Annotated in this window: 30 protein-coding genes, 2 tRNA genes and 16 pseudogenes (2 of these 48 only partly in view); 38 read left to right on the top strand and 10 right to left on the bottom strand. The window is 38.7% G+C overall.

The window, feature by feature from the left end; all coding sequences use genetic code 11:
* The 12 genes and pseudogenes from NST05_RS03975 to NST05_RS04030 all read left to right on the top strand — a co-directional run.
* Positions 1-332, top strand: the final stretch of a protein-coding gene (locus tag NST05_RS03975) for a sensor histidine kinase (protein WP_014621792.1). 679 nt of this gene lie to the left of the window's left edge; only the last 332 of its 1,011 coding nucleotides appear in the window; its start codon lies off the left edge, out of view; the stop codon is at positions 330-332.
* Entirely contained in the window at positions 322-966 is a 645-nt protein-coding gene (locus NST05_RS03980) for a response regulator transcription factor (protein WP_002951384.1), read from the top strand. The genes NST05_RS03975 and NST05_RS03980 overlap by 11 nt, the downstream gene beginning before the upstream one ends.
* A gap of 282 nt (positions 967-1,248) precedes the next feature.
* Positions 1,249-1,320 (top strand) — tRNA-Gln (locus NST05_RS03985).
* Between the two features lie 29 nt (positions 1,321-1,349).
* Positions 1,350-1,421, top strand: a tRNA-Glu gene (locus NST05_RS03990).
* A 215-nt stretch (positions 1,422-1,636) separates the two neighbouring features.
* On the top strand, positions 1,637-2,155 hold the full coding sequence (gene rimM, locus NST05_RS03995) for a ribosome maturation factor RimM (protein WP_084828975.1): 519 nt from the start codon (positions 1,637-1,639) through the stop codon (positions 2,153-2,155).
* Complete coding sequence (gene trmD, locus NST05_RS04000) at positions 2,145-2,864, top strand: tRNA (guanosine(37)-N1)-methyltransferase TrmD (protein ID WP_011226285.1); 720 nt, start codon at positions 2,145-2,147, stop codon at positions 2,862-2,864. The genes rimM and trmD overlap by 11 nt, the downstream gene beginning before the upstream one ends.
* A 1-nt stretch (position 2,865) precedes the next feature.
* Positions 2,866-3,864, top strand: coding sequence for an NAD(P)/FAD-dependent oxidoreductase (locus tag NST05_RS04005; protein WP_084828974.1), 999 nt, complete (start codon positions 2,866-2,868; stop codon positions 3,862-3,864).
* A gap of 152 nt (positions 3,865-4,016) precedes the next feature.
* Positions 4,017-6,431 carry a DNA translocase FtsK gene (locus NST05_RS04010; RefSeq protein WP_084828973.1) on the top strand — a complete coding sequence of 805 codons (2,415 nt, stop codon included), beginning with the start codon at positions 4,017-4,019 and terminating at the stop codon, positions 6,429-6,431.
* A 270-nt stretch (positions 6,432-6,701) separates the two neighbouring features.
* A pseudogene (pulA, locus tag NST05_RS04015) lies at positions 6,702-8,956 on the top strand (type I pullulanase).
* A 74-nt stretch (positions 8,957-9,030) separates the two neighbouring features.
* A pseudogene (locus NST05_RS04020) lies at positions 9,031-9,291 on the top strand (1,4-alpha-glucan branching protein GlgB); the annotation flags it as partial.
* A gap of 42 nt (positions 9,292-9,333) precedes the next feature.
* Positions 9,334-10,441: pseudogene (locus NST05_RS04025) on the top strand (IS3 family transposase); the annotation flags it as partial.
* Positions 10,436-10,555, top strand: a pseudogene (locus tag NST05_RS04030) (1-phosphofructokinase); the annotation flags it as partial. The pseudogenes NST05_RS04025 and NST05_RS04030, both read left to right, overlap by 6 nt.
* Before the next feature lie 96 nt (positions 10,556-10,651).
* On the opposite strand, the gene NST05_RS04035 reads toward NST05_RS04030, so the two are convergent.
* Positions 10,652-11,506 (bottom strand): helix-turn-helix domain-containing protein, encoded by an 855-nt coding sequence (locus NST05_RS04035; protein ID WP_220018205.1) that lies wholly within the window; start codon positions 11,504-11,506, stop codon positions 10,652-10,654.
* A 339-nt stretch (positions 11,507-11,845) separates the two neighbouring features.
* Here NST05_RS04035 and NST05_RS04040 point away from each other — a divergent pair, with 339 nt between their 5' ends.
* Positions 11,846-12,943, top strand: coding sequence for a radical SAM protein (locus NST05_RS04040; RefSeq protein ID WP_340742902.1), 1,098 nt, complete (start codon positions 11,846-11,848; stop codon positions 12,941-12,943).
* Positions 12,944-13,305: 362 nt separating this feature from the next.
* On the opposite strand, the gene NST05_RS04045 is transcribed toward NST05_RS04040, so the two are convergent.
* Positions 13,306-14,310, bottom strand: coding sequence for an IS5-like element ISSth7 family transposase (locus tag NST05_RS04045; protein ID WP_011681261.1), 1,005 nt, complete (start codon positions 14,308-14,310; stop codon positions 13,306-13,308).
* Between the two features lie 80 nt (positions 14,311-14,390).
* Between NST05_RS04045 and NST05_RS04050 the strand changes: the two genes are divergently transcribed.
* The 4 genes and pseudogenes from NST05_RS04050 (at position 14,391) to NST05_RS04065 (ending at position 18,713) form a co-directional block, all read left to right on the top strand.
* Positions 14,391-15,938 carry an ATP-binding cassette domain-containing protein gene (locus NST05_RS04050; protein ID WP_084828972.1) on the top strand — a complete coding sequence of 516 codons (1,548 nt, stop codon included), beginning with the start codon at positions 14,391-14,393 and terminating at the stop codon, positions 15,936-15,938.
* Positions 15,939-16,162: 224 nt separating this feature from the next.
* Positions 16,163-16,501: pseudogene (locus tag NST05_RS04055) on the top strand (GNAT family N-acetyltransferase); the annotation flags it as partial.
* Between the two features lie 105 nt (positions 16,502-16,606).
* Entirely contained in the window at positions 16,607-18,136 is a 1,530-nt protein-coding gene (locus NST05_RS04060; protein WP_084828970.1) for a DUF1310 family protein, read from the top strand.
* Entirely contained in the window at positions 18,117-18,713 is a 597-nt protein-coding gene (locus NST05_RS04065; protein ID WP_084828969.1) for a hypothetical protein, read from the top strand. The genes NST05_RS04060 and NST05_RS04065 overlap by 20 nt, the downstream gene beginning before the upstream one ends.
* A gap of 62 nt (positions 18,714-18,775) precedes the next feature.
* Here NST05_RS04065 and gshAB read toward each other — a convergent pair whose 3' ends face one another.
* Positions 18,776-21,040 (bottom strand): bifunctional glutamate--cysteine ligase GshA/glutathione synthetase GshB, encoded by a 2,265-nt coding sequence (gene gshAB / locus NST05_RS04070; RefSeq protein WP_084828968.1) that lies wholly within the window; start codon positions 21,038-21,040, stop codon positions 18,776-18,778.
* Positions 21,041-21,730: 690 nt separating this feature from the next.
* On the opposite strand from gshAB, the pseudogene NST05_RS04075 reads away from it, so the two are divergent.
* Both NST05_RS04075 and NST05_RS04080 read left to right on the top strand, forming a co-directional pair.
* Positions 21,731-21,997 (top strand): annotated as a pseudogene (locus NST05_RS04075) (ABC transporter ATP-binding protein); the annotation flags it as partial.
* A pseudogene (locus NST05_RS04080) lies at positions 21,994-22,587 on the top strand (ABC transporter ATP-binding protein); the annotation flags it as partial. The pseudogenes NST05_RS04075 and NST05_RS04080, both read left to right, overlap by 4 nt.
* Before the next feature lie 54 nt (positions 22,588-22,641).
* On the opposite strand, the pseudogene NST05_RS04085 reads toward NST05_RS04080, so the two are convergent.
* A pseudogene (locus tag NST05_RS04085) lies at positions 22,642-22,893 on the bottom strand (ATP-binding cassette domain-containing protein); the annotation flags it as partial.
* Between the two features lie 228 nt (positions 22,894-23,121).
* On the opposite strand from NST05_RS04085, the pseudogene NST05_RS04090 reads away from it, so the two are divergent.
* Both NST05_RS04090 and NST05_RS04095 read left to right on the top strand, forming a co-directional pair.
* Positions 23,122-24,883 (top strand): annotated as a pseudogene (locus NST05_RS04090) (ZmpA/ZmpB/ZmpC family metallo-endopeptidase); the annotation flags it as partial.
* Positions 24,884-25,004: 121 nt separating this feature from the next.
* A pseudogene (locus tag NST05_RS04095) lies at positions 25,005-25,559 on the top strand (IS3 family transposase); the annotation flags it as partial.
* Between the two features lie 479 nt (positions 25,560-26,038).
* Here the strand turns inward: NST05_RS04095 and NST05_RS04100 are convergent.
* Positions 26,039-27,033: pseudogene (locus tag NST05_RS04100) on the bottom strand (LacI family DNA-binding transcriptional regulator).
* Positions 27,034-27,174: 141 nt separating this feature from the next.
* Between NST05_RS04100 and NST05_RS04105 the strand changes: the two are divergent.
* The 7 genes and pseudogenes from NST05_RS04105 to NST05_RS04135 all read left to right on the top strand — a co-directional run.
* A complete protein-coding gene (locus NST05_RS04105; RefSeq protein WP_084828964.1) occupies positions 27,175-28,341 on the top strand; it encodes a galactokinase in 1,167 nt (388 codons plus the stop codon).
* A gap of 19 nt (positions 28,342-28,360) precedes the next feature.
* Positions 28,361-29,842 carry a UDP-glucose--hexose-1-phosphate uridylyltransferase gene (gene galT / locus NST05_RS04110; protein ID WP_084828963.1) on the top strand — a complete coding sequence of 494 codons (1,482 nt, stop codon included), beginning with the start codon at positions 28,361-28,363 and terminating at the stop codon, positions 29,840-29,842.
* A gap of 30 nt (positions 29,843-29,872) precedes the next feature.
* Positions 29,873-30,874, top strand: a complete 1,002-nt coding sequence (gene galE / locus NST05_RS04115; RefSeq protein ID WP_084828962.1) for a UDP-glucose 4-epimerase GalE — start codon at positions 29,873-29,875, stop codon at positions 30,872-30,874.
* Positions 30,875-30,942: 68 nt separating this feature from the next.
* Complete coding sequence (locus NST05_RS04120; RefSeq protein ID WP_084828961.1) at positions 30,943-31,989, top strand: aldose epimerase family protein; 1,047 nt, start codon at positions 30,943-30,945, stop codon at positions 31,987-31,989.
* A gap of 105 nt (positions 31,990-32,094) precedes the next feature.
* Entirely contained in the window at positions 32,095-33,999 is a 1,905-nt protein-coding gene (locus tag NST05_RS04125) for a PTS sugar transporter subunit IIA (protein ID WP_340742903.1), read from the top strand.
* A gap of 3 nt (positions 34,000-34,002) precedes the next feature.
* A complete protein-coding gene (locus NST05_RS04130) occupies positions 34,003-37,083 on the top strand; it encodes a glycoside hydrolase family 2 TIM barrel-domain containing protein (RefSeq protein ID WP_084828959.1) in 3,081 nt (1,026 codons plus the stop codon).
* A 561-nt stretch (positions 37,084-37,644) separates the two neighbouring features.
* A pseudogene (locus tag NST05_RS04135) lies at positions 37,645-37,803 on the top strand (IS3 family transposase); the annotation flags it as partial.
* On the opposite strand, the gene NST05_RS04140 reads toward NST05_RS04135, so the two are convergent.
* Positions 37,800-38,947, bottom strand: a protein-coding gene (locus NST05_RS04140) for an IS3 family transposase (protein WP_095559415.1) whose coding sequence is annotated in 2 segments (ribosomal slippage) — positions 37,800-38,695 and positions 38,695-38,947 — 1,149 coding nt in all. Because the reading frame shifts where the segments join, the coding sequence is not laid out codon by codon here. The pseudogene NST05_RS04135 and the gene NST05_RS04140 overlap by 4 nt on opposite strands.
* A gap of 233 nt (positions 38,948-39,180) precedes the next feature.
* Here NST05_RS04140 and NST05_RS04145 point away from each other — a divergent pair.
* Positions 39,181-40,389 (top strand): metallophosphoesterase family protein, encoded by a 1,209-nt coding sequence (locus NST05_RS04145; protein WP_084828956.1) that lies wholly within the window; start codon positions 39,181-39,183, stop codon positions 40,387-40,389.
* A complete protein-coding gene (locus NST05_RS04150; RefSeq protein WP_084828955.1) occupies positions 40,386-43,565 on the top strand; it encodes an AAA family ATPase in 3,180 nt (1,059 codons plus the stop codon). Before NST05_RS04145 ends, NST05_RS04150 begins: the two co-directional genes overlap by 4 nt.
* 275 nt (positions 43,566-43,840) lie before the next feature.
* Here NST05_RS04150 and NST05_RS04155 read toward each other — a convergent pair whose 3' ends face one another.
* The gene (locus tag NST05_RS04155) at positions 43,841-44,323 is read right to left on the bottom strand and encodes a hypothetical protein (RefSeq protein WP_232693833.1); all 483 of its coding nucleotides are present in this window, start codon (positions 44,321-44,323) and stop codon (positions 43,841-43,843) included.
* A gap of 382 nt (positions 44,324-44,705) precedes the next feature.
* On the opposite strand from NST05_RS04155, the pseudogene NST05_RS04160 reads away from it, so the two are divergent.
* From NST05_RS04160 to NST05_RS04170, 3 genes and pseudogenes are all read left to right on the top strand, one after another.
* Positions 44,706-45,811 (top strand): annotated as a pseudogene (locus NST05_RS04160) (IS3 family transposase).
* A gap of 258 nt (positions 45,812-46,069) precedes the next feature.
* Positions 46,070-46,639, top strand: coding sequence for a hypothetical protein (locus NST05_RS04165; RefSeq protein ID WP_084828951.1), 570 nt, complete (start codon positions 46,070-46,072; stop codon positions 46,637-46,639).
* A gap of 291 nt (positions 46,640-46,930) precedes the next feature.
* A pseudogene (locus tag NST05_RS04170) lies at positions 46,931-48,180 on the top strand (ISL3 family transposase).
* Positions 48,181-48,271: 91 nt separating this feature from the next.
* On the opposite strand, the gene NST05_RS04175 reads toward NST05_RS04170, so the two are convergent.
* Positions 48,272-48,676 carry a type II toxin-antitoxin system death-on-curing family toxin gene (locus tag NST05_RS04175; protein ID WP_084828954.1) on the bottom strand — a complete coding sequence of 135 codons (405 nt, stop codon included), beginning with the start codon at positions 48,674-48,676 and terminating at the stop codon, positions 48,272-48,274.
* A complete protein-coding gene (locus NST05_RS04180; protein WP_084828953.1) occupies positions 48,673-48,894 on the bottom strand; it encodes an AbrB/MazE/SpoVT family DNA-binding domain-containing protein in 222 nt (73 codons plus the stop codon). Before NST05_RS04180 ends, NST05_RS04175 begins: the two co-directional genes overlap by 4 nt.
* 532 nt (positions 48,895-49,426) lie before the next feature.
* On the opposite strand from NST05_RS04180, the gene NST05_RS04185 reads away from it, so the two are divergent.
* Entirely contained in the window at positions 49,427-49,690 is a 264-nt protein-coding gene (locus tag NST05_RS04185) for a hypothetical protein (RefSeq protein WP_084828952.1), read from the top strand.
* A gap of 62 nt (positions 49,691-49,752) precedes the next feature.
* Positions 49,753-50,860, top strand: a pseudogene (locus tag NST05_RS04190) (IS3 family transposase).
* A 32-nt stretch (positions 50,861-50,892) separates the two neighbouring features.
* On the opposite strand, the pseudogene NST05_RS04195 reads toward NST05_RS04190, so the two are convergent.
* Positions 50,893-51,308, bottom strand: a pseudogene (locus tag NST05_RS04195) (transposase); the annotation flags it as partial.
* A 712-nt stretch (positions 51,309-52,020) separates the two neighbouring features.
* Here NST05_RS04195 and NST05_RS04200 point away from each other — a divergent pair.
* From NST05_RS04200 to NST05_RS04215, 3 genes are all read left to right on the top strand, one after another.
* The gene (locus NST05_RS04200; protein ID WP_084828950.1) at positions 52,021-54,114 is read left to right on the top strand and encodes a glycosyltransferase; all 2,094 of its coding nucleotides are present in this window, start codon (positions 52,021-52,023) and stop codon (positions 54,112-54,114) included.
* A 557-nt stretch (positions 54,115-54,671) separates the two neighbouring features.
* Positions 54,672-54,890 (top strand): hypothetical protein, encoded by a 219-nt coding sequence (locus NST05_RS04210; protein WP_084828949.1) that lies wholly within the window; start codon positions 54,672-54,674, stop codon positions 54,888-54,890.
* Between the two features lie 311 nt (positions 54,891-55,201).
* A protein-coding gene (locus NST05_RS04215) for a type I restriction-modification system subunit M (RefSeq protein ID WP_084828948.1) crosses the window boundary here: on the top strand, positions 55,202-57,671 show its 5' portion. It continues 95 nt past the right edge of the window; the window shows 2,470 of its 2,565 coding nt (coding positions 1-2,470); it begins with the start codon at positions 55,202-55,204; its stop codon lies beyond the right edge, outside the window.

Consider the following 57,671-nt stretch of genomic DNA (forward strand, 5'->3'; position numbering starts at 1 on the left):
AGGATATGGTTAAGAAAGTGCCTAAGCGTATTGAAGATAATCTCTTTAGGATTGCCCAAGAGTTTATCTCTAATACCCTTAAGCACGCCAAGGCCAGCCAAATAGAGGTCTACCTCTATCAAAATAGTCAGGAAATTCAGTTAAAAATGCTAGATAATGGTGTTGGTTTTGATTTGAATGCCTCGACTGACGAGATGAGATATGGACTAAAAAATATCCAAGAGCGTGTTGATGAAATGGCGGGAACTGTGCAGTTCCTATCAGCTAAAGGTAAAGGGACGTCTATTGATGTTCGTGTGCCAGTATTAAGAGGAGAAGACAATGTCGAATAAGATTAATGTAATTTTGGTAGATGACCATGAAATGGTTCGTTTAGGCCTTAAGAGTTTCTTGAATCTCCAAGGAGATGTAGAAGTGGTTGGAGAGGCAGAAAACGGCCGTGAGGGTGTCGATCTTGCCCTGGAGCTACGACCAGATGTCGTTGTTATGGACCTTGTTATGCCTGAGCTAGATGGCGTTCAGGCGACTTTGGAATTGCTCAAAGAATGGCCTGAAGCTAAGATTCTAGTTTTGACCAGCTATTTGGATAATGAAAAAATTTATCCAGTCATTGAAGCTGGCGCCAAAGGCTATATGCTTAAAACGAGCAGTGCAGCAGAGATTCTAAATAGTATCCGTAAGGTTTACCGTGGAGAGGAAGCTATCGAAACTGAGGTAGACAATAAGATTAAATACCACGATAGTCACCCGAACTTACATGATGACTTGACCGCGCGCGAACGTGATATCTTAGCCCTCCTAGCTAAAGGCTATGACAATCAAACCATTGCTAACGAACTTTTTATTTCTTTAAAAACCGTCAAGACTCATGTGTCTAATATCCTTGGGAAATTAAATGTTGATGACCGTACTCAGGCTGTAGTTTATGCCTTTAGACATCATCTGGTTTCACAGGATGATGAATAAATCTATTTTAGGAGTTGGAAAAGGTTAATTATGGCTGTGCAAATTATCTCTTATTTTACGAGTCAAAGTGTTTGACTTTATTTCTAGCAACATATATAATTAGTCTGTCCTAAAACTTTTTTTCATATGAGGTTTCTTCAACCTCGAATCATCATCTAAGGTCACTTATATGATAAAATCTCCTAACTCCTAGCAATCGGTTATGCCGATTGTTTTTTTGAAAAAAAGTTAAGAAAGGTATTGACAGCCTCCTGATTTTTCTGTAGAATAATAAGAGTCTTTTGGGGTATAGCCAAGCGGTAAGGCAAGGGACTTTGACTCCCTCATGCGTTGGTTCGAATCCAGCTACCCCAGTTCTATCTGAGGGTAGAGATACAGATTATGGTCCGTTGGTCAAGGGGTTAAGACACCGCCTTTTCACGGCGGTAACACGGGTTCGAATCCCGTACGGACTATAAGCTCCAGCTAGAGAAAGCTGGTTTTTTTGTGTGCTTTTTGATAAAATAGAGGGGTTGAATGGTCTAATCCAGACATTTTATATCGCTTTGAAATGAAGAATAATAAAAATCTAACCTGGTTTAAAATGTGCGTTTTGAGATAGCCGTCATGGGCTACTTGATAATTCGTTGACTCATGGTTTGATTTGAATAAGAAATAATAAGGAAGTTGAATGACATATTATAACGTTGGAAAGATTGTAAATACACAGGGATTGCAGGGTGAACTTCGTGTTTTGTCTGTAACAGATTTTACGGACGAACGTTTTAAGAAGAAGAGTGTACTAGCTCTTTTTGATGACAAAGATAATTACATCATGGATGTTGAGGTTGCGAGTCACCGTAAGCATAAGAACTTTGATATTGTTAAGTTTAAAGGTCTTTACCATATCAATGATGTAGAAAAGTATAAGGGCTGTAGCCTAAAGATTGCTGAGGAAAATCTAACAGATCTTGATGACGGTGAATTTTACTATCATGAAATCATTGGTCTTGATGTCTATGAGGGTAATACGCTAATCGGTCAGGTTAAAGAGATTCTCCAACCGGGTGCTAATGATGTTTGGGTAGTGAAACGTAAAGGGAAAAAAGACCTGCTCTTGCCATATATTCCACCAGTTGTTCTTGATGTTGACGTCACAGCCGGTCGTATTGAGGTTGAGCTCATGGAAGGATTAGACGATGAAGATTGATATCTTGACTCTATTTCCAGATATGTTTGCTCCTTTGGAACACTCCATTGTTGGTAAGGCAAAGGACAAGGGCATCCTAGAAATCAACTATCACAATTTCCGTGACAATGCGGAGAAGGCACGTCATGTAGATGATGAACCCTATGGTGGTGGACAAGGCATGTTGTTACGTGCTCAGCCAATTTTCGATACCTTTGATAAATTAAATGTGACTAAGCCTCGCGTTATTCTCCTAGATCCTGCAGGTCGTACCTTCAATCAGGCCTATGCTGAGGAATTGGCGCAAGAAGAGGAATTAGTTTTTATCTGTGGCCATTATGAGGGCTATGATGAGCGTATCAAAACTTTAGTGACTGACGAAATATCACTAGGAGACTTTGTCTTGACTGGTGGAGAGCTAGCCGCTATGACTATTGTAGATGCCACTGTCCGCTTGATTCCTGAGGTTTTAGGCAAGGAAGCCAGTCACAAGGATGATAGTTTCTCATCAGGTCTTTTGGAGTTCCCACAGTACACTCGCCCAGCTGAATTTCGTGGCATGAAGGTGCCAGATGTACTCTTGTCGGGCCATCATGTTAATATTCGACGTTGGCGTATGGAGCAGAGCTTGCGAAAGACTTGGGAGCGTAGACCTGACCTCTTGGAAAACTATGATTTTACAGACGAAGAACGTCAGATTTTAGAAGAGATAAAATCAGAAGGAAAATAAAATGTCAGAAGAAAAGATATACGATATTACTATTATCGGTGGTGGACCAGTCGGCCTTTGGGCCGCCTTTTATGCCGGCCTACGTGGTATGACTGTGAATATTATCGAGAGTTTGTCAGAGCTTGGTGGTCAGCCTGCCGTTCTCTACCCAGAAAAGAAAATCTATGATATCCCAGCCTTTCCTCAGACGACAGGTGCCGAATTGACAGAAAATCTCTTGATCCAGCTTAAGCGTTTTGAAGATCGTGTCAGCATTCACTTAAAAGAGGAAGTTCAAACTTTTGAAAAAACAGATGGTATCTTCACAATCGCTACTAGCAAGGGTCAACACTTGTCCAAGGCTGTCGTCATTGCTTGTGGAAATGGTGCTTTTGCTCCACGTCCTTTAGGTGTGGACAATGAAGAAGATTTTGCGAACAATAACTTGTTATATAATGTGCATAGTCTGGACCAATTTGCTGGCAAGAAGGTTGTGATTGCTGGTGGCGGTGATTCAGCTGTTGACTGGGCCAATCACTTGGATGGTGTTGCTGAGAGTGTGACCTTGATTCACCGTCGTGATGCCTTTCGTGCCCATGAGCATAGTGTGGAGCTTCTTTATCAATCATCAGTTAATGTGATGACACCTTATGTCCCCCTCGAAATTAAGGGTGAAAATGGTCATGCTCAAAGCTTGACTGTTCAGAGAGTTAAGTCGGATGAAGTTGTAGAATTGCCAATCGATGCCCTCGTTGTTAGCTTTGGTTTCTCTACTAATAACAAGAATCTTCGTAACTGGAATGTCGACTACAAACGTTCTAGTATTACTGTTAATGCTCAGTTTGAAACTTCACAAGAAGGTGTCTATGCTATTGGTGGTGCGGCAGAATATGATGGTAAGATTGATTTGATTGCGGTTGGTATGGGTGAAGCTCCTATTGCTATCAACCAAGCTATTCAATATATTGAACCAGACGGTAAGAATCGTCCGGTTCACTCAACATCATTAATTGAAGAATAATTAAAAAAAGAAGAGATAAGTCACTCGAAGTGGGCGAACAGGGAGATTTTCTACTATTACCTTAGGAAAGTCTCAAAAGATGACCTTGTCTTCAATCTTAAGAGAGACTCGTCTCTCTTTTTTCGTGTCTAAAAACATGGTATAATACATTTATGGCTACAACGAAAAAAATGAAAAAAGGGGCGGCTTCTAAGAGTGGTAAGAAGCGTCTCACAAAAGCAGAATTAGACAGACAGAAGGCGATTAAGCGAATGCTATGGACCTTCTTTTTTGCCTTTGTCTTAATTTTCCCAGTTTTTCGATTGGGTTTCTTTGGGATTACACTATATAATCTCTTTCGAGTGTTCGTGGGGAGTATGGCTTATCTCTTGATTTTTGCCATCTATATCTATCTCTTTGGTTTTAAATGGTTACGGAAACATAGTAACTACGTGACTGGATTTTGGATGGTCTTTGCAGGTCTTCTACTCGAGTTTCACGCCTATCTCTTTAGTCTAGAACGCATGGATGGGCTAGATATTTTTCCGGGGACTAAGGATTTGCTTTTTGGGGATTTGGTGAGTGTTCAGGTGGCTCGTTTTGCGGGTGGTGGTATGTTGGGTGCACTCTTGTACAAGCCTATTTCCTTCCTCTTTTCAAATATTGGTAGCTTCATGATTGGGGGCTTGATTATTCTATTGGGTGCTTTCATTTTTAGTCCTTGGGATGTTTTAGATATCATGGATTATGCAAAAGACATCTGGCAGAGAGGTGCCGAGAAGCATTTGGAACGAACGGCCAAACGTCTGGAGAAGAAGGCGGAACGTCAGGCTCAGAAAGAGCGTGAAGCGCAAGAACGTGCCGAGAAAGAGCGTCTGGCCGATTTGATTGTCGACGAGGAAACGGGTGAAATCTTGGACGATGCTTCAGAAGAGTTACCACAAGAAGCCGAGATTTTTGAACCTGAACCTGAAATCAGTGATTATGCCTCTGAGGATTACTATGATAATCCGCCTCCAGGGGATCGTGAGGATTTCCAAGATAGTTATGTTCCCTATCCGGAGGAATTGCCAACCGAAGAATTCCCACCATCTATTGTGGTTGAGGGAGATGATGCTCCTGTTGAGGTTGATTTTACACCGAAGGAACTCCTACAGTATAAACTTCCTGATATAGATCTCTTTGCACCTGATAAACCAAAGAGTCAGTCTAAAGAGAAAAATATCGTTCGTAAGAACATCCGAATCTTAGAAGATACCTTCAAAAGTTTCAACATTGATGTCAAGGTTGAGCGGGCTGAGATTGGACCGTCTGTAACCAAGTATGAGGTCAAGCCTGCTGTTGGGGTCCGAGTCAATCGTATCTCTAATTTAGCGGATGACTTGGCTCTGGCTCTTGCTGCAAAAGATGTCCGTATTGAGGCACCTATACCTGGAAAATCTTTGGTTGGTATCGAAGTACCTAATTCCGAGATAGCAACAGTTTCTTTCCGTGAACTTTGGGAACAGTCTAAGACGGATCCTAATAAGCTCTTGGAAGTTCCTCTTGGTAAGGCGGTTGATGGTTCGGCTCGTAGCTTTGACCTAGGTCGTATGCCTCACTTGTTAGTGGCTGGATCAACTGGTTCTGGTAAATCTGTTGCGGTTAATGGAATCATCTCTAGTATTCTGATGAAGGCCCGCCCAGACCAGGTTAAGTTCCTCATGGTCGACCCTAAGATGGTTGAACTTTCTGTTTACAACGATATTCCTCATCTCCTTATTCCTGTGGTGACCAATCCACGTAAGGCCGCCAAGGCTCTTCAAAAAGTAGTTGATGAGATGGAAAATCGTTACGAACTCTTTAGTAAGTTTGGCGTGCGTAACATCGCAGGCTATAATTCCAAGGTTGAGGACTGGAATGCCAAGTCGCAAGAGAAACAGATTCCCTTGCCTTTGATTGTGGTTATCGTTGATGAGTTGGCTGATTTGATGATGGTGGCCAGTAAGGAAGTGGAAGATGCCATCATCCGTCTGGGACAAAAGGCACGCGCGGCTGGAATTCACATGATTCTTGCAACCCAACGTCCATCAGTTGATGTTATCTCTGGCTTGATTAAGGCCAATGTGCCATCTCGTGTGGCCTTTGCTGTGTCTTCTGGAACAGATAGTCGTACCATTTTAGATGAAAATGGGGCAGAAAAACTACTTGGACGCGGGGATATGCTTTTCAAACCGATTGATGAGAATCATCCTGTTCGTTTGCAAGGGTCCTTCATTTCAGATGATGACGTGGAACGTATTGTGACCTTTATTAAGGGGCAGGCTTCAGCTAACTATGACGAGAGCTTTGATCCTGGTGAAGTTTCAGAGAATGATTTTGGTAGTGGTTCATCCACTAATAGTGGTAGCTTGGAAGGAGATCCTCTCTTCGAAGAAGCGAAAGCATTGGTATTGGAAACACAAAAAGCTAGCGCTTCCATGCTTCAGCGTCGTCTGTCGGTCGGATTTAACCGTGCTACTCGCTTGATGGAAGAACTAGAAGAAGCCGGAGTGATTGGACCTGCTGAAGGCACTAAGCCACGTAAGGTTTTGATGACTCAAGAGTGATGATAGGAAAAGTACTACCCACCATTTACATATGTTTTAAATATAATAAAAGGATGAGAGAGTAACTGTTTCGGCGCAAATTTTCTCATTCTTTTTTTATGTTCAAAATAGACCAAAAAATTGCAAAACATCCCATAAGAACGCTTACAAAACGAACATTTTCTTCTATAATAGTAGAAAAAGTGAGTAATAAAAACTAAGGAGTAAAAAAATGACAATTTATTAACCGTTCATTTTCATAGTATGCATGGCGACTATTCCCGATACAGTATGTGGAAGTGGCTAGATTGTTATTGGGGCGAAGAGGCCCATTTTTCACGTGAGGATGATTTTGGCCTTGTTGGTCAGGTTACTTCTCCCTCCAATCGTTTTATTGATTCTGTCAATCTTTTGGTCAAAACGGAAGACTGGTCGAGGCAAACACATGATTATCGTGTCCGACGCTTCTAGGGGGTGCTCCCAATGCTATTTGGATAGTTGAAGGTGATCCAACGGTTTATTATTCTAAACAGGCAGCCTTGACTAGCCATAGTTTTGAGGGTCGCGATCAGCATGCCTTTGATATGGCTCTTCGTAGACAGGAATTTGACCAGAAGTGGGTTTTTCAAGGCTGGTTAGGGCATAAGTATGAAAAAGGGGCGACAGAGTTTCGCCTTTGGTCACCCCTAGCTCGTTGTGTGCAGCTCTTACTTTTTAAAAAGGGGAGTAAAAATCCTAAGGTCATTAAGATGAGTCGAGGAAACAGTGTCAATAAGGACCGTCATGAGATGAATACTCAGGGTGTTTGGAGTGCCACTGTCAAAAAGCATCTAGATGGGGTAGCTTACCAGTTTCGTGTTTATCATGAGGAAAGCTTCTATCAGGATACGAGAGATCCTTATAGAATCGCACTTAGTTTAGATAATAAAAAAAGTTTGGTGGTCGATCCTAAACGACTTGTCCCACGAGGATATGAAAAGGTTACCAAACAAAAAGCGAGTTGGCGTAAGGCAAATGCTTGCTCATCCGTTATCTGTGAGATGCACATCCGTGATTTCTCAATTTCAGAGACGTCTGGTGTTAAGAAATCCTATAGAGGAACCTATCTAGGTGCCTGTCAGAAAGTGACAAAAAATGACAAGGGAGATGTGACTGGCTTTGATTACCTCAAACTCATGGGCTACAACTATGTCCAGTTGCAACCGGTCTTTGATCACCATAAAACCTACGATAAAGATGGGAAGCTTCTCTACAACTGGGGGGATGACCCTTAGAATTATAATGTCCCGGGTCGTCAGTTTGCTGCTGATCAAAAGAATCCCGTGGCACCAATTTTAGAGCTTAATAAAATGATTCAGACCTACCATGAGGCAGGAATAGGGGGTCATCATGGATGTGGTATATAACCATACTTACTCATCTTACAGCTCTACCTTCCAACTATCTGTGCCGGCTTATTACTACCGTATGCATGACAATGGGTCTTTCCAAGACGGGTCAGGATGTGGAAATGAAACAGCCAGTGAAAAGGAAATGTACCGTAAGTATATGATTTATTTTTTGACCTATTGGGCAGAAGAATTTGGAGTGGATGGTTTCCGTTTTGACCTTATGGGCTTGCATGATGTTGCTACTATGAATGCCATTCGTTCGGCCATGGATGATATTGATCCTAGGATTCTTCTATATGGTGAAAGATGGGATATGGGAATTGATCTTCCTGAGACCAAAAGGCCAAGAAGGATAATGCAGCCTTGATGCCTAGAATCGGATTTTTCAATGTTAATGCGCGTGACGCGGTCAAGGGAGCAGAGGTCTATGGGTACATCAGTAATGGCTATGTGTCTGGAGCCCCATTGGAAGACTAGATTGCCAAGAGTCTGCTTGGTAGCCGTGGTTTTTTAAACTACCTCATGCCAGGTCAGGGCCTCAACTATATTGAAGCTCATGACAATTACAATTTGAATGATCTTATGCATCATTTGCATCCACATGATTCGCCAGAAGATATTGAAAAACGTATCTACTTGGCAAATGCTCTTAATCTAAGTATGCAAGGGATGTGTTTCATGCAGTTGGGACAAGAATTCCAGCGTAGTAAGATGGTTGCAACAGGTGGAGATGGAAATTACACAGAAGAAGATGTTAAGCGTGCTATGAATAGCTACAATGCCCCTGATGAAGTAAATAGGGTGGATTGGAATCAGGTGACTCTTAAGAAAGAATTGATTGATAAAATTGCCAAATTAATTGAACGCAAGCGAACAGTAGCAGAATTTTCATATCGTTCATATGCGGATATATATGATAATCTCTATGTCGCAAAAGCGGAGTACGATTCAGGTATTGTTGAATTACACATTTCTGGAAAATTACGTAAGACTTTTGTGTTCAATAATATGAAAAAAAGATTTGGAGATTTACTGGCGAGACAGTCAAAAAATGTTATAATACAGAAAACGTTTACACAAGCAGTTTTATTCACTCGTGAGCCCGATCAATCTGAAGGATTTTCTAGTGTATTTACATATATTTCAATGTTTTAATTTCTTGATAGTTAGATCTATCAAGGCTAGTTTTAGGAAGGAGTGATGGTATGAATCTCGATGAAGCCATGTAAACGTTTGGAACAGGTGAGAACTTCCACCTTCAGAATCATCTGGGTGTGCATTAATTGGAGAGATAAGAAGGATTTGTCTTCCGTGTGTGGGCCCCTCATGCTGAGCAGATTCAGGTAATTGGAGATTTCACAGGTTGGTTTGATGAACCTCTGGATATGACCAAAAACCATATCGGTGTTTGGGAGGTAAGTTCAGCCCTTCCTGAAGAAGGGCAAGTTTATAAGTTCTTGGTGAAACGTAAAGGTGATGTTATCCTTAAATCTTAGAGTCACTATTGTATAATTTAGACAAAGGACAAAAACATGAAAAAACGCTATTCAAAAGAATTTAAAGAAACCCTTATCGCCTTCTATCATTCTGGTCAATCCGTCACCCAGCTGTCTAAAGAATACGACGTGGCCCCTGCAACAATTTATAAATGGATAGACCTCTGCTCTAAATCTAATGAAAGCTCCGTCTCTAAAGCTGATTTTCTAGAATTAAAAAGACAACTGGCTAAAGTTAAGGAAGAACGAGACATCTTAAAAAAAGTATTGACCATATTCGCCGAGAAAAAGAAGTGAGTGCTGCGGATATGGCTCAAACCATACAAACTTTAGCACTCAATGTCAGACTAAGCTGTCAACTCCTTGATGTTCCTGAATCAAGTTATTATGAACGGATTAACCGACATCCATCTAAAACTCAATTAAGGAGACAATACCTGTCACTCAAAATTTCTCAACTCTTCAATGCTAACCGAGGAATCTATGGTGCTCCTAAAATTCATCATCCTCTACTTAAACAAGGGGAAAAAGTCGGGTTAAAACTCGTACAGAAGCTAATGAAGCAACTTCAACTCAAGTCTGTAGTCATTAAGAAATTTAAGCCTGGATACTCACTAAGTGATCACATCAATCGAAAAAATCTCATACAGACTGAACCTACAAAGAAAAATAAGGTTTGGTCAACCGACATTACTTATATTCCTACTCAACAAGGATGGGCTTATCTCTCAACCATTATGGATCGTTATACTAAAAAAGTCATTGCTTGGGATTTGGGCAAGCGAATGACTGTAGAATTAGTGCAAAGAACTTTAAATAAGGCCATTAAATCACAAGACTATCCAGAAGCTGTTATTCTTCATTCTGACCAAGGAAGCCAGTATACGAGTCTAGAGTATGAAGAGTTGCTTAAGTATTATGGGATGGCTCACTCTTTCAGTTGAAGGGGATACCCTTATCATATGCCAGTCTTGAATCTTGGCATGGACATTTAAAAAGAGAGTGGGTGTATCAATTTAAATATAAGAACTTTGAAGAAGCCTATCAGAGTATTTTCTGGTACATCGAAGCCTTTTATAATTCAAAACGAATCCATCAAAGTTTAGGGTATCCTACACCTAATCAATTTGAAAAGGTAAGTGCCGATGATGTGGTTGTTTTTGCTGGATCAGCACCAAGCAATCTTGGAAACAAGGTCTATAACAAATTGATCCCACTAGTGCGTGAAACTGGTGCACAGGTTGTCTGTGACTTTGAAATAAATTTATGCTTTTGGTGAATAAATTTATTTCAAAGTCAAATACTTATCACAAAAAAATCTAAGTGTTTTCTATGTTGAAATAAAATTAGTTAGTTATGCTAGTTGAGATGTGTTTTTTCTAAAGTTATCATCCCATTCCTTCACTGCCTCAGGATTAAAAATAATATTAATTGTCTCTAGAATAGTTTGATGTATTTTTAAAGCCTCCTCTTTGTCAACCCAAAGATAATCAAATATGGCTTTAAGTTCATGTAGATATAGTTTTTCAAAAGAAAAATAGGTTGGATAATTTTTGTTAAATAATAATGTCAGAAGTTTTTGGCTAGCGTTTCTTTCTTTTCGTTCTAAAAAAACAGATAGGCAGTTTAGGACGGTATCAATTTTAATACGATCTAGGTTATTTTTTAGCGACTGAGGAGTATCTTCGAGAATAGTATTAGTGAGGACTATAAGAGCATCCGATGTAAAATAAGGGACGAGATTACCAAGCAGACCGACATCAAGATTTGTCCAGTACTCTAATGAAATAAAGTAGTCAGTGAGTTGAAAAATGGTATCTTGAGGAACGGTTAATTGCTTTAGTTCGCAGATGATTACCTCTAAAACGCGAGCTATAATTTTGTAAATGTATTGACCTTTCTGATCTGATAACTCATAGAGATATGATTTTAGTTCGGAAAGTATCTGAGTATCTTTGTTATTCAGTGCCTCTTCTAACTGCTCGGTTAGCTGGTAAAAATCTTTGTCTCGGAAATCTTTCCATTCAAAGAATTCATTAATTTCAACTAACATAAATCCTAGAAGTCGAAATAGAACATCATTAGAAAGGGTTGTATGACCATTTTCAAAATCTGAAATACTGGTGGCAGAACCAGCAATTTCTCCAAGTGCTTTTAAAGATAGTTTTCTTTGCTTACGAATTGCCTTAAATTTTTCTCTATTAGTCATGTTCGGATTTCCGAAATTTTTCCTTTTCACATTTTTTATATTATATAATACTGATATCAAAAAGGAAAGGGAAAGAAACATGGTTATCAATGAAATTGTTGAACATGATTTTTATCAAGATTATGATATCTTCAAAAATTTTGTATGCGGTTCAGGCTGCTAAATGCATTCCGATCAATCCTATGTTCACTTTGTCGCTAATACAATTGACCAGTCATTGAGTTAGTAGTTCTCTCGAACTTATGTGGAAGTGTTCACTTTGTTCTTATAAATAATATTTCAAGAGCAGAGAGAGTATGCTTTCTGCTCTTGAAATATTATTTATAAGGAGAAGTTTTGATGAAGTATTCACGTTATGTTGTATCAATCCCAAAGAAAGAACATACCTTTTTGTTTAATACAAAGAATAATTTGGCGGTTAAAATTGAAAATCGTTTATTTGAAAAAAATGAAACTGATAGTAAAACTAGGAAGCAATTTTATAATTTTCTTTATACAAGAAAATTTTTACCAGAAAGAAATGAGTTGGAAGAAGCAGTACAAATGTTTAGGGACAGAGATGTATCAACTCTTAGAATCATTATACTTGCTCATGGAGATTGTAATTTTAGATGTAAGTATTGTTATGAAAAATTTGTAGATTGTACCATAGAATCACAAAAATCGAGTATTTTAAAATTTGTGAAAAATAAATTTGAACAATACCAATTTAAAGATATTCATGTTTCTTGGTTTGGTGGGGAGCCTCTTTTAGGTTATAGAGACATTTTAGATATTTCCAAAGCACTAATTGAGTTATCATCAACCTATGGAATTCGCTATCATTCTGATATGACGACTAACGGCTACTTGCTAAATAGTAGAACTTTGTCAAGGTTGGTCACAGAATGTCAAGTCCAGTCCTATCAAATTACAGTTGATGGAACTAAAGAGGGTCATGATAATCAACGGGTTTTAAAAAATGGACATGGTTCGTATGATCGTATAATAAAAAATCTTAGCAATGCTCAGAAATTAGACTTGAACTTCCATATACTAATACGATTAAATGTTTCCAAAGAAAATTATTCAGATGTGGAGAATTTCTTAGTAACAGATGCGCAATTATTTAAAAGGGACAAGAGATTTCAATTACTTTTTAGAAATGTTGGTGATTGGGGATGTGGGGATAGAAAAGAAGGATACGAGGTTAAAAGATTTGCAGAGGATGTTTCTTTTGAACTATCTCAAAAAGCAATTAAACAAGGATACAATTTATTTGATCACTTATTGTTTAGAAGTAATTTCTATGCCTACTATGCTCAAAAAGAGCATACCTACACCATTGATACAAAAGGAAACCTTTTAAAATGTACGGTAGCATTATATGATGAAGAAAATAAAATTGGAAATTTAGATAGTTGTTTATCGATGATCAAAAACAAAAACCCTGGATAAACAACTATGAATTTTCACAGAAATGTTCGAAATGCCAATTATTATTGATTTGTAAAGGTTGAGCTTGTCCTAAACGTGATATTTTTAATGAACGGACGTTTAATGAAAAGTGCCAACGTATGCGACAAAATATTTTACAAAATTTTGAACTTGCGATTTTATCCAATAAGGTCAATTATGAATTGAAGGTGGAATGAGATGGGAACTATTTTTAGGCATATTTCAAAAACTAAATTATGGGAACCTCTAAAAACACCAGTAGAGCATCTAGAGCGTCAAATTTATCTTTAATCTACAGTTTATTTCTTGTAAATTTTTGTTTGTGAGTCTTACTCAAGGCTATTTCCCAATTTTTGGGCGCACTAAGCCCATGATTTCAACCCTAGTCGTTTAATCTGTTCAAATCGAAAGATGTTATAGAGGAGGTTGGTTAAGGTCACATTTGTCTTTGCCCTATCCATTCCAATCCCTCTAAAGGTACTTCCCTTCATGCTATTTTCAATAAAACCAAAAACATGCTCAACTCGACAACGGACTTTGGCAATATGACGGTTAATGTTCTTGTCAGTATCGGTCAATGGTTTATTTCGGAAAGCACGACGGACGGTATGGTGTTGGCAGTTGTCAGGAACACTTTTCCCCACATAGGCACTATCATCAAATACAGGTTCGTTGGCATCACAAAGAGAAGCTAGAACATTGGAGTCATGTATACTAGCTGTTGTGACGCCATAATCTTTGATTAGCTTTGATTTTCTATCAACACAGACGTGATTTTTATAGCCAAAGTAACGAACACCCCCTTTTTGAGTCCAGCTCCCATCGATATCTTTTTGGCATCGTTTGGCTTTGTTCCAACCTTCTACAGTTTCATGCGCTTTGATTTTCTCGTTTTCCTCACGGGAATTGCGTTGCTTAGGACATTCCACAAATGAAGCATCAACTATTTGACCTGTGTGGGCAATCAAACCTTCGTCCGAGAGTTGAGTATAGAACAAGTCGAATAATTCCTTTTCGCGACCTGATTGAGTCAAGCGATCTCGATAAAGCCAGATAGTTTTTGAATCTGGGACATTATCTTCGTGGCAACCAACGAAACGACGAAAGGATAAGCGATCAAGCAATTGATATTCCATAGCATCGTCAGACAAGTTATGTAATCGTTGAAGTAAAAGGACTTTGAACATCATGAGGTAATCAAGGTGAGGACGACCTCCACGACCAATAACTTTATTCTTGCGAGAAAACAATTCTGATAACAAGGGGAGAAAGAGTTGCCAATCCATGACAGCGTCTAGACGTTCCAATGGATTACCTTTTTCAGTGAGTTTTGACAAGATTTTTTCATCATCAGTAAATAAATGCATCGTGTTTAACCTCGTTTATCGAGTTTTATACTTGTATTTCTATTATCTCATTTTATAGGTTTTTTGAGGAGTTTTTAGAGGTGCCCTTATTTTTTTATTTATTATTTTCGCTACTATATTCCTTACAAGGCTTAGTTACTTCATTTCTCATACAGGGAGCAGGAAAAGTTGATGTAAATGACAATCGAATGATACTAACATTTGGATTAAGTGGAGTGTTATTATTTGTCTTTATCTATGCTTGTATGTATGTCAATAATATCCTAGCACGAGCAATCATTGAAGAATTTAATGTTCTTATTTCTAAAAAAGCTATTGAGACGTTCTATCAAAGAACATTGCAATACAGTCCATCAGAATTAAATTCCTTTTTAGCACAAGATATTCCAATGTTTTGGCAAGAGTATCTGGCCCCGCTCATTATTTATCCTATCTTTGGACTATCTATTCTAGCTTCTGTGTTCTATCTTTTGATACAACATATCCAACTAGGTCTGATGTTTACAGTTGGGGGATTTTTAATGATTATACCCCAGTTTATCTTTCATAAGATGTTGAAGAGACGGGGGGAGGAATTAAGTAAAGCTAGAGAAAACAGTATGGCTTCTATCACAGATTTTACCAAAGGAATAGATACTATTCGTAGTAGTCAGGCTAGCCATCAGTTTTCAGCCCATGTGTTGGATGCTATCAAAAACACTGAAAGGAAGCAATACCATTATTTTATAAGTCATAATTTAGTCATGTTTTGGACAGGACCTCTCAAAGGTATAGGGCTAGTTATCCCTCTGATGATAGGCTTATTTTTGATGAGAACAACCTCTTTAACTCTGACGACATTACTGGCCATGATGACGGCCTCGATGAATCTTATTTCTCCATTACAACAATTGCTAGAAGGTACTTCTAGTCTACAATCCTCCACAGCTATTAGAGATAAGGTAGTTTCTATTTTACAGTTAAGTGATGGATTTACTGAAGTAGAGGAAAAAAACGTTGAAGGAAGAAAATTATGTATTGATATTGATCATTTGAGTAAATCATTTGGAGAAAAAAATCTCTTTCAACAGTTATCTCTTAATATTCCTTTTGGAAAAAAGGTTTTACTGACGGGAGCAAGCGGTAGTGGAAAATCTACTCTGTTTAAACTTTTAAGCGGTGAAGATACTGAATTTTCAGGAACTATTTCTTTTGAAAGTGAGAATGGAATGTCTTTTAAGCCATCGTATGATTGTGTATCAGTCATTCATCAAAAGCCTTATATTTTTAAAGGTAGTTTAAGAGATAATGTAACTCTCTTCCAAGATTTTTCAGACAGTAGTATAATAGATGTGTTACAGAAAGTTAATCTTCTTAAGGAAGTTGGCAATAATCTTGAACTATACCTTGATGGACAAAATCTATCAGGTGGTCAAATGATGAAATTAGAACTTGCCAGAGCTTTGCTTAGATTGAAGCCCATTCTACTTGTTGATGAGGTAACAGCTTCATTGGATGATACGAATGCCAAAGAGATTCGACAGCTTATTTACTCTCAAGATTGTACAATTATTGAAATTGCTCATAAATTCAATAAAGATAATTATGATGAGGTTATTAAGTTAGAAGATTATAGATTTCGTGATTAACACAGAGTTCAAATTGAAATACAATCCAAAATATTGCATTTGATAATCAGTTGTATTGAAAATAAAATACAGTTAGAATTCTGCAAGTGTCTGATACTATGCTATTTTAGACTAATTGAAAGCTAACTTTTTATTTTCCCCTAATCAATTTGAAAAGGTAAGTGCTTGAAATAAATAGATTAAAATTCTACGTTTGTTACTCTAAAAACTTGACTTAACGTCACTTTGCCATCGTACCTCAAATGCGGAGTCATGGCTACGGAAGTGAGATTATTGATAAACTGGTGGACTTTTATGGATCATCGCGTTCTATGGTCTTGGAAGTAGAACGCTTGGATGAACCAAATGACAATCCTAAGCAACGTGAGGCATGTTGGGATTTTTATAAGCGTAATGGGTTCAAGACTTCCAATGCCTTCTTGGAATATGAAGGTTTAAGCTTTGAGATTCTCTATCGTGGTGATCACTTTGACGAAGAAGCCTACAGAGATATATTCCGCAAACTTCAAGAAAAAGCTTATTTTGACTTAAATATTAAGCATCGTCGCTTGAGTGATTTATAAACAATCAAACCAAACAGGTCTTAGTCGACCTGTTTTTCATTTGTTTGCAGCGTTTGCCAATAGTTTTCAGAATATTTTGTCCTCCTATGCTATAATGTAAGTACTATGAAGAAAGTAATTTTACAGTATCTGGCAAGTGCTCTGACTGTAATCCTTATACTTGGTCTTGTGGTTTCTAACCGACAGCGAAATCAATCTCTGGTAAAGAAGGTCAAAGACCCTGAGATTTCCTATATTTATCAGGATTCTTTGGAAAATCTAGACAGACTGGCCCTTAGTCATGCTGGGGTTATCCAATCTTATCAACTCGACGATCTGTCTGTTAGGAAGGAAGATGGGAAGATTCGCTTAGTTCTCCATGTCAATCATTCATATGATATGCAGGTAAATCTTGTCCTCAAAGCAGATATCTACGGTGATTTATCTGTGGTTCAAGCTACGCCATCAAAAGCTTTAAAGCTTGCTTTGGAGGACGAGTCTTATCAGAAACGGTTGACCTTGATTTCTCAAAAAGAAGATGCCATTATGGCTCGTGACCACTGGGATCCGACCATTAAGCCTGCTTATGTGGCTCAGGTGAGAAGTAAGATGAAGAAGACTTCCCTAACCCAGCTAGACAAGGTTCTACAGGATATTGACCAAGAAAGTAAGGAAGTAGGCTCAGATACCTATACAGACTTTTTTCAAGCTTCTCAACTACCTAATCATGACAAGCTTGATTTGGTTATGACTCACATGCAGGTTTATGTGGATAAGTACCAGTTCCTCCAGTTAGGAAAGTCAGGTTATAAATTTTCCAAAAAGCTAGAGCCGACCAGTCCTTTTTACAGTTACTTCCGTGAGGCTATTATGGAGACGTATCAGACGGATTTAGGGCTTGGTATAGATGACTTAGGTATCAAGCTCCACCTTTTTAGGTCTTGGATTGATAAGCAGTCCATGGACTATATTAGGACCAATTACAAGGGCAAGACGGATTTAGACAAGCTTCTGGCTTACAGCAAGGACAAGAAGATTAAGTTGGATTATACTACAGGTGCTTCCTATCATAATCGAAGCTTGGGAGACTTTACCTATCCAGAGAACATGAAAATTCAGCTACCTCAGACCAGTGTCATGGGAGCTTACGGTGTCAGCAATTCCCGCTTTATTGAATTTATTGTCAATATGGATACAAGGAAATTTGTTTCTGAGTGGAATGTCTACAAGAAAAGGAAAGACGGTAGCATCGACTCTAATCCCAAGCATTACAAGATTGAAGATGGTGCTGACATTGCCGATACGGACTCTGCTAACTATGGGCTGTCTAAGGGATTGAATGCTGACCTACCAGCCTATCTCAATAATAGCCATACCTATCTCGACGTTCGTCACCCTACCGACAATGCGATTAGACGCAAGATGGTTCGAAAGTGGAAAAATGCCAAGAATGTCTTAAACGGTGGGCACTATGCTGATATTGTTAAAAAGGGAGGCTTGAAAGACCTTGAAACATGGAGACAAGTTAAGACAGAAGACAGGCTTCAGGTCTACAATGCTTACCTTGATTATATTCGTTCTAATCTTGTGCTCAATGGGTTTGACAGCTTTTACCAAGAAAGCTACAAGCCCCAAGGTGGAGACAAAAAAGAATGAGACCCTAGATAATGTTTTCATCGCTAAAAATTTCTATCGTGTAAGGGATGCCTACGCCATCAAGCTCTATAGGCAGGATGAAGGGATGTCCTTTGATGTGGCTGGCCAGAGACTTTTTGGGTCAAATATTGCCATTAAGGATGGTATCTTGTATGGGTCTAGTCTTGGTGACTTGACTATTGAAGCTTATTTTCAAGGGGAGTTATCCTACCTTTTAGTAGCCACTCAAAAGCTACCTGTGGATAAAAATCGTATTAAGTCTAACCATTATAGTCAAGACATTACTCTTAAGAAGGTTTGGTCTAGTCTGGAAGGGCAGGAGTCTTTCAGTAGTATCATCACTCAGTTTCAGGACAAGGACTTGCTTAAGTTGCGTATCAGCTACAACAAGGATTTCCTTCCTACCAAGATTCAAGGTTTTTACAATAGCCAAACGTTTAATGGTTGGCGGGACCTATTTTATATAGATTATCCATATAGAGATCAGGAAGCCTTCAACCAGGCTCAAGATGCCTATATAGAGCGCATCCAGTACATGGAAGCTCATCCTGAGGAAGAAGCAGGAGAGTGTGGCTAATAGAGTAAAAGCACCTTTATCATTATGATAAAGGTGCTTTTAGGTTCCTAAAGTTACAGCTATTAAGTTTGACCAGCCACTATTTCTGGAAAAAGTTTATCTAGGATTTTAGTAGTGATAGCTTGGCCAGGACCCTCAGTACAGTAGGTGTGCATATACATCGAAGGGTTAAAGTTGAGCTCAATGCAGGTGCAATGAGGATTTTCCTTGGTGGCAATTTGAGTTTCATCTGGAATTATCAGATCAACCCCGCAAGCCCAGGCGCCCATGCTAGTTGCCATGGCTGCGGCTAATTCTTGGTAAGAGGAATCCATGGTCTCAGTGATATCAATAGAGTCACCACCTGTAGAGATGTTGGAATTACGACGCAGATTGACCTTTTTTCCTTCTGGGAGAATATCATCAGGTGTGTAACCCTGTTGAGCTAACATTAGTTGTTCGATGTCTCCTAGCTCAATGATTTCCAGAGGTGACCGGTGATCACGGCCACGCAATGGATTAGCATTTTTCTGAGCGACTAGTTCACGAATGGTGTGTTTGCCATCACCAATAACATTGGCAGCGACACGCAGAAGAACAGCCTCACAACGCCCATCCAAGATGAAGAAACGGTATTCGGTTCCTGGAATAAATTCTTCAACAAGGACAGAGGTATCTTCTGCGAAAGCAATTTCAAGGGCTTTTTGATAGTTGTCAAGACTGGCAGGTTCTTGGAAAATGGAAATTCCCAGACCAAAGTTAGTTGACTTGGGTTTGACAACAATTTGCTTATCCTTGATAAGAGGGTAGTAGGCAAGTCCTTCCTCAAGACTGGTAAATTCGTCTCCTGAAGGAACTGAAAAGCCAGCATCTGCTAGAATCTTCTTGGTTACGGTCTTATTAGCCATAGCAAGGGGAACCACGTAGTTGTCTTTTGAGGTCATGTTACCGTTTTTGACGTATTCAACATGGTCTTGGTGCCAAAGTTTTAGGAATTGATCTTGCTCATCCAATATTTCAAAGTGAATTCCCTTTTGGATGGCATCAAAGAGCAACATCTGGGTGGAGAGTTCCATCTCTTCATAGCCCTTGAGAGCATAGTGGGCAGTCCAGTCGTAATCATGATAGGCAAGAGCCTTGTTTAAAGCAAATTCGGCTAGAGATTTGTCTTTGATATAGGGTAAGAGCTGGGCAGAGAGCGTTTGATTTGGATCCGCAAAGGCTGCCTTAACTTGCTTAACCAGATCTTGATGATAGTCACCAAGTCCAAAGTGTTGCACCAGTTGGTCTAGGGCAGTTACAATGTCCTGAGTTTTAGCCTCCGAAGGTAGAGGTTCTAGAGGATGAGAGAGGGCAATTTTCTCATTTAGCGCGTGGCCTTGTGCAAGAGCTTGGTTGACATTTTCAGGGCTATCAAGCCAAAGGAAGGCTAAAATGAGTAAGTGCACAGTGTCCATAGTAGTCTGACTAATACCGATACGCTCAAAAGGGTTAAGGTCGAAATTACGGAACTCTAGGTAGGTGATTCCCTTGTCAAGGAAGGAACGATTAACCTTTTGTCCACGGAAACGAACAGCTGAGTAAAATTCTTTCTCTGCATTCAAATCTCCTTGTTCGATATAGGTTTCAATGGCTGAGACATAATCTTCTAGACTTACAAAGGATACTTGAATCTCTTCCTTATTGACATAGCCGTGGTCACTGTTACGGAAGGAACGCACAGGTTCTGGAACTTCCTGGTCAAAGAAACCTTGTTCGGCGATGGGTGAGGCCCCAAAGAGATAGGTAATCACCCAACGGTAGCGCAAGTAGTTCTGAGCCAGCTTAAGATAGAGGGCGTTTTTGAAGGCAATCATATCGGTCTGATCACTTTCTTGGAACAAGGCCTCAACTAAATCTTTACCCAGTTCCATATTATAGTGGATACCTGAGATAGCTTGTAGTTTAGTTCCGTATTTTTCAGCCAAATAGTTACGATAATGGCGTTCGAAGTCATTTTCCAGTTGAGCAACTTGAATCTCCTCTGCCTTTAGACGAGGTGGCATGGATAAAGGCCAGAGAACCTCGTCTGTAGCAATAGAGCGGCCAGCTACATCAGTAATAGCTCCCAGAAATCGGCGAGCCTCAGTAGTAGATTTGGCAACTGGTGTGATGAGTTCCATCTGAAACTCGCAAAAATCAGTCTGAATATAGGGGTGGAAACTACGAGCTCCTAGACAGGATGGGTGAGGTGTATGCACCAGTTGTCCTTGCCTATCGACACGTAGACTCTCGCGCTCGATTCCAAAATTAGCTTGGAGAATAGGGCTGGTAGCTTCCAGTTTTTGAAGCAGTTGGTTTAATGTCATAGAATCACCTTTTCATGTAATGTTAGTGATAGTCTATTATAAATAGGAACAGAAAACAAATTTCTGCTACGGTTAAGAGGAATTTCCGAATATTTTGAATGAGTTTGTGAAAAATGAACAGATTTCAATCAAAAAATGAGAAATTAGAACAATTCTCAGTTACATAAAATTTTACTTGCAATTTAAATCAAATTAGCCTATACTTGTGAAGTATATATGAGAACGAAAGAATCCCTAGGATATGCCCTCAGGGGCTTTTGTATGCCTTCAAAAGGGTATAACCGTTCTTTTATAGATAAAATATGAGCATTTAGCTGGATATTTTAAATGTTTCCTTTGAATAGAGCAGACAATTTTTTTCATAGTGGCAGTAGTTAACCAATAGTCTAGGTCTTGTTGAGAACAAAGTAATAATCTCACAAGTCACCCTGTTCGCCCAGCGATACTTTCACTGTGATGACTTGGAGAACTCGCTTTATCTATCACTGAATGAAACACGCTCTGCACAGAGTAGGCGATATTTTTCACCGTGGTAGTAGTTATAGAAGTCAAAAGACTTCTATAACACGGAAGTTTTGAGACTGAGGATCAAAACTTAGCTATGAGATTCCGAAGGAAGCTGCTAGCGTCCGAAGCCACTTAAGAAAAATATCAAAAAATAAAAGAAAAACAAATAAAACGGAGATAATTATGTTTCAAACTCTTATCGCCCAGATAAAGGAATACAAGAAACCCTCATTTCTATCGTCCCTCTTTATGGCGCTAGAAGTCATGTTTGAGATTTCCATTCCCTTTGTCATGGCTAATCTTTTGGACAAAGGTGTCCAACAATCCAACATGTCTAACATTTGGTTCTATGATGGTCTCATGTTGGTTTGCGCCTTTCTATCCTTATTCTGTGGTATGCAGTCGGCTCGCTATGCGGCTGTTGCTTCTGCTGGATTTGCTAAGAATCTACCTTGATTAATCGTTTCTACGACATCCAATCTGGTGTGATTACTTATGATGGCATCGATGTGAAACTGATTGAAAAAGATTCTCTTCGTCGATCACTTGGTATCGTACTTCAAGATACGCATCTCCTCACAGGGACTATCGCTGAAAATATTGCCTACGGCCGTGCGGATGCGACTCGCGAGGAAATTCTTGAAGCTGCTCGTATTGCTAACGTGGATTCTTTTGTGCAACATTTGGACAATGGTTACGACACTGTTCTTACAGATGATGGCGCAGGCTTGTCTGATGGACAACGTCAGCTGATTGCCATTACGCGTGCTGCCCTTGCCAATGCACCGGTTCTCATCCTTGATGAAGCGACTTCTTCGATTGACTCTCGTACTGAAAAATTGGTACAAGAGGGGATGGACCGGCTTATGGAAGGACGTACGGTCTTCGTTATCGCCCACCGTCTTTCAACCATCGTTAATTCTGACGTTATCCTGGTTATGGATCATGGGCGTATCATTGAACGTGGTGACCATGATACCCTTATGGAACAAGGTGGTACCTACTACCGACTTTATACTGGCGGTCTTGAAATTGATTAATATGTAAAAGGTTTCTTTTGAGTTTTCTCTTGTAAAAACGATAGATTTGATCTCTTAAATCTCAACTTCTTCTAAACCGTGTGCATCCAGGCGATATATCTTTTGACAAACTTGTCTGAGGTAGTTGACATCATGTAATACTGTAAGAAGTGCACCTGGATAGTTCTCGAAGAGCTGTCGGACTTGGGGTTGTGAGGTGGGTGAAAAATTTCTGGTTGGTTCATCTAAGATCAAGAGTTGAGGGCTTTCTATGACGATGTGCAGTAGGAGTAGTTTTCCTTTTTGGCCACCAGATAGGCCAGCGATTGAAGGCACTGCATCTATAAAATGAGACACAAGAAAACACTCTTGTTGAATTCTGGTAAACTAGAAACAGGAGTGTTTTGTTATGGTCAAAAAAGCATATTCAGTAGAAACTAATCTAGCCTGTATCGAATGATTCTATTCTGTTCTCAAATCTGAAACCTTCTATCTCCATAAGTGAAGAAACTTAACTAAAGATAGTATAACAGATATTGTTAAAATTACATCATATTAATTGAAATTGGCTCTAAGGAAAATAATATCAGTGGCTCAAGAACATATGATTCTTTCGGTGAAGTTCTAGCGAAATATACTAAATCTGAGGATTTAAACGACTTCCTCAACTACAATCGAAAACTTTTTACGACTATCGACAATATGAATGATTGGTTTATCGATGCCACTAAGGATAAGGTCTACGTTGTAGAAAAGGCGTCTCAAAATGAAGGTGTTGGCGAGCACAAGTATCGTGCTTAAGATAACTTAACACGTGGTCTACACAGAAAAATGATTCTACCATTATTGAATCTTGATAAGACAGAGATGTTCTTGATTTCAACCTATGACACCATGTCTTATGGAACAGATAACAAGTACAATACGACTCTTGAAAAACTGAAATCTGAGATTGATTTAGCTGCCCAACGTCAAATCAACTACCTTGATTTCTGGCATAGATTGGCTAGAGACAAAGTTAAAAACAGGTTGTTCAAAGATATTGTCAATCCTGTCTGGGAAGGTTTCTATGTCTGGGGTCATGGTTGGCCAGAGCGTTACGGCCAATTCAAGAACAGTACGGAAGTCTATGCGCCAATTCGTGAAATCTATGGTCCAGTTGGTGAGTACTATGGAGACAATGGAGCCATGGCTGGTGCCTATGCTGCTATCTATGACAATCCATATGATAATCCGTGCCAAGGTTACTTACGTCATGTCTAACATGATTAGTGAGTACGGTGCTTCGGCCTTCACGCATGAAACTCCCCACCTCAATGACCGTATTGCCTACTTTGGAGATTATGGTCGTCGTGAAGGAACAGACGTTGAAGCTTATGCCCAAGGTCTTCTTCAATCACCAGCTACTCAGGGGCATCAAGGTGGATACGGTGCCTTAGGACTGAACATGGCCTTTGAAAGAGAAAACGACGGTAATCAGTGGTACAACACTAATCCAAACAAGTTGAACTCACGTGAAGCCATCGACCGTTACATGAAGGGTTACAACGACACCCTCATGCTTCTTGACTCACTTGAAGGGGAAGCAGTCCTCAATCAAGGAAATCAGGACCTCAATAACGCATGCTTCAAGAAGGTAGATAAACAGTTACGAGGTAACAGTAAAAATCAATACGACCAGGTTCGTTCTCTAAGTGATAGTGAAAAGGCTATTAACTTGACTTCTATTGATGACCTTGTAGATAATAACTTTATGACCAATCGTGGTCCTGGGAATGGTGTCTATAAACCAGATGATTTCTCTTCTGCCTATGTCAATGTCCCTATGATGTCTGCTATTTATGGAGGTAATACCAGTGAGGGATCTCCAGGAGCTATGTCCTTCAAGCATAACACCTTCAGACTCTGGGGTTACTATGGCTATGAAAAAGGCTTCCTAGGTTATGCAACTAACAAGTATAAACAAGAAGCAAAAGCGGCTGGTAAGGACACCCTTGGAGACGACTTTATCATTAGCAAGATTTCTGATGGTCAGTTCAACTTACTAGAAGACTTCAAGAAGGCCTATTTCAAAGAAGTGAAAGACAAATCATCACATGGTTTGACGACAGTTGCAATTGACGGTACAACAATAAGCTCTTATGATGATTTATTAGCCTTGTTTAAAGCTGTAGTAGCAAAAGATGCTGCAACTATTAAAACAGATAATAAGGGGAATAAATCTGTGTCAACAAGTCATACGACGAAACTCAAAGAAGCTGTCTATAAGAAACTCCTACAAGAGACAGATAGTTTCACAAGTTCTATTTTCAAATAATAGATGAAAGAATTCCCTTTGGCGAAAATGAATTGCACCCCAAAAAGTTAGACAGAGAAGATCTAACTTTTGGGGTGCTTTTATTATGAAATTGAGTTATGAAGATAAAATTCAAATATATGAATTGAGGAATCGTGGTTTTGTAGTGAACCATAAGAAGGTCTAACGTCTGATGAGAGTTCTTGGTCTAACCGCTCTAATTCGTCGTAGACGCAAGTATTCTTCATATCAAGGAGAGGTTGGCAAGAAAGCAGAGAATCTCATTCAACGCCAGTTCGAAGCATCTAAAACAATGGAAAAGCGCTATACAGATTTGCCACTCCAACAAGCAGCCAAAAACTCTATTCATCACTCGTTTTAAATGGTTTCAATAGTGAACTTATTGCTTATAATCTTTCTCCATAGTGACCAGGGATGGCAATATCAACATCAGTATTATCATCGATTTTTAGAAGAGAAAGGAGTCCAACCGTCCATGACAAGTAAGGGGAATCGTCCAGACAATGGCATGATGGAATCCTTCTTTGAAATTATTAAGTCTGAGATATTTTATGGTTATGAGAAGACGTTATAGGTACTTGAGCAATTGGAATAAGCTATTGTAGACTATATTAATTATTACAACAACAAATGCATTAAGGTAAAACTAAAAGGACTCAGTCCTGTGCAATACTGAACTAAATTCTTTACTTAAATTAATTGTCTAATTTTTGGGGGTCAGTACAGTAAGGTGGTGGTTTTGCGTACGCTTTTTACACTGAACTTTAGTTCAAAAATAGAGAATTTCCTTAGTTTGACTATGGGATTCAATCTATTTGGGGTGAGTAGATAATTGAGCCGCTTTTCAAACTTTTTAATGGTGAAAAAATAATCCATCTCACTCTTGATGAAGTAAGACAGATTATTGTTGTTTAAATTAGTACTGTCTTTTAAAGTGCTTTAAAAAGAGATTGATCAGGTATAGTATTTCCTTAGTATTTGTTATTCTATGAAAATCTCTAGTTTAAATCAATTTATGTATGTTATTTTCCTATTCAGGTTTATGGTTCAAATCGTTATCTCTAAAAAACTAGACATTGGAGTAAAAGGTATCATTTATCTGAATATTGTAATTATGATCTCAAAACCGTAGAAAATAGTGATGATATGATTTACCTATTTTGTACTGTTTCTTAATGTTAATTTTGTTCCTAGTTTAGTAAGTGTTGGTATTTTTCGAGGTGCTAAGAATTGTTTATTGAGAATATCCATAGCTGTTCGTCCCATTTCTTCTGTATAGACAGTGACACTAGAAAGTGGAGGATACACTTGTTTAGCTAGAGTTGTATCGTTAAAAGAGATAATTTGAATGTCGTCAGGGACCTTGATACCATTTTCCTGAAGTGCTCTGAGTGCACCAATAGCTAGACTATCACTAGCCGCAAAGTAAGCATCAGGTAAAGTAGCTCCACTCTTAATCTTAGAATCAAGAAGTTCATAGCCAGATTGGACAGTGAAGTCACCAGTCAGAATAAAAAGAGGGTCATAGATTCCCTTTTCCATACAGTAGTTCCGATAAGAACGTAAACGAGGATCAGAGATGATTTCAGTTGCATCTGTTGTTTTTTCTTGCCCAATGAGTAGGCCTATATTATTACAACCTTGTTCTTTAAGATAACAGAGTGCCGATTGTACGGAGTTTTCAAAATCAGTAGTAACACATGGATGTCCTTGATTAAGAGTATCACTATCAACAAAGACCAGAGTCTTTTTTAGTCTTTCTAGTTTCGCAATTTGTTCACGACTAAATTTTCCGATACAGAGTACACCAACGACCTCCTCTCCTAGACTTGAAGGAATGTCGTTGAAAAAGTGAAGCATCTCGTAGTCTAGTTCATAGGCTCTTTTTTCAATACCAAGTCTAATATTATAATAGTAGATGTCATCTAACTCGTGTTCTTCACTAACCCATTGAATAATTGCCACTTGATACTTTTTTTTTTTGAATTATTAATTGTTTTGTATTTAGTATATCCGATTTCATCAGCGATAGTTAATATCCGATGTCTAGTATCCTCTGTTACGGAAAGAGTTTCATCTTTATTAAGAACACGTGAAACAGTTGAAATAGATACACCTGCTAAGTTTGCGATATCTGTTAATGTAGCCATAGTATCCTCCGCATATTTCAGTATAACATAACTTTTCTTTTTTACCTATATTTTACTAAAAAAATAGTAAAAGTATTGATTTTTCATGTGAAAGGGATTACAATTTCAGTGTAAACAAAAAGAATAAGTGAGATACAGCCTATGAATACGTTACAGTTAAGAGAAAAGTTTAAAGAAGTTTTTGGTGTAGAAGCAGATCATACTTTCTTTTCACCAGGTCGTATTAATTTGATTGGTGAGCATACGGACTACAATGGAGGTAACGTCCTTCCGGTAGCTATTACCCTAGGTACTTACGGAGCGGCCCGCAAACGTGATGACAAAGTTTTACGTTTCTTCTCAGCTAACTTTGAAGAGAAGGGAATCATCGAAGTGCCACTTGAAAATCTTCGTTTTGAAAATGAACACAACTGGACAAACTATCCAAAAGGTGTTCTTCATTTCTTGCAAGAAGCTGGGCATACGATTGATTCAGGTATGGATATTTACATCTATGGTAACATTCCAAACGGATCAGGCTTGTCATCATCATCATCTTTGGAATTATTGATTGGTGTTATTGTTGAAAAACTTTATGACCTTAAATTGGAACGCCTGGACTTGGTTAAAATCGGAAAACAAACGGAAAATGACTTTATTGGCGTTAACTCTGGTATCATGGACCAATTCGCTATTGGTATGGGAGCTGATCAATGTGCGATTTACTTGGACACAAATACTCTAAAGTATGACTTGGTACCCCTTGACCTCAAGGATAATGTCGTAGTCATCATGAACACTAACAAACGTCGTGAATTGTCTGATTCTAAATACAATGAACGTCGTGCTGAATGTGAAACAGCAGTATCTGAACTACAAGAAAAATTGGATATCCAAACTCTCGGTGAATTAGACCTCTGGACATTTGACGCATACAGCTATTTGATTAAAGACGAAAACCGTATCAAACGTGCACGCCATGCAGTTCTTGAAAATCAACGTACACTTCAAGCTCGTAAAGCTCTTGAAGCAGGAGAATTGGAAGGCTTTGGACGCCTTATGAATGCTTCTCATGTGTCTTTGAAATATGATTACGAAGTTACAGGTCTTGAACTTGATACTTTGGCACACACAGCTTGGGAACAAGAAGGAGTATTAGGAGCCCGCATGACAGGAGCTGGTTTCGGTGGGTGTGCCATTGCACTTGTAAACAAAGACAAAGTTGAAGACTTCAAAAAAGCAGTTGGTCAACGCTATGAAGAAGTCGTTGGTTATGCACCAATCTTCTATATTGCCGAAGTAACTGGTGGTTCACGAGTACTTGATTAATGAGAAAGAAGTAGAGATTATGGCTGAAAATTTAGTAAACACTTTTGTAACTCAGGTTATTGAAAATAGTGATTACGAGGAATTGGACCGTATCTATTTGACAAACAAAGTTTTTACTTTGGTTGGAGAAGGAGTTGCTGATGTTGAAACAGATAGCTCTGAATTGATTGACCTTAAAGACCAGTTGCTTCAAGCAGGTGTTAAAGCTGGTTCCGTAGGTGAACTTGACGAAGAACAAGATATCATCGGTGCTCAACTCATGGACTTAATTACACCAAGACCGAGCGTTGTCAATCGTAACTTCTGGGGTACTTATAAATCTAAACCAGAGCAAGCAATTGCTGACTTTTATGCACAAAGTAAACAAAATGATTATGTGAAAGTCAAAGCCATTGCACAAAATATTGCTTATAAAGCACCAACTAAATACGGTGACTTGGAAATTACGATTAACCTTTCAAAACCTGAAAAAGATCCCAAAGCCATCGCTGCAGCTAAAAATGCGGTAGCTTCTGATTATCCAAGATGCCAACTTTGTATGGAAAATGAAGGTTATTTGGGTCGCATTAATCACCCAGCCCGCAGCAATCACCGTGTTGTTCGTTTCCAAATGGAAGACAAGGAGTGGGGCTTCCAATACTCGCCTTATGCTTACTTTAACGAACATTCTATCTTCTTTTATGGGAAGCACGAACCAATGCACATCAGTCCATTGACGTTTGGCCGTCTCCTAACAATTGTTGAAGCATTCCCTGGTTACTTCGCAGGTTCAAATGCCGATCTTCCAATTGTAGGTGGTTCAATTCTTACACATGAACACTATCAAGGTGGTCGCCATACCTTTCCAATGGAAGTAGCAGGCATTAAAGAAAAAGTTAGCTTTGATGGTTACTCTTATGTTGAGGCTGGCATCGTTAATTGGCCTATGTCTGTTCTTCGTCTAAGAAGTGAAGACAAGGAAAGACTTATCGCTCTTGCAACTAAAATCCTAAATTGCTGGCGTGGTTATTCAGACGAAAAAGCTGGGGTCTTGGCTGAATCTGATGGACAACCTCACCACACCATTACTCCAATTGCTCGTAGAAAAGACGACAAATTTGAATTGGATTTGGTTCTTCGTGACAATCAAACTTCTGAAGAACATCCAGACGGTATCTATCACCCACATAAAGATGTTCAACATATTAAGAAAGAAAACATTGGTTTGATTGAAGTTATGGGATTGGCCATTCTTCCACCTCGTTTGAAAACAGAACTTAAAGATGTTGAAGATTATCTATTAGGTCAAGGTAACCAAGTTGCTCCAATTCACCAAGAATGGGCAGATGAACTCAAAGCTCAAAATCCGAATATTACGGCTGAGGAAGTGACAGAAGTTGTTCGACAATCTGTTGCAGATATCTTTGCTCGTGTACTAGAAGATGCAGGTGTTTATAAGACTAATAGTGAAGGCTTGGATCAGTTTAAAGCATTTGTAGATTTTGTAAATTTAGCTGATTAATTGTTTTTTTCTGAAGAAAGGAGATAAGAAATGGCAATTTTAGTATTAGGTGGAGCTGGTTATATCGGTTCTCACATGGTTGATCGCTTAGTTGAAAAAGGTCAAGAAAAAGTAGTAGTAGTAGATAGTTTGGTAACAGGTCACCGTGCTGCCGTACATCCAGATGCTATTTTCTATCAAGGCGATCTTTCTGATCAGGATTTTATGAGAAAGGTCTTCAAAGAAAACCCTGATGTTGATGCTGTTATTCACTTTGCGGCCTATTCTTTGGTTGGTGAATCAATGGAAAAACCACTCAAATATTTTGATAACAACACAGCTGGAATGGTTAAATTGCTTGAGGTTATGAACGAATGCGGTGTTAAATACATTGTCTTCTCATCAACAGCAGCAACTTACGGAATTCCAGAAGAAATTCCAATTCTTGAAACAACACCACAAAATCCTATCAACCCATATGGTGAAAGTAAGTTGATGATGGAAACCATTATGAGGTGGTCAGACCAAGCTTACGGCATCAAGTATGTCCCTCTTCGTTACTTCAACGTTGCTGGTGCCAAACCTGATGGTTCGATTGGTGAGGACCACGGTCCAGAAACTCACTTTCTACCGATTATTCTTCAAGTAGCTCAAGGTGTTCGTGAAAAAATCATGATCTTTGGGGATGACTACAATACTCCAGACGGGACTAACGTTCGTGACTATGTGCATCCATTCGACTTGGCGGACGCTCACCTCCTTGCTGTTGAATATCTTCGTAAAGGTAATGAATCTACAGCCTTTAACTTAGGTTCATCAACAGGTTTCTCAAACCTTCAAATTCTTGAAGCAGCTCGTAAGGTAACTGGTAAAGAGATTCCAGCTGAAAAAGCTGATCGTCGTCCTGGTGATCCTGATATATTGATTGCTTCATCTGAAAAAGCACGTACAGTTCTTGGATGGAAACCACAATTTGATAACATCGAAAAAATCATCGCAAGTGCTTGGGCATGGCATTCTAGCCATCCCAAAGGGTACGATGATCGAGGATAATTAAAATAATAAACAAAAAACAAAGAGTATATATAATTGTTGTACTCTTTGTTTTTTGAGGAAATAATATGAAAATAAGCTGTGAAATTATTGGAAAAGTTGATTCAGGCGATGTCAGTAAAATTTCAATGGAAAACAATAATGGTGTTGTCATTTCCACACTCACAACAGGTGCTACACTTCAGGAGTTTTTGGTTCCAACGGAAACTGGTGCTCTTAAAAATATAGTACTTGGTTTCAGTGATTTCGAGGATTACTATAAGAATAATTTATGTGCCTGCCAGTCCATTGGTAGGGTTGCTGGAAGAATTGGGAAAGCTTCGTATACTCATAATATGGTTCTTTATAGCCTTCCTAAGAATGAGGGAGAAAACTGCTTACATGGCGGTCCAAAAGGAATGCAGGTCCAAAATTGGAACTATGTCACAAACCTGAATGATGAATATGTTGAGACAAAATTTATTAGAAGACTTTATTCAAGTGTAGATGGCTTTCCTGGTGATGTGACAGTCTCTATTAGTTATAGACTTGACAATAATAACCGCTTAACAATACTCTTTGAAGCCTTCGATGTTACAGAGTCAACAATTTTTAATCCGACAAACCATGTTTACTTTAATCTTAGCGACAAACAGGATTTATCAAGTCATGAGTTACAAATCTATTCAGACTATCGTTTAGAGTTGGATTCTGAGTTAATTCCAACAGGACAAAAAATTAATGTAGATGAAACGAATTATGATTTTAGAAAGACAACTGACTTGCTACCTCGAATTGAAGCAAATAATGGTTTTGATGATGCCTTTGTAGTTGGAGGGGGAACTTGTGATCATGTCAAAGAAGTAGCTATTTTGCATGACAAAGAAAGCGGAGATGGTATTGAAATCTTCTCAAACAGAAATGGTTTAGTTATTTATACTATGGATATTATAGAGGATAATATTTACTTTGCAAGAGATCGAGGAACAATTGCAAAAGGACGAGAAGCTATAGCCATGGAAGCTCAAACCCTTCCAGATGCCATTAATCACAAAGGTTTTGGAGATATTATCTTAGATAAAGGTCATAGTGTAAACTATGAAATTGGCTTCCAATACTTTAATTCATCAAAATAATCATGTATTAGTAAAAGTTTAGTAAAAAACTACTAAAACTATTGACAATTCAAACTAATACTTGTATAATGGAAGCGTATTCAAAAATAACAGGAGGTTCTCATAATGAGAAAATCTAACGTTCAGATGAAGTCTCGTCTATCCTATGCAGCGGGTGCTTTTGGTAACGACGTCTTCTATGCAACGTTGTCAACATACTTTATCATGTTTGTGACAACTCACTTGTTTAACACAGGTGATCCAAAGCAAAATAGTCACTACGTACTATTAATTACTAACATTATCGCTATTTTGCGTATCTTGGAAGTATTTATCGATCCATTGATTGGTAATATGATTGATAACGCTAACACTAAGTATGGTAAATTCAAACCATGGGTAGTTGGTGGTGGTATCATCAGTTCTATCACCTTGTTGCTTCTCTTCACCGATTTAGGTGGTTTGAATAAAACAAATCCTTTCTTGTACCTTGTACTTTTTGGAATTATCTACCTTATAATGGATGTCTTCTACTCGATTAAAGATATCGGTTTCTGGTCAATGCTTCCTGCCTTGTCTCTTGATAGTCACGAACGTGAAAAAATGGCAACTTTTGCCCGTATCGGTTCTACGATTGGTGCCAATATTGTAGGTGTTGCCATCATGCCAATCGTTTTGTTCTTCTCTATGACGAACAGTAGTGGCTCTGGAGATAAATCTGGATGGTTCTGGTTTGCATTTATCGTTGCACTCATTGGTGTGATTACATCAATTGCTGTTGGTATTGGTACACGTGAAGTTGAGTCAAAACTTCGTGATAACAATGAAAAAACTAGCCTTAAACAAGTCTTTAAAGTTCTTGGTAAAAACGACCAATTGATGTGGCTGTCTCTCGGATATTGGTTCTATGGTCTTGGTATTAATACACTTAATGCTCTTCAACTTTATTACTTCACATTTATCCTTGGTGATTCAGGGAAATACTCAATCCTTTACGGATTGAATACAGTTGTTGGTTTGGTTTCAGTTTCACTGTTCCCTAGTCTTGCTGGTAAATTCAACCGTAAACGTTTGTTCTATGGATGTATTGCAGTAATGCTCGGTGGTATCGGAATCTTTAGTATTGCAGGTACTTCACTTCCAATGATCTTGACTGCAGCTGAACTCTTCTTCATTCCACAACCTCTTGTGTTCCTTGTTATCCTTATGATTATCTCTGACTCAGTAGAATATGGTCAATGGAAATTGGGACACCGTGATGAATCACTTACTTTGTCAGTTCGTCCACTTGTTGATAAACTTGGTGGTGCGATGTCAAACTGGCTTGTTTCTACAATTGCCGTAGCTGCCGGTATGACAACAGGTGCCTCAGCATCAACAATTACAACACATCAACAGTCTATTTTTAAGCTTAGCATGTTTGGTTTCCCAGCAGCAGCAATGCTTATCGGTGCCTTCATTATTGCTCGTAAAATCACTTTGACTGAAGCACGTCACGCTGAAATTGTTGAAGAATTGGAAAATCGCTTTAGCGTAGCAACTTCTGAAAATGAAGTTAAAGCTAACGTCGTATCTCTTGTAGCCCCTACAACTGGTAAACTAGTTGATCTTTCAAGCGTTAGTGATAAACGCTTTGCTTCAGGTAGCCTAGGTAAAGGATTTGCAATCAAACCTTCAGATGGTAAGGTTTTTGCCCCAATTAGTGGTACAGTTCGTCAGATTCTACCTACTCGTCATGCGATTGGTATTGAAAGTGATGATGGTGTCGTTGTTCTCGTACACGTTGGTATTGGAACAGTTAAACTTAAAGGTGAAGGGTTCATTAGTTACGTAAAACAAGGTGATCGTGTTGAAGTTGGACAAAAACTTCTTGAGTTCTGGTCACCAATTATTGAGAAAAATGGTCTTGATGACACAGTACTTGTCACTGTAACTAATTCAGAAAAATTCAGTGCTTTCCATCTTGAACAAAAAGTTGGAGAAAAGGTAGAAGCTTTGTCTGAAGTTATTACCTTCAAAAAAGGAGAATAATTTATGAACACGACTGAAAAAATTCAAACTTACTTAAACGATCCAAAGATTGTTAGCGTTAATACTGTTGACGCTCACTCAGATCATAAGTATTTTGAATCTCTTGCAGAATTTTCTGAGGGGGAGATGAAGTTAAGACAATCTCTTAATGGAAAATGGAAAATTCACTATGCTCAGAATACAAATCAGGTTTTAAAAGACTTTTATAAAACAGAATTTGATGAAACTGATTTGAATTTCATCAATGTACCAGGTCATTTAGAGCTTCAAGGTTTTGGTTCTCCACAATATGTGAATACCCAGTATCCTTGGGATGGTAAAGAATTCCTTCGTCCACCTCAAGTTCCTCAAGAATCAAATGCTGTTGCATCATACGTTAAACATTTTACCTTGAATGATGCATTAAAAGATAAAAAAGTATTTATCTCATTCCAAGGGGTTGCTACTTCCATCTTTGTATGGGTCAATGGTAACTTCGTAGGATACAGTGAAGATTCATTTACACCTAGTGAATTTGAAATTAGTGATTACCTTGTTGAAGGTGATAACAAGTTGGCGGTAGCTGTTTATCGTTACTCTACAGCAAGCTGGTTGGAAGACCAAGACTTCTGGAGACTTTACGGTATTTTTAGAGATGTTTACTTGTATGCTATTCCAAAAGTTCACGTTCAAGATCTCTTTGTTAAGGGAGATTATGATTACCAAACAAAAGCAGGTCAATTGGATATTGATTTGAAGACTGTTGGTGATTATGAAGACAAGAAGATTAAATATGTTCTTTCAGATTATGAAGGCATCGTTACAGAAGGTGATGCATCTGTTAATGGTGACGGTGAACTATCTGTAAGTCTTGAAAATCTTAAAATCAAACCTTGGAGTGCTGAAAGTCCTAAACTTTACAATTTGATCCTTCATGTTTTGGATGATGACCAAGTTGTTGAAGTCGTTCCAGTTAAAGTTGGATTTAGACGCTTTGAAATTAAAGATAAACTTATGCTTTTGAATGGTAAGAGAATTGTCTTTAAAGGGGTTAACAGACACGAATTTAATGCTAGAACAGGACGTTGTATCACTGAAGAAGATATGCTTTGGGATATCAAAGTGATGAAACAACATAACATCAATGCTGTTCGTACTTCACACTATCCTAACCAAACACGTTGGTATGAATTGTGTGATGAATATGGACTTTATGTTATCGATGAAGCCAACCTTGAAACACACGGTACATGGCAAAAACTTGGTCTATGCGAACCTTCATGGAATATCCCAGCTAGTGAACCAGAATGGTTGCCTGCTTGTTTGGATCGTGCCAATAACATGTTCCAACGCGATAAGAACCACGCTAGTGTTATCATTTGGTCTTGTGGTAATGAATCATATGCTGGTAAAGATATTGCTGACATGGCTGATTATTTCCGTAGTGTTGACAATACTCGTCCAGTTCACTATGAAGGTGTTGCATGGTGTCGTGAGTTTGATTACATTACAGACATCGAAAGTCGTATGTATGCGAAACCAGCTGATATCGAAGAATACCTCACAACTGGTAAACTAGTTGATCTTTCAAGAGTTAGTGATAAACACTTTGCTTCAGGTAACCTAACTAACAATCCTCAAAAACCTTATATTTCATGTGAATACATGCACACAATGGGTAACTCTGGTGGTGGATTGGAACTCTACACTGACTTAGAGAAATATCCAGAATACCAAGGTGGATTTATTTGGGACTTCATTGACCAAGCTATTTACAAAACACTTCCAAATGGTAGCGAATTCCTATCATATGGTGGTGACTGGCATGATAGACCTTCTGACTACGAATTTTGTGGAAATGGTATTGTCTTTGCAGATCGTACCCTAACTCCAAAACTTCAAACAGTTAAACATCTTTACTCTAATATTAAGATTGCTGTTGATGAAAAATCAGTAACTATCAAGAATGATAATGTCTTCGAAGATCTTTCTGCTTATACTTTCCTAGCTAGAGTTTACGAAGATGGTAGAAAAGTTAGTGAAAGTGAATATCACTTTGATGTTAAACCAGGCGAAGAAGCAACATTCCCAGTTAACTTTGTAGTCGAGTCTTCAAATTCTGAACAAATTTACGAAGTTGCTTGTGTTCTGAGGGAAGCAACTGAATGGGCTCCTAAAGGTCATGAAATTGTTCGTGGTCAATATGTTGTTGAAAAGATTAGCACTGAAACACCAGTTAAAGCACCTTTGAATGTTGTTGAAGGCGACTTCAACATCGGTATTCAAGGACAAAACTTCTCAATCTTGCTTTCACGTGCACAAAATACTTTAGTATCTGCTAAGTATAATGGTGTTGAATTCATTGAGAAAGGTCCTAAACTTAACTTCACTCGTGCTTACACTGACAACGATCGTGGTGCTGGATATCCATTCGAAATGGCAGGCTGGAAGGTTGCTGGAAACTATAGTAAAGTTACAGATACTCAAATTCAAATCGAAGACGACTCTGTTAAAGTGACTTATGTTCATGAATTGCCAGGCTTGTCTGATGTCGAAGTTAAGGTAACTTATCAAGTTGACTACAAGGGTCGAATCTTTGTTACTGCAAACTATGATGGTAAAGCAGGTTTGCCAAACTTCCCTGAATTTGGTCTAGAATTTGCTATCGGTTCACAATTTACAAACCTTAGCTATTATGGATACGGTGCAGAAGAAAGCTACCGTGATAAACTTCCTGGTGCCTATCTTGGTCGATATGAAACATCTGTTGAAAAGACATTTGCTCCATATCTAATGCCACAAGAATCTGGTAATCACTATGGTACTCGTGAATTCACAGTATCTGATGATAACCATAATGGTCTTAAATTCACCGCACTTAATAAAGCATTCGAATTCAGTGCTTTGCGTAACAGTACTGAACAAATTGAAAATGCTCGTCACCAATATGAGTTGCAAGAATCTGATGCTACATGGATTAAAGTTCTTGCTGCTCAAATGGGTGTAGGTGGTGACGACTCATGGGGTGCTCCAGTTCATGACGAATTCTTGCTTAGCTCAGCAGATAGCTATCAATTAAGCTTCATGATTGAACCACTAAATTAGGTAGTTATTAAGAATCTAGTTGTACATTATTTGATAATTATAAAAGAGAAGCTTTGGAGGCTTCTCTTTTCATGTTTTAAAGGGGATTAAATCATTAGTGTGTTAGTATCTTCCAAAAATCTACAAGCGGTACTGATTAGCACTCCAACACAATATAAATATATTTCAAGTGATTTAAGATAGGAATTAGCTATTACCGGTGTTTCTCTAAAAGAAATAAAAATCATACCATTCGTTCAGATGGAATAATGCATGTGACTTATAAAAAATCTCAAGTAGGGAAATAGTAAATACTACATGCCTAGTTCCAAGTCAGCTAACAAGCTACGGATAAAAAATGCCTAGAATAAAGTAAAGTCAGGAGTCCTTAGGGTTCGGATTATTTTTAGGTTTTCATAGTGAAAAATTTAAAAAGGATCGGTACTGACAATAACGAAAAGTGAGTAAATATTATTGCCTAAAATACAAGATGTGCACTAGTACCAACCTATATGATAATGCTTAGAATCTATAAAAGTCAATTAAAAGAATAGATAATATTGATTTTCTTGGTTAGAGGTATTTAAATTACTTAACCAATTGAGGCAGGGTAGTCTAGACTATATTGATTACTACAACAAATGCATTAAGGTAAAACTAAAAGGACTCAATCCTGTGCAATACAGAGCTAAATCCTTGGAAAGTCAACGAAAAACTAGACACGGAGTTAAGAGAATTTAAGAATTATATTTTTCAAAGTCTTTTGGAGACTTGTAATCAAGACCTGAATGCATCCTTTTTGTATTGTAATAGGTCTCAATGTATTTAAATATTTCTTGAGTAGCCTCAGCTCTTGTCTCAAAATGAGCATCATTAATAAGCTCCCTCTTTAGCGTCTTATAAAAAGACTCCATCATTGCATTGTCATAGGGATTTCCTTTACGACTCATGCTAGATTGAGCACCGACTTGACGAAGAGTAGATTGATAACGAGAGCTTGTATATTGACTCCCTTGATCAGTATGGACAATCAAGCCAGGCTGAGGATGTTCTTTCCCACAAGCTTGTAAGAAGCAATCCCTCACCAGTTTATCTTGCATCCGTGAAGACATTGACCAGCCTACAATCTTACGTGAAAAAACGTCGATATTCACGGCTAAGTATAAGGTGCCTTCTTTGGTAGGGATATAGGTCATGTCTCCCAGCCATACTTTATTAGGAGCTGTTGCTTTAAAGATCTGATTAATTAAATTGGGTCTTGAAAGCGAAGCTCCTTTTCTGTTGTAATGTTTATATTTATAACGGCTTCCCTTGGCATAAAGTCCCATCAAGTGCATCAGTTTCCCAACACGTTTCGTGTTGGTCATAATACCAGTATTATGAAGTACCTTGGTAATTCTAACCGCACCATAGCGTCCCTTATGCTCATGAAAGACAGCTTTTATCTTCTCTGAGAGAATTTCTCTCTCCACTTGTTGTTTTGAAGGACGACGATGCATGTATTCATAGAAACCTGAGCGAGAAACCTTAAGAACTTTTACTGCATGCTTAATTTTTATCTTCCCATGATGTTTCAAGAGAAATTCAAAACGTTTTACTTGCTTCGCTTCAAGAAGACCCGGAACTTTTTTAGAAGTTCAAGTTCCTCCTGAAGATAACGATTTTCTTTCTCTAACAATTTAATCTTATGTTGGGCATTAGCTAGGGCTGTCCCATTGCCTGGAAAAGCACTTTCTCCATATTCTTCAACTTCTTGAACCCAGCGATAAAGACTATTGGCATGAACCTCAAGCTCTTGGCTGACTTCTTTAACAGAGTAACCCTCTTCAAGAATGAGTTTTACTGCAGAATTTTTAAATTGTTTATCGAATTTTCTTCTTGCCATAATAAACCTTTCCACGATTTCTCTTAACTTTGTGTCTAGTTTATTATAACCTTTCCACCTTTGCTTACATAAATTGTCTAACTTTTTGGGGTCAGTACAGGATAGCTTGGGAGAGATTTTTTGATCTTTACAGCTAAAAAACGGGAAAACTATCAAAGCCTATGAAACTTTTAAGCAGTATTTAGCTTGATAAGGTACAATAGAAGTAAGACAAAATGAATGAGGAGGTTGTCATGAAGTTTTTACATACGTCAGATTGGCATGTAGGACGAACCCTCAATGGCTGGTCTTTGTTGGAGGAGCAGGAGTGGGCTTTTCAACAAATTGTGGATTTGGCTATTAGCGAAAAAGTGGATGGGGTTATCATTTCTGGGGACCTCTATGACCGTGCGGTGCCCCCTGTGGATGCGATTAAGCTTTTTAATAAGACCTTGGCCCGCTTGGTACTGGAGGAGCAGATTCCTGTCTATGCGATTAGTGGTAATCACGATGGGGCTGAACGTTTACATTTTGGGCGTGACTTCTTTCAACATCAGGGCCTTCATTTAAGTACACGTTTGGAGGAGGCTTTTGAGCCTATTGAGTTGGAGAATTGCCAGATTTTTCTGCTGCCTTTTATCGATCCTATTGATGCTCGTATTTACTATAAGGATGATGAGGGAAAGGAAATTCAGGGGATTGGTGATGCCTTGACCTACATTCTTGAGGATATGGAAAAAGCTTTTGATCCTGACAAAGCTCATGTCTTGGTGGCGCATTTTGCGGTTTCTAAGAAGGATGATAGCGATGGTCAGGGTCTTCGAGAATTGATGTTGTCTGAAACCAGTAATACGGTAGGTGGTCTTACCAATGTGACCAGTGACCTTTTCAAGTCTTTCGATTATGTTGCCTTAGGGCATATCCATACGCGTTTTGCTAGTCCTACCAAGCGCGTGCAATATTCAGGCAGTCCAGTCGCCTTTAATGTCAAAGAAGCCAAGCGTAAGGAAGAAAAGGGTGTCTATATTCTTGAACTGGATGCGTCTGGTGATATGTCTCAGACCTTCCATACTCTAGAGGTTAAACGGCCGATTGTGGCTTTACAGGAATCTTTTGAAACCTTGATGTCACCTGAATTTTATAAGAATCAACCTTGTCAAAAAGCCTGGTTCGCCTTTGATATTCAACTGTCTAGTCGTAAGGAATTAGAGGGTATCAATGTGCGTGCCCAACTGGAAGAGATTTATGGGACAGACATTGTAGAAATTACTTTCAGTCGTCTGGGTGATGTTAGGGAAGAAAACTTGACCGTTGATCAGCACTTAAAAGATTTGGAAATGCAGTCGCCCCAGGAAATCGTATTTGATTTTTACCAGACAGTAACTGGGGGCGATGTCTTATCTGAGAGACAGACTGCCCTTGTGGAAAGTGTTTTTGAGGAGATTGAGAGGAGTCGACAATGAGACCAGTCCAGTTAGAATTGACCAATTTTGGACCATATCGTAAGGAAGTTATTAATTTCACTCAGTTTGACCATGCTCCCCTCTTTTTGATTGGAGGGGACACAGGGGCTGGTAAGAGTACTCTCTTTGATGCCATAACGGTAGCCTTGTTTGCTACGACCAGTGGTGATCGTAATGTTGAGGAGATGCGGTCAACTTTCGCTGGTCCAGAGGATGATTTGACCAAGGTGACTTTCTATTTCCAACAAGGCAATCACCTTTATCGCATTGACCGAGTTCTCCAGCAAGAGAGGGCCAAGCAGGGTGGGGGCACTACCATGCAAAAGGCGACGGCTTCTCTAGTCATTGTGGATAAGATTGGTGGTCAGGAAATTGAAAAGCTTGGGGATAAGATCAAGGAAGTGAGTGACCAGATTGAGCAGATTTTGGGGCTCAATGCTGAGCAGTTCAAACAGATTATTCTCCTTCCACAAAATGATTTCAGCCGTTTCTTGAAAGAAGATTCTAAGACCAAGACTCAAATTTTAAAGAAAATCTTTGGAACGGGTATTTTTGACCATTTTCAAAAGAGCTTGGAAGAGCGTCTTCGTCAGAGTAATAAGGATATGGAAAAGCGTCAGGCTCAGCTAGATGGCCATTTTGCCAGTCAGGTTTGGTCTGTGGAAGAATTAGCCCTCTTGGAGCAAACGCCAGCCTCTGAAAAATTGACACGTCTTGAAGAGTTTTTATCTCAGCGTCAAGAAAATGTTACGAAGCAAAAAAGCATCTTGAAGGATGCCCATGAGGATTTGGCACAACTGCAGAAGAGTTTGCAAACTGCCCAAGATATGGCAAAGATTTTTCAAGAAGTGGAGCAAGCCAAGGAGCGTTACCGTATGGAAATTGAGGAGGGAGCTCAGGGACAGGCAGAGGCAAAAGCACATCTGGAGGAATTACAGTTCGCTCAAGGATTACAAGAAACCATTAGTAGCTTGAAGCAATATCAGAAACAGTTGGTACAATTAGAGCAGGACCTTGACATTGCTCAAGAAGTATTAAGTGAAAAGCGTCAGGCGTTTGAGGATGTTAAGGCTCAAAAAGAGGAACTCGCAGTTCAATCTAAGGATTTTCTTCAAAAAGAAGAGGAGCTTGAAACTTGGAAAGAGGATATTATCTATGCCCAGAGTCTTGCCCAAGAACAGGAGAAAATCAAACGTTCAATGACTAACTACAAGCAGTTGGAAGAAACCTATCAGCAGGCTAGAAAAGAGATTGAGATGCTTAACAAGTCCTTGTCTGACTTGGAGGCTAATCGTCTTAGTTTAGAGAGTTTACATGAGGCCGAAAAACTCCTCCAGATTGTGGGCTACAGTGTGGAGAATCAACTGGCTCAGGACCTGAAAGAAATAGAGGACTTGAATCAGGAGTTGACAAAGACCGAAAAACGTCATCAAATGTTATCTTTCGATATTGATCAAGCTCAAGAAATTCTCAAAGAATTGGAAGAGGAGTTAAGAAGGACTTTGGCTTCACGCCGTCAACTCATGATCGTCCAACTGCAGGCAGAGTTAGAGGAGGGGCAGCCTTGTATGGTTTGTGGTGCTCTGGAACACCCTAATATTGGTGGAGCACAGGCTGATGAAGTGGCCTTGAAAAATCTCATGGATCAGGTGGAGAAGCTTCAAGCTCAAAAAGAAAAGCAAGTCGCTACTTTATCAAATCGTCAGGCTACCTTGAGTGAAGTTGCATCTAAACGTCAGGATTTGCTTGACAAAGTGGCTAAAGTCAAGGTAACTCTTGAAAAGCACTATCAAGAATTAGAAGAGCACGTTAAGGGACGGTTTGATTTTGATTTTTCGGTAGACTATGAAACTGACCGTGGGCAAGCCCTACTCCTGAAGGTTGAGCAGTATTATCAAGAGTTACAAAAACGTTATGATAGGGAAGAGAGAGATTATGTCCGATATCAAGATGAGCTAGGTAAGGCTCAAGAAAAAGCGACAGATTTGGCTAAAACCTATCAAGAGGCCAAGGCAGTGCTTGACCAAGCTCAAGAACGCCTAGAGGACTTGCAGGAAGGTCATCCAGAACTTGAGTCTGTTGAGGTATATCAAGAACGGATTTCCCTTGCTCATCAGGAGCTGAACCTCTACAATAAGCAAGTCAAGGAAAATAGCGAAGCCTACAACCAACTTCATGCCGACATTAAAGGAATCAAGGGGCAGATTGAGAGTATAACTAAGTCTAAAGATAAGGTAAATCAAGATGTTAAGCGATTATCTGCTGAATTAGAGCAAAGTCTCAAGGCTGAAGGAGCCCTCGCCAATGACTTAGAGCAGGTCGAACTCTGGCTTATTGAGGTAAATAATCAAGCTATTCCTATGCTTCAGGCCAAATTAACGACCTATGCAACGCTCAAACAAGAATTACAGGCGCAGATTCGTAAGGGGCAAGAGCTTCTCCAAAATCAAGAACAACCAGATCTCGATAGTCTAGCGCAAGCAGTACAGAATTGTCAGGAAATCTATGATAGGCAGCTCGCTCAGTTTTCTGTCATGGAAAAGGGACTTAAGGATGCGACGGCTACCTACCAAGCGGCTAAAACCCTTCAAGACAGCAACCAAGAGGCCTTTAAGGCCCACCAAGAACTCAGTGATTTGGTTAAGGTGGTTAAGGGAGAAAATACTGCTCTAACTGGTCGTCTTAATCTTGAGGTCTACGTTATCCGTCAGTATTTCCAACAAATCTTGGACTATGCCAATGCTAACTACATCGGACTATTAACGGATAACCGCTATTCCTTTGTTCTAAGTGAGGAAGGACGCAGGGCGCGTGATCACTTCGGTTTGGATATCAACGTCTATGACCAGCTGACAGGTAGTGAACGCTCCGTTAAATCCTTGTCTGGTGGAGAAACCTTTATCGCCGCACTGGCTATTGCCCTATCCCTCTCAGAAGTGGTGCAAAATACCAGCAAGGGTGCTGTTGTTGAAGCTCTCTTCATCGACGAAGGTTTCGGTTCACTTGATAAGGAAGCCCTCACCAAGGCTATCTCTGTCCTAGAACAAATCGGTGAAAATCGCATGGTCGGTGTCATCAGCCACGTGGACGATATGAAAGAAGGTATTGCTCAGCAACTAGTTATCATCAAGTCGCACGATGGCAGTAGCCGTATTAAAATTGTGGATAAGGGGTAGGAGGAATCAGTTTATATAATACTCTATATCAGATAATCGCAGTTGTAGCCATGTCAAATTTGTTCTAATAAGCATAGAAAAAAGGTAGTTGCATCAACAACTACCTTATGTAGAATTGTTAAAAAGCTGATGGTTTGTATAACATATTTAATTCGTCCTACTCGTAAAAAAGTGCGGACGGATTTTTTTGTCATCATATTTGACAATGTTATAGCAAAAACTAATCAAGGTAATATGAGGCTACCTAATGTCTCCCTAATTCGTTGAACTTTTAGCTAGGTGAAGTAATTATCAATTTCCTCCTCATTTTTTAGTATATCCACCTCATCAACACCACAACTTACTGCTAATTCTATAGATTCCTGAAAAGCGATGCTATGGTCAGGAGAAAATGCCTTTCCTAAAGGTTTATAGTAAGCCTTGATTTCTCTCTGAAGTTGATGGTTATGTAATTCAAATTCATCCTCTAAAAAATAGCCACATTCTTGTATCTCCTTTAAGTAATCTTCCATTAGTAATTTTTCTTTCATTGTGAGATTATCTTTAGAGATTTCATATAGGAAAGTTCCTATAGTATTTCCGATAACCGCTCCTAAAATAGGTATTGGAATTATAGCATGTCCTAGCATTGAGGATAATGCACTAACTGATACTTCAATACATAAGATTTGCGAATTTAGTAAAAATTCTTCTTTTGTGATTAAGTTTTTACGGAATTTGTATGCTTCTTCAGCGATACCAAATGAAGCAGTGCACAATGAACTTGCTACTGCTACAGGAGTGGCTGTGTAATTTGTTAGGGCATAGATGGTAACACCTCGAGTACTTCCTTTAATAGCTCCAATTCCACTATCTTTAGAGATATCAAGCCAATCATCTTTTGTAAACTCACTAATAGTTTTCCCTAAGCGCTTTTTTTTAATTATTGCTGTTATAAATGCAGTAACCCCTTCTAGAGAAGCTGCTATAGCGGATATATAGGCTCCCTGTTTGAAAGTAGGTTTGCTTTTATTGTATATATCTCTTCAAGTATTAGTATCAATATCCTTTATATTACCTTTTTCATTATAAATAGTGGTTGAATAGGTTACACTAAACTAGACATATCTGTTCTACACTAAAGAAAAGAGGAGAACAGATATGTCTAGAAAAATTCGCCGTTACTTCACAGATGACTTCAAACAACAAATCGTTGACTTGCACAATGTAGGTAGAAAACGCAGTGAACTGATCAAAGAATATGATTTAACACCCTCAACCTTCGATAAGTGGGTTAAACAAGCAAGAATAACTGGTTCCTTTAAAACTGTCGATAATCTGACAGGTGAACAACGTGAGTTGATAGAACTCAGAAAACGAAATAAAGAGCTCGAAATGCAATTAGACATTCTAAAGCAATCGGCAGTGATTATGGCACGAAAAGGGAAATAATCACTGCTAACAAGGATAAATACAGCATTTCAGCCATGTGTCGTTGGTTGAAGATTCCTCGCTCTAGCTATTACTACAAAGCTGTAGTGCCAGTATCTGAGGTACAACTTGAAGAAATGGTGAAGCGCATTTTTCTTGACAGTAAGTCCAGATACGGCGCTAGGAAGATTAAGAAATGTCTGGAAGCACAAGGGATTACCTTGTCTCGCCGTCGGACTCGTCGCATCATGAAGAGATTGAATTGGGTTTCTGTTTACCAGAAGGCTACCTTCAAACCGCATTCTAAAGGGAAGAATGAAGCACCAGTTCCGAATTTCTTAGAGAGACAGTTTAACCAAAAAACCATTGGAAAACCTTGTGACGGACTTAACCTATGTTCGTGTTGCCAATCGTTGGGCTTACGTTTGCTTTATCATTGACCTCTTCAACCGTGAAATTATTGGCCTATCTTTTGGTTGGCACAAGACTGCTGACTTGGTCAAAGAAGCCATTCAAAGCATTCCCTACGCTCTCTGACCAAGGTCAAACTCTTCCATTCTGATCGTGGTAAGGAGTTTGATAATGCCTTGATTGATGAGATGTTAAAAGCCTTTGGCATCACACGTTTGCTGAGTCAAGCGGGTTGTCCTTATGACAATGCGGTAGCTGAGAGTACCTATCGCTCCTTCAAACTGGAGTTTATCAACCAAGAAAACTTCCGCTCTCTGGAAAAATTAACCCTTAAAACTAAGGATTATGTCCACTGGTGGAATCACCATCGCATCCACAGCACACTTAATTACCAAACACCCATGACTAAAAGAGCAATCGTTTAACAAAAACACTTTATAAATTTTGCACAGAAAAGTATTGCCTTTTCAATCAAGGAATCTACGCGTTCATCTATTGCTAGTAGCATTTCTCACGAGTTTAAAGGTCTTACGGAAATCAGAGATGAAAAGTTTAGGCAAGATACAGAAGGAAATGTAGCTGGTATGTTCAAAGTGTTGCTGAAATCTGGCTCTTGGGGGCTTAAACACATCCCATTGACCAAGGTAACACTGACATTTAACTTAGAATAAGAGGTAATCACGATGAAGAAAAATATTTTAACAACGGAACAAGCAAGTTTTTTGAAGCAGTACAATTTCTCACTATACCAAGAACGATTTGAGGTATTATGTGAAGCTCAAAAAGCTGAAAAGGACGGGCATCTAAATTTTGCCTCGGACGATGAATATAAAACATTCATTGATGCTGTAATGACTGAAGAATGGTCTGAAGAACTCTTTATGATCAACCTCTCAAATCCTATTGGATGTGAACACTTCCTTGCAGCACGAGAAGATGGCAATGGCGGACTAATTTGGTATGTCGTTGATTATAGTGAGGGAGACCGCTTCACTAAAGAACAAATTCAGTCGATTGTTCCAGAGGCATATCGATATAGTGCCTTTATGGTCTCTGAGATTGCTGCAGAAAAAGACTGGGGCCCAGAAGCCCAACACCAACGACTTGAACAAGCTAAAAAGCAAGCTCAAGAACATGAAAAGCCTATCGAGAACTTTCCAAAATCTCGTGTAGTCACAGATGAAGAAAGACAAGATGAACTTACACCAAGTTCTATTAGAACAGTAGCAGCAACTTTGAGACCTGCACAATAACTAATTATTTCTAAGTTATTATTCCAACTGTTAAATGTGATAGAGCTTCAAAAGAGATAGTTTTCCGAAACTGGAGCTGTCTTTTTTTCTTTGCTTATTTGAATTGGATCTAAAAAACTAGATGAACTTTTTCCAATTGAAGAATTAAAGGAAGACAAGCAACGAATAGTGGCTCTATAATTTCTGTAGTGGGTAAAACTACTGTAGAGATTATAGAGCTTTTTGAGTGTACACAAAAAGTCCCATAAGAACTATAATGAAAAGCAACCAAACCATCATTAGGAAGAACTTATGAGACTTATTAAGAATACCACAGAATTAATCGGAATCAAAGACCAAAATATCATTATTTCACTTGTTTTTGAAACTGACACTCATATCGAGATTCAAGCAAAACTTGATTACCCTGCACCATCATGTCCTCATTGCCATGGAAAAATGATCAAGTACGACTTTCAAAAGCCTTCTAAAATCCCTCTTCTCGAGCAAGCGGGAACGCCAACTCTACTACGTCTGAAAAAACGTCATTTCCAGTGTAAAAATTGTAGGAGAGTCACGGTAGCTGAGACATCTATCGTTGAGAAAAACTGCCAAATCTCCAATCTAGTCCAACAAAAAGTTACACAACTCCTAACTGAGAAGGTGTCACTAACTGATATTGCAAGAAGACTTCGCGTGTCGACGTCCACTGTCTATCGTAAGCTTGATCAGTTTACTTTCAAGGAACATTATGACAAACTCCCTGCCGTTATGTCCTGGGATGAGTTTGGGTTCAAGAAAGGGGAATTGGCTTTTGTGGCGCAGAATTATGAGACAAACGAACTCATAACCATCCTTGATAATCGCCGCCAAACTACTATACGAAACTACTTTTTGAAGTATCCATTGAAAGTCCGACAACAGGTACAGTTTATCACGATGGATATGTCTGGAGCTTATATTCCACTGGCTCGCAAGCTCTTTCCAAACGCAAAAATCGTTCTTGATCGTTTCCACATCATCCAGCACCTTGGACGTGCCTTTTTAAAGACAAGAATTGCAATTATGAACCAGTTCGATAAGAAGTCACTACCCTATCGAGCCCTGAAAAATCACTGGCGACTCTTCCAAAAAGACAGATGTAAGTTATCTCTCAACTCTTTCTATTTAAAGACTTTCCGTCAAGCTTTAGTACCACATGAAGTCGTTGCGAAGACACTAGTCTTTTCAAAAGAGCTTACTGACTACTATACACTTTATCAGCTTTTGCTTTTTCACTTTCAGGAGAAGAGAGTAGATGAGTTCTTTGAACTGATAGAGGAAAATAGGAGCAAGGTCAATCATTATTTTCAAACTGTCTTTAGGACTTTTCTTAGACACAAGCAATACATCAAAAACGCACTAGAAACGGACTATTCAAACGCGAAACTTGAAGCGACTAACAAGTTGATTAAAGACATCAAACGGTTGGTCTTTGGTTTTAGAAACTTCATCAACTTTAGGAAGCGTGTCTTCATCACTCTGAACATACAAAAAGAGAAAACCTATCCGGTCCTCTCTAGATGTTAGCTTTTCGTCACCCACTACAGTTGACAAAGAGCCGGAAATACAAAAAGTGGTTGTCAACTAAAGGTTGATAACCACTTTTTATCGTCATTTTGTTACATTTCCATCTTGTTTTAGGAAATGGATAATGGTTGTTTTCAATTCATCAAAATCTCCTTGAAACGTTGCAATTTCAACTGTTTTTTCAAGTCCATCATGTAAGGAAAGACTAGATTGGTAGCCATTCATTGCCAGAAACATATGTAAGGCAAGAACAGCAGTCCGTTTATTAGCATTATAAAAAGGGTGTTTCTTAATCAAGTTAATCCAAATAATAGCAGCCTTACTGTAAATATCCGGATAGAGAACTTTGCCGAAAATCTCCTGTTTTGGCTGTTCAACAATCATCTGCAAGCTATTAGGGTCAGCTATTCCAACGGGTTCCTTTGGAGAATATTTGCCAATAACCATAACATTGATTTTGATAATATCTGCAACGGTCAGATACCTCATTTATCCACCAATTCTTTCAAAAGTTCATCGTATTGGTTCATGGCTTTTTCTAGTTCTTTATCAAAATTAAATTTTGGCTCAGCTTTGCGAATGATGACATTGTTTCCTGAAGTAATGAATTCGATTTCTTCTCCGATTTCTGCTCCAAGAGTCTCTTTAATTTGATGTGGAATTGTAATAACCGTACTATTTCCTGTTTTTCTTAAGATAACATTCATGGCTCTACTCCTTTTGTATATACATTATAAAATGAACTTACAAAAAAGTAAAGTAAATACATTTGTTTTTCTCAATTACATAAGCTCCGAAAACTCATTTTTGTTAACCCTTGGTCTGAAATAATAGGTTATAAGTGATGAGAAACGAATAAAGTCTCTAATAGGTGCTTGGTATTACTGACATTTATCAAAGAATGATAAATGAGACAAAAAACCAGGTATTACGAAAAAAGGTAGAGTTTGAATTGAAATACAGTACAATTTACTGAATTTAGCCCCCCAAAAAAAGGCTTATTTTGAACTACACCCCAAAAGTTAGACAGAAAAAATCTAACTTGTGGTGTTTTTATTATGAGATAACTTATGATGATAAAGTTCTTATCTATAAACAGACAACATTGAATTTCTTGAATAATAATCAAAAGACTACTTTAAAATATTAGAACATTTAAGTATAATAAAACAGAATAATTAATAGTAAATCCCTGATAGCTATTTGGGGACCTGAAGACTTGATTTTTGGAGATTAAAAATGAAATCTGATTTTATGAAAAAAATTGATTCAAAGAAAAAAGCCATAATTTCTCTTATCGTACTATTATGTTTTGGTATAGGGTACTATCTACTTGTAATTTCACCACATCAAAAAGCGGTAAAGTCATTTAATGAAGTGACAGCCAGAATTCAAAAAGAAAACAGTAGCTTAGAGGAAACAATTAAAGTGTCTAAGAAACTACTTAGTAGTAAAGATAAGCCCTTAGACGAAAATCTGACGGTCGAACTAAAAAATGAATAGGTTACATTAAACTAGACAGAATTTATAAAGTGTTCTACACTAAAGAAAAGAGGAGAACAGATATGTCTAGAAAAATTCGCCGTTACTTCACAGATGACTTCAAACAACAAATCGTTGACTTGCACAATGTAGGTAGAAAACGCAGTGAACTGATCAAAGAATATGATTTAACACCCTCAACCTTCGATAAGTGGGTTAAACAAGCAAGAATAACTGGTTCCTTTAAAACTGTCGATAATCTGACAGGTGAACAACGTGAGTTGATAGAACTCAGAAAACGAAATAAAGAGCTCGAAATGCAATTAGACATTCTAAAGCAATCGGCAGTGATTATGGCACGAAAAGGGAAATAATCACTGCTAACAAGGATAAATACAGCATTTCAGCCATGTGTCGTTGGTTGAAGATTCCTCGCTCTAGCTATTACTACAAAGCTGTAGTGCCAGTATCTGAGGTACAACTTTAGGAAATGGTGAAGCGCATTTTTCTTGACAGTAAGTCCAGATACGGCGCTAGGAAGATTAAGAAATGTCTGGAAGCACAAGGGATTACCTTGTCTCGCCGTCGGACTCGTCGCATCATGAAGAGATTGAATTGGGTTTCTGTTTACCAGAAGGCTACCTTCAAACCGCATTCTAAAGGGAAGAATGAAGCACCAGTTCCGAATTTCTTAGAGAGACAGTTTAACCAACAAAAACCATTGGAAACCCTTGTGACGGACTTAACCTATGTTCGTGTTACCAATCGTTGGGCTTACGTTTGCTTTATCATTGACCTCTTCAACCGTGAAATTATTGGCCTATCTTTTGGTTGGCACAAGACTGCTGACTTGGTCAAAGAAGCCATTCAAAGCATTCCCTACGCTCTCTGACCAAGGTCAAACTCTTCCATTCTGATCGTGGTAAGGAGTTTGATAATGCCTTGATTGATGAGATGTTAAAAGCCTTTGGCATCACACGTTTGCTGAGTCAAGCGGGTTGTCCTTATGACAATGCGGTAGCTGAGAGTACCTATCGCTCCTTCAAACTGGAGTTTATCAACCAAGAAAACTTCCGCTCTCTGGAAGAATTAACCCTTAAAACCAAGGATTATGTCCACTGGTGGAATCACCATCGCATCCACAGCACACTTAATTACCAAACACCCATGACTAAAAGAGCAATCGTTTAACAAAAACACTTTATAAATTTTGCACAGAAAAGTATTGCCTTTTCAAGGTATTGTCTCCTTAATTGAGTTTTAGATGGATGTCGGTTAATCCGTTCATAATAACTTGATTCAGGAACATCAAGGAGTTGACAGCTTAGTCTGACATTGAGTGCTAAAGTTTGTATGGTTTGAGTCATATCCGCAGCACTCACTTCTTTTTCTCGGCGAATATGGTCAATACTTTTTTTAAGATGTCTCGTTCTTCCTTAACTTTAGCCAGTTGTCTTTTTAATTCTAGAAAATCAGCTTTAGAGACGGAGCTTTCATTAGATTTAGAGCAGAGGTCTATCCATTTATAAATTGTTGCAGGGGCCACGTCGTATTCTTTAGACAGCTGGGTGACGGATTGACCAGAATGATAGAAGGCGATAAGGGTTTCTTTAAATTCTTTTGAGTAGCGTTTTTTCATGTTTTTGTCCTTTGTCTAAATTATACAATAGTGACTCTAAGATTTAAGGATAACATCACCACTATAAAAAATATAAGCTATTTTTTTCTCCTAGAAATAAGTAGTTTTGATTTTACTTCAATTACAAGCATTATACGCTTATAACACTCATTCTTATTATATCACTCAGAAATAATGAAAGAAGAGTAAAATAAAAAATTACGAAATTTAGTAAAATTAGACAAAGGAAAATTATGTAATATCTATATTTAGCAAATGGTGAGTAGGCAAGTCTATTTTGTATCGCTTTAACAGTATAAGAAAGACTGTATTTTTTGATTTGAAATATGGTTAAATTTATTCGATTTTGGAATTTGAAAATATAAGTTTAGGAAGAAAGAGATAGTTTCACATCTGAGCTATCTCTTTTTCTATCCACTTATTTCAATCTTCCTAACTATCAGTTTTTTTCTGAAAATAAAAGGAAATTAGTTTGAAAAAACCCTCTCATAAAAAAGCTAATCTATTAGAAAACTAAGTGATACTATGTTATAATTTAACATGGTTAGGTCTCGATAAAATCAAGGAAAAAGTGTATAGAATGTGTTTCCGGCCCTTATATCTTGGGACCGTAAAATACTTATCAGATTCTTAGACTGTTCCTTGCTATCTTATGAAAGTTTGAGACAGGAAAATAAAAAATGTACTAGCTAGAAAAAATAGGAAATAAAAAATGACAGAAAAAATTTCCGTAATTATTCCCGTTTACAATGTAGAAAATCAACTCCAGACCTGTCTAGACAGTGTCTTGAGTCAGACCTATCAAAATCTTGAAATCATCCTTATCAATTATGGATCAACAGACAATAGTGATGCCATTTGCCGTAGTTATGCCGCTAGGGATTCTCGCATCCTCTATTTTAAAAAAGATAATGGAGGGCTTTCAGATGCTCGCCATATTGGTATTCGTCAGGCTAAGGGAACTTACGTCACCTATGTGGATGCTGAGGATTGGGTAGAGCCAACCTATCTGGAGGAACTTTATAAGACGCTTCAGGCTCATAAGGCGGATATCGCAGTAGCCAATTACAGTGTCTATAAGGAATCGGAAGATCTCTTTTATTTTTATATCAAGGATGAAGATTATTATGAGCAGGTTTATTCACCAGCTCAGATTATTGATGGACTCTTTGAAGAAACCAATAACATCAATATTGCTCTGATCTCAGCCACTGGGAAACTCTACAAACGTTCCTTGTTTAATGACTTGCTTTTCCCGAAAGAGCATGCAGGAGAGGATGGTTTTTTCAACCTTAAAGCCTATCTCATGAGTGAGCGTACGGTTTATCTCAACAAGGGACTTTATGTATATCGTGAGAGTCCAGAGATGCCATCAGCGACTTGGATGCAAGACTGGATGATGACCTTGGTTTATGCCATGGAAGAACGCTTGGCTATTGTTGCTAGTCATGGTTTCCCTTTGGAGAAATACATGGTCACCTACCGTCAGATGCTAGAGGCTTGCTTGAAAAATGTGGAGGAGCAAGGTCTCAGGGATTCTGATGCTTACCGCTCCATTCAGGAGAAATTCCAGGTCTTGAGTTTAGCTCCTCAACGTTATGAGACTAAAAAGCGTGCTATTGTTCTTGCGGCTAACTATACTTATGTTTACCAAGTGCTTACGACTATCAAATCCATCGTTTTCCATCATCGTAACATTCGTTTTTACTTGATTAACGATGATTTCTCTCAAGAGTGGTTTAGAGGACTAAACCGTCATTTGGCTGCCTTTGGTAGTGAAGTGATTAACTGTCGTGTGGATAGTAGTCATATCAAGCAATTCAAGACTAATAGCAACTATGCAAGCTATCTTCGCTATTTTGTGGCGGACTTTGTGTCTGAGGAACGAGCTCTTTATTTGGACAGTGACATGGTGGTTACCGGTTCTCTGGAAGACCTCTTTACCCTTGATTTGCAAGGCCGTCCTTTGGCTGCTGTACGTGACTATGCTGTTCAAGGTCAGGATCGTCAGGCAATGTTTGATGCAGGCTTCATGGTGATTGATACGGCTTATTGGAAGCAGTACAACATGAGACGTCACTTAATTGACATGACTAGCGAATGGCATGATAAGGTACCATTTGCGGAGCAGTCAATTCTTAATATGGTTTTTTGTAACAACTGGTTGACGTTGTCTTTTGACAACAACTACGCTGTGACCAAGTCTAGTCTATCTGGTTACCATTTGCCAAATGGTCAAGACTATCCTAAGGTTTTACATTATACTTCACACCGTAAGCCCTGGTTACCTTTGGCTTGCCAAGCTTATCGCGAGGTCTGGTGGTTCTATGCTCAAATGGATTGGTCAGGGGTTGCCGAAAATGCCGCTTTATTGCCACTTTCAGAGGACATGATTTATCCTAAGGGCCGTCCATTTACTTGTTTGGTCTACACCAACATTTCAGAAATCCCTCATTTGACGGACCTTATCTCGGCTCTTCCTAAGGTACAGTTTAAAATTGCCTCACGCCAGCATGTGACAGACAAATTGGCCCAATTGATTACCTATCCAAATGTGACAGTTTACTCAGCCATTGCAGGTTTAAATGGGCTAGATTTGGAATTGGTGCGTACTAGTGACTTGCTTTTGGATATTAATCCAGGTAGAAAAGTAGTGGAAATTCTTGATGCCTTTAGGTTTGAAAACAAACCAATCTTAGGATTTGAGGACCTCAAGTCAACCAAACATAATCAGCAAACCTACTCAAGAGATCGTTGGAAGGAGATGGCTGAGACCATTCGCCAGATGCGTAAGAAGAGTCTGTAATCCATTATTTGGATAAGTGGGCTGCAATTTAGTTTATGTCTCATTTCTAACGACATAACATCAGCCTGTCTATAGGGCAGGAAATAGGAGTAACAGAAAAAAATTAGTCAATCGATAATCACCAAATGTGTGTTATGGACCATCTTTTTCCTCTTTATTTATTGTTTAGGAAATCGCTTGGTTCTACCATTTGTGGATTTGAAAAAATGCAAATATTTTTGGGGAATCCATGGGTTCCTTGGGTTTCTCTAGTGCCATGATGGGTGGGAACCTCAGTTCTATGTCTCTTTTTTCAGTAGGCTTGTCACCCTGGATGTCAATGCATTGATGGTTACCTCTATTACTTCAAGGAAGATGGTAGCCAATCTAAGAGGGAAAGTATCGAAAAAATGGCATTAAATATTACTATGAGCCAGAATCAGGTATTCTCGCTAACGGTCGCTACCTCCAAGTAGGTGATGACCAGTGGATGTACTTTAAACAGGACGGTTCACTGGCTATTGGACAAGTTCGTGCTTCTATCTAGACTTCTTTCGAAATAGTCTTGATAGTAGTCTATGAAGAGTGTAGAATCTTTTTCAAAAAAGGATATAGGTATGCTCACCAAGATAGCATTTCTTTCCGAATTTGATGATAGTATAAATCAAATGTTAACCTTGAGAAAAGTAGAACTCATTGAAGAAGCGAATCAGAAGAATTTTATTTATTATCAAGCAGAAGTCGTTTTCCTCTGGCTTGTTTTCCAGTTGGATCAAAGTAGCATTTTTGATGATTAATAATCTGATAATAATATAGACGGTGAGAATATTTTTGATGTGATCGCGAACGGAGGATGGGCTACAGGCGCCTCTCATAAGAACAAAATACTGATAGAATTCCAATAGAATACAAAAAGGACATGTTTCTGACTAAAGCAGATTCATGTCCTTTTTGTATTCTATTGGAAAAGGTCTTCCTTATGTTTTCATTGCTTTCATGGTATAATCAAGAGGATATTATCTTGGAAATGTTACCATAAGCCTAGGTAACAACATTTTTAGAGATAGCAATTTGCAAACAAAATGGTAAATAGTAAAGGGAGACTCAAATGATTACGTCAGAAGAAATCAAAGCACGTCTGTGGAATGGAGCTACCGAGCTTCGTGGTTCAATGGACGCTAGCCGTTACAAGGACTACATGTTAGGACTCATGTTCTATAAATTTCTGAGTGACAAAACACTCAAAACCTTTGCGGAACTATCAGGGCTTTCTACTGATGTGGACGTGTTTGAGGAATATCAAAAGGCCCACGAATTATACGGAAAAGATTTGGAGAAGATGATCAGTGATAATTTGGGGTATGTAGTCAAACCTAAGTACTTGTATCAAAAATGGCTGAATGACATGAATACAGGACGGTTTGAAGTTCAGACGGTTACTGAAAGTCTAGGCGAATTTGAACGTAGTGTCGTTTCAACAGACGAGACAGATGATTTTAATGGTCTTTTCTCAAGCTCAACTTTGGATTTGTCTGATACAGCTCTTGGTAGTGACTTGAATACACGAAGCAAGAACATCCAGGCACTTATTCGTCTATTTGAAGACTTGGACATGGTTGCTCTCCAAAAGAGTGATATTTTAGGGGATGCCTATGAGTACTTGATTGGGCAGTTCGCTATGGAGTCTGGGAAAAAGGCTGGCGAATTTTACACTCCTCACCAGGTTAGTGAAGTCATGGCTCAGATAGTTGCGACAAATAAGTCTCTAACCTCTATCTATGACCCAACCGTTGGTTCAGGCTCACTTCTTTTGACTGTAAAAAAACATCTATCTGAAGAGCAGCAGAAGGTTCTTAGCTATTACGGACAAGAAAAAAATACAGCGACTTACAACTTGACACGTATGAACCTCTTACTTCATGGTGTACGTCCTGAGAAAATGAGCATTAAAAACGGTGATACCCTTGCACAAGACTGGCCAGAAGATCCTGAGCGTCCAGATGAAGGTGTACAGTTCGATGCGGTTGTTATGAACCCACCTTATTCGATTAAGAATTGGAACCGTGTTGGCTTAAAAGCTTCAGACCCACGCTTTGAAATTGTAAGTGTACTACCTCCAGATTCAAAAGGGGATTTTGCCTTCCTACTTCATGGGCTTTATCACCTATCAACTACTGGTACAATGGCTATTGTGTTACCTCATGGGGTGCTTTTCCGTGGAGGTGCAGAAGGCGAGATTCGTCAGAAGCTCATTGAAAAGAATCAGATTGATACCGTTATTGGTCTACCAAGCAATCTATTCTCTAATACAGGGATTCCAGTATGTATCATCATTTTGAAGAAGAATCGTGACTTAAATGAGCCTGTTCTCTTTATTGATGCTTCGCATAGCTTTATTAAAGTAGGGAAGCAAAATGTCCTTCAAGAAAAAGATATTGCTAAGATTGTAGATACATACAGTAATCGTACAGAAGAAGAAGGATATAGTCATTTAGCGAGTCGAAAGGAACTCATCAGCAATGAGTTTAATATGAACATTCCTCGCTACGTGACAGCTATAGACAATGAGATTGCTCACGATGTTGATGCCCACTTATACGGAGGTATTCCAAAAGCGAATATTGAAAACTTGAAGATTCTCAATCAATTAGTACCAGATGTTTTAGAACAAGCCTTCACTGAAAAGCGTCCTGGCTATTTGGCTTTAAACAAAACGATTGATGCATTTTCAGATGAGGTGTTATCTAGCACTGTCGTTCAAGAGACAATGACACAAGTGAAAGAAACAGTTGAAGCTTATCTGAATACCTATTGGACCCAGTTGCATGAGCTTGGTAAGGAACGTGGCTCTAGACAGGTTAAAGAAGCCATGTTAGCGGATATCAAACATCAGCTATCAGCCTTTGAACAACTTGACAGTTATGACGGCTATCAGATGATTGCTGAGATTTGGACTAATAGTCTTGAACATGACTCAGAGTTTATTGAACAGTTAGGATTTTACCAAGCTGGTCGAACACGTGAGCCTAATATGGTCAAAAAAGGGAAGAAAAAAGAACCAGTTCAAGACGGTTGGAATGGGGTTGTTGTTCCAAATAGTCTTATTGCTAGTGAGTTTTATGCCAAAGAGTTAGCTGAAATTGAGGCTTTCAAATCACGTATTGTTGAAATTGAAAGCGAAATGAGTGAGCTTGTAGAAAATGCTAAGGTAGAAGATAGTGATGAGTACAATGCACTCTTTGACTCTCTTAAAAAGAATGAAGAGGGTGAAGCCCAAGACAGTTTTGAAGGCAAGTCGATTAAAGCAAGTTTGAAAGAGGCTGAAAAAGGGTCTCTTGAGTATGACCTTCTCAAGAAAGTCGATGACTTGACCAAAGAAAAATCGGCTGTCAATAAAATGATTAAGACCAAAGAGCAAGAGTTAAAAGAATTAGTGGCTGATCGCATTCTTCAATTGACAGATGAAGAAGTAGACCAACTCCTTTACAAAAAATGGTTTGGTTCAGTTATCGAAAAAGTGGAGGACTTAGTAGAATCCTCTCTTAAGTCTGAGATTGCAGTGATAGACGAATTGAACA

The organism is Streptococcus sp. FSL E2-3494, assembly GCF_038007085.1.
GTDB classification, from domain to species: Bacteria; Bacillota; Bacilli; order Lactobacillales; family Streptococcaceae; genus Streptococcus; species Streptococcus thermophilus.

Excerpts from the sequence above, each read along its gene's own strand:
- NST05_RS04005 (WP_084828974.1), top strand. The coding sequence starts at position 2,866 with ATGTCAGAAGAAAAGATATACGATATTACTATTATCGGTGGTGGACCA.
- NST05_RS04120 (WP_084828961.1), top strand. The coding sequence starts at position 30,943 with ATGAAAATAAGCTGTGAAATTATTGGAAAAGTTGATTCAGGCGATGTC.
- rimM (WP_084828975.1), top strand. The coding sequence starts at position 1,637 with ATGACATATTATAACGTTGGAAAGATTGTAAATACACAGGGATTGCAG.
- NST05_RS04125 (WP_340742903.1), top strand. The coding sequence starts at position 32,095 with ATGAGAAAATCTAACGTTCAGATGAAGTCTCGTCTATCCTATGCAGCG.
- galT (WP_084828963.1), top strand. The coding sequence starts at position 28,361 with ATGGCTGAAAATTTAGTAAACACTTTTGTAACTCAGGTTATTGAAAAT.
- NST05_RS04035 (WP_220018205.1), bottom strand. The coding sequence starts at position 11,506 with ATGACTAATAGAGAAAAATTTAAGGCAATTCGTAAGCAAAGAAAACTA.
- NST05_RS04010 (WP_084828973.1), top strand. The coding sequence starts at position 4,017 with ATGGCTACAACGAAAAAAATGAAAAAAGGGGCGGCTTCTAAGAGTGGT.
- NST05_RS04175 (WP_084828954.1), bottom strand. The coding sequence starts at position 48,676 with ATGAGGTATCTGACCGTTGCAGATATTATCAAAATCAATGTTATGGTT.
- NST05_RS04105 (WP_084828964.1), top strand. The coding sequence starts at position 27,175 with ATGAATACGTTACAGTTAAGAGAAAAGTTTAAAGAAGTTTTTGGTGTA.
- NST05_RS04145 (WP_084828956.1), top strand. The coding sequence starts at position 39,181 with ATGAAGTTTTTACATACGTCAGATTGGCATGTAGGACGAACCCTCAAT.
- NST05_RS04185 (WP_084828952.1), top strand. The coding sequence starts at position 49,427 with ATGAAATCTGATTTTATGAAAAAAATTGATTCAAAGAAAAAAGCCATA.
- NST05_RS03980 (WP_002951384.1), top strand. The coding sequence starts at position 322 with ATGTCGAATAAGATTAATGTAATTTTGGTAGATGACCATGAAATGGTT.
- NST05_RS04165 (WP_084828951.1), top strand. The coding sequence starts at position 46,070 with ATGAAGAAAAATATTTTAACAACGGAACAAGCAAGTTTTTTGAAGCAG.
- NST05_RS04150 (WP_084828955.1), top strand. The coding sequence starts at position 40,386 with ATGAGACCAGTCCAGTTAGAATTGACCAATTTTGGACCATATCGTAAG.
- galE (WP_084828962.1), top strand. The coding sequence starts at position 29,873 with ATGGCAATTTTAGTATTAGGTGGAGCTGGTTATATCGGTTCTCACATG.
- NST05_RS04200 (WP_084828950.1), top strand. The coding sequence starts at position 52,021 with ATGACAGAAAAAATTTCCGTAATTATTCCCGTTTACAATGTAGAAAAT.
- NST05_RS04040 (WP_340742902.1), top strand. The coding sequence starts at position 11,846 with ATGAAGTATTCACGTTATGTTGTATCAATCCCAAAGAAAGAACATACC.
- trmD (WP_011226285.1), top strand. The coding sequence starts at position 2,145 with ATGAAGATTGATATCTTGACTCTATTTCCAGATATGTTTGCTCCTTTG.
- NST05_RS04060 (WP_084828970.1), top strand. The coding sequence starts at position 16,607 with ATGAAGAAAGTAATTTTACAGTATCTGGCAAGTGCTCTGACTGTAATC.
- gshAB (WP_084828968.1), bottom strand. The coding sequence starts at position 21,040 with ATGACATTAAACCAACTGCTTCAAAAACTGGAAGCTACCAGCCCTATT.
- NST05_RS04180 (WP_084828953.1), bottom strand. The coding sequence starts at position 48,894 with ATGAATGTTATCTTAAGAAAAACAGGAAATAGTACGGTTATTACAATT.
- NST05_RS04045 (WP_011681261.1), bottom strand. The coding sequence starts at position 14,310 with ATGCATTTATTTACTGATGATGAAAAAATCTTGTCAAAACTCACTGAA.
- NST05_RS04130 (WP_084828959.1), top strand. The coding sequence starts at position 34,003 with ATGAACACGACTGAAAAAATTCAAACTTACTTAAACGATCCAAAGATT.
- NST05_RS04210 (WP_084828949.1), top strand. The coding sequence starts at position 54,672 with ATGAAGAGTGTAGAATCTTTTTCAAAAAAGGATATAGGTATGCTCACC.